The organism is Aromatoleum toluvorans (assembly GCF_012910905.1).
Taxonomy (GTDB): Bacteria; Pseudomonadota; Gammaproteobacteria; order Burkholderiales; family Rhodocyclaceae; genus Aromatoleum; species Aromatoleum toluvorans.
The window spans coordinates 1-56,101 of the sequence record NZ_WTVN01000028.1; the positions used below are offsets into that span (position 1 = coordinate 1).

Here is a 56,101-nt window from a genome sequence, read left to right on the forward strand (position 1 = left end):
CAGCGACGCTTGCTGCAGGAACCCCCGCGCTGCAATACGATACAAAGCTGAAGCGCACATTCGCTATCCTTGCGCCGTGTTTCCCTCCGCCGGGGGCGACCGCCCGCGCAGCCCCGGTTGCCACCCTGCGCGGCCTGCGGCGAAACTCGCGCCACCTTCCGACAACTTGCCGAACCACGACATGACTGCAATCCCCGCGTCCAAGCCGCGCCGCCTGCGCCGCGCCGTAATCGCCCTGGCCACTCTCGGCGTGCTGGGCGCGGGAGGCTGGTTCGCGTGGACGACGTACTTCGCGAAACCCGACGAGCACGCGCGCTACCAGTTCGCAACCGTGACGCGCGGCGACATCGAGGACGTCGTCACCGCAACGGGCACGCTGCAGCCGCGCGACTACGTGGACGTCGGCGCACAGGTGTCGGGCCAGCTGAAGAAGATCCACGTCGAGATCGGCTCCGAAGTGAAGGCCGGCGATCTCCTCGCCGAGATCGACCCCGTGGTGCTGCAGAGCCGCGTCGACGCGACCCGCGCCCAGCTGCGCAACCTGCGCGCCCAGCTGATGGACCGCGAAGCGAGCCGCACGCTCGCCGACGCGCAGTTGAAGCGCCAGCGCAACCTGATGAGCGAAGATGCCACCACGCGCGAGACGCTGCAGAACGCCGAGGCCGCATTGCAGTCGGCGCAGGCACAGGTGGAGGCGATCAAGGCGCAGATCGACCAGACGGAATCCAACCTGCGCGCCGACGAAGCCAACCTCAACTACGCGCGGATCTACGCGCCAATGTCGGGCACGGTGGTGTCGATCACCGCGCGCCAGGGCCAGACCCTGATCGCGAGCCAGCAGGCGCCGGTGATCCTGCGCGTCGCGGACCAGTCGACGATGACCGTGCAGACGCAGGTGTCGGAAGCGGACGTGAGCCGCCTGCGCCTCGGCATGGACGCGTACTTCACGACCCTGGGCGGCAACAGCCGGCGCTGGGAAGGCAAGCTGCGCAAGATCGAGCCGACGCCGGTCGTGCAGAACAACGTGGTGCTCTACAACGCGCTGTTCGACGTCGCCAACCCCAACCAGGCGCTGATGACGCAGATGACGGCACAGGTGTTCTTCGTCGTCGCGTCGGCCAGGGACGCCCTGCTGGTGCCGATGTCGGCGCTCGCGGCCGGGCGCGGCGCACGCGCCGAACGCATGAAGGCCGCGGGCGGCGACGCACGTCCGCCCGCCGGAACGGGCGCGGGCGCGGCAGCGGGTGATGGCACCCGGGCGCCCGAAGCGAAGAAGGGTCCCGGTGGCACGCCGCGCACGGTCACGGTCAAGGTCGCGCCACCAGAAGGCCCGCTGCAGGACCGCCAGATCGAGGTCGGCGTACGCAGCCGCATCCAGGCCCAGGTACTGTCGGGTCTCGAGGAAGGCGAGCGCATCGTTTCCGGCATGGCTGCGGGCGACAAGGGTTCCGGCAGCGGCACGGCGCGCCGCACGCCACGCATATGAAAGCCGAACCGCTGATCGCCGGGCTGGACCAGGATTCGCCGCAGCGGCGGGTGTCGGGCGAGCCGCTGATCGCGCTGTCGGGCATCACGAAGACCTTCCGCACCGGCGAGCTCGCCGTCGAGGTCCTGCACGGCATCGACCTGACGATCTATCCGGGCGAATTCGTCGCCATCGTCGGCAGCTCGGGGTCGGGCAAGTCCACGCTGATGAACATCCTCGGCTGCCTCGACCGCCCCACCACCGGCACCTACCGCTTCATGGGGCGCGACGTCGCGGGATTCGACCGCGACGAGCTCGCGCGGCTGCGGCGCGAAACCTTCGGCTTCGTGTTCCAGAGCTACAACCTGATCGGCGGCGCGAGCGCACGCGAGAACGTCGAGGTACCGGCCGTCTATTCGGGCATGCCGCCCGCGGAGCGCCATGCGCGCGCGAGCGAGCTCCTCGGTTCGCTGGGTCTGGCCGAGCGCACCGGGCACCGCCCCAGCCAGCTGTCCGGCGGCCAGCAGCAGCGCGTGTCGATCGCGCGCGCGCTGATGAACGGCGGCCGCGTGATCCTCGCCGACGAACCGACCGGCGCGCTCGACAGCAAGAGCGGCGCCGAGGTGATGCAGCTCCTGCGCGGGCTCTCGGCGGCCGGGCATACGATCATCCTGATCACGCACGAGCGCGAGGTCGCCGAGCAGGCACAGCGCATCATCGAGATCCGCGACGGCGACATCGTCTCCGACCCCGGCCCGCGCCCGCCGACCGGCCCCGAGCCGGACTTCGCGCCGCACATCGACCGCACCTCGCACCTCTCGGACCTCGTCGAAGCGACGCGCACGGCCCTGCGGGCGCTGCGCGCCAACCTCTTCCGCGCCGCGCTGACGTTGCTCGGCATCGTCATCGGCGTCGCCGCGGTGATCGCGATGCTGGCGATCGGCGACGGCGCCAAGCAGGACGTGATCGACCGCATCAGCTCGATGGGCACGAACCTGCTCACCGTGCGGCCCGGCGCACCGAACCAGCGCGGCCGCGAGACGACCGCGACGCTGGTGCCGGACGACGTCAGGGCGATCGGCGAGTTGCCGAACGTGCTCGCGGCCGTGCCCGAGCAGAGCACCGGCGTGACGGTGCGCTACGGCACCTCCGACTATCGCTCCTCGGCGACCGCCACCGGCGCAGACTACACGATCGCGCGCGACTGGCCGGTCGCGCACGGCACCTTCTTCAGCGCGGACGACGAGCGCCGCTACGCGACGGTCACCGCGATCGGCCAGACCGTCGCGAAGGCCCTGTTCGGCGACGAGGATCCGGTCGGCAAGTACGTACTCGTGAACAACCTCGTATTCCAGGTCGTCGGCGTGATGGGGCCGATGGGTGCGACGCCCTGGGGTTCGGACCAGGACGACGTGATCTTCGTGCCGTTCACCACCGGCAGCCTGCGCCTCACCGGCCAGCGCCACCTGCGCAGCGCGATCGTCGCCGTCGAGGACGTCGCGCAGATCGACGACACGCAGGAAGCCGTGCGCACGCTGCTGCAGGCGCGCCACTCGGGTATCGAAGACTTCCAGATCCGCAACATGGCGCAGATCATCGAGAGCGCGTCGGAAACGCAGAACACGCTGACCGTGCTGCTCGGCACCGTCGCGGCGATCTCGCTGCTGGTGGGCGGTATCGGCGTGATGAACATCATGCTCGTGTCGGTCACCGAGCGCACGCGCGAGATCGGCATCCGCATGGCGACCGGCGCGCGCATGAAGAACATCCTGCAGCAGTTCCTGATCGAGGCGCTGGTCGTCTCCGCGCTGGGCGGGCTGATCGGGGTCGCCGTCGGCCTTGGCGCGGCGGCGGTCATCGAAGCCTTCGACAAGCCCGTCGTGTATTCGCTGTTCCCGGTGCTGCTCGCGTTCGGCTGCGCCTTCGCCACCGGCCTCATATTCGGCTACCTGCCCGCGCGCAAGGCCGCCCGGCTCGACCCGGTCGTCGCGCTTGCGTCGGAGTGATCCCATCGATGAAGCCCACCCTTCCGCGCCGGCTCACGCCGCTCTTCGCCGCCAGTCTCCTGCTTGCCCTGTCCGCGTGCGCGGTCACCGAACCGGTGACGCGGGCGGACATCGCCGTGCCCGACGGCTGGATCGAACCTGCCGCGAACGGCGCCATCCCGCCCGACCCGCAGTGGTGGCGCGGCTTCGCCTCGGACCGGCTGGACGCCCTGATCACCGCGGCGGTCGCGGACAACCCGGACTTCCGCGCCGCCGTCGAGCGCGTCCGCCAGGCGGAGATCGCGCTGCACGTGGCCGGCACCTCGCTGCTGCCCGCGGCCAATGTCGGCGGCGACACGGCGTGGCGGCGCACCGACCCGGGCAACGGCGCGCGCGCGTTCGATAGCGAATCTTCCGGCGCGAGCCTGTCGATCAGCTACGAGGTCGACCTGTGGGGCCGGCTCGCGGCGGGCGTGCGCGGCGCCGAGGCGAGCTTCACCGCCAGCCGCCACGACCACGATGCGGCACGCCTGACGCTCGTTTCCAGCGTTGCCACGACCTATTTCCAGCTCCTCGCCGCGCGCGAGCGGCTCGTCATCGCGCGCGACAACCTCGCGATCGCGGAACGCGTGTTCGCCATCGTCGAGACGCGCTACCGCAACGGTGCCGCCTCCGCACTAGATGTCAGCCGCCAGCGCAGCACGGTGCTGGCGCAACGCGCCGCCCTGCTGCCGCTCGAGACGCTCGAACGCCAGACGCACAGCGCGCTGGCGCTCCTCGTCGGGCGGACGCCACAGGACTTCCGCCTCGACGTCGAACCCTTCGCGACCTTGGCGGTGCCCGCGGTCGCCCCCGGCCTGCCGGCGGAACTCCTCGTGCGCCGCCCCGACCTCGCCGGTGCCGAGGCCCAGCTCGCCGCAGCCGACGCCGATGTCGCAGCAACCCGCGCGGCGCTGCTGCCACGCATCCAGCTGTCGGGCTCGGCGGGACTCGCCAGCACGGCGCTGCTGTCGCTCGCCAACCCGGTCAGCACCCTGGGCCTCGGCGCCAACCTCGCGCACACGCTGTTCGACGGCGGGCGCCTGCGCGACGACGTCGAAGCCGCACGCTCGCGCCGGCGCGCGCTGGTCGAGAACTACCGTTCGGCCGTGCACGTGGCGTTGAAGGAAGTCGAGGACGCGCTGGGCAACGCCGACCGCGACCGCCGCCTCGAGGACAGCCAGCAGGAGATCAGCCGCGAGGCCGCACGCAGCCTGCGCCTGGCAGAACTGCGCTACCGCGAGGGCGCCGACGAATTGCTCACGGTCCTCGACGCCCAGCGCACGCTGTTCCAGGCGCAGGACCAGCTCGCCCAGCAGCGGCTCGCGCGGCTCAACGACGCGGTGACGCTGTACAAGGCGCTCGGCGGCGGGTGGACGAACCCCGCCGCGGCGACGTCACCTTCCGCACCCGGCTGACGGCCGCACGGCGCTGAAGCGCTGTACACCACGCATTCCACGGTCTGCAGCCCACCCCCTGGGCAGAGGGTGTCGCCATATGCCGACGTCTACTTGCGAGTGATTCGCATTATCCTTATTATTCGTACTCGCAAATCAGACCGGGACGGCCGAAGGTCCGCCCCTTCGCAAACAACAAGCAAACAAGGAAGGAAATTCATGTCCCGCTTCACGCTCCGCGCGCTGTCAATCGCCGCCCTCGCCTCCCTGTCGTTCGCCGCGAACGCCCTCGAATATCCGATCGGCAACCCGCAGCAACGCAACGGCATGGAAATCGCCGCGGTCTACCTGCAGCCGATCGAGATGGAGCCGGAAGGCATGATGAAGAAGGCGTCCGAGACCGACATCCACATCGAGGCCGACATCCGCGCGCTGGCGAACAACCCGAACGGCTTCGAGGAAGGCAGCTGGATCCCCTACCTGACCGTGAAGTTCGAGATCACCAAGGTCGGCAGCGACTGGAAGCTCAGCGGCGACTTCATGCCGATGGTGGCGAACGACGGCCCGCACTACGGCGACAACGTCAAGCTCGCCGGCCCGGGCAAGTACAAGGTGAAGTACACGATCCTGCCGCCGGGCGCGAGCCACGGCAGCCACTTCGGCCGCCACACCGACCGCGCCACCGGCGTGCGCCCGTGGTTCAAGCCCTTCGAGGTCGAGAACGAATTCACCTACGCCGGCATCGGCAAGAAGGGCGGCTACTGATGCGCGCCGCACGCATTGCCCGCACGGCGATCGCCGTCGCCGTGGCGGGCCTGTCGTGCGCGAGCCAGGCCGCGCCGACGGCGCAGGACAAGCTGCTCGCCGAACTGAAGCGGCTCGCCGAGCGCGTCGAGAAGCTCGAGAAGCGCAACACCGAGCTCGAAGCCAGGCTCGCGGCGGGCACCGCCGCACCGGCACCCGGATTGGCGCAGCGCGTCCAGGCGCTGGAGCAGGCGAACCAGGAACTGGCCGCGAGCCTCGAGAGCGACCGCATCAGCGAACGCGACCCCGAAATCGCCATCCGCCTCAAGTCCATCGAGGAGCGCACGAACAACATGGGGGCGCCCACCAAGCTGGCGGGCGCGCTCGAGGGGATCCAGGTCGAAGGCAGCGTCGCCGCGGTGGCCCAGCGCATCAACGGTGGCGCGCGCACCGACGGCAAGGCCGAGTCGCAGCTGTCGTGGCGTGGCGATCTCGGCATCACGGTGCCGGCCGGCGACATCGGCCGCGGCACGGGCGAGTTCTTCACGCAACTACGCGTGGGCCAGGGCGAGCGCGACAGTTTCACGCAGTTGCAGCCGACCTTCACCGGCGCCTTCAACAGCCTCGCCTTCCAGGGCGACGCGGATGCAAGCAAGACCTTCGCGATCGTCGCACAGGCTTGGTACCAGCTCACGACGCCGCTCGGCGACAGCGCGAATTCGCCGCACAGCCTGCAATTCACGGTCGGCAAGATGGACCCCTTCGTGTTCTTCGATCAGAACGCGATCGCCGACAACGAGGCGGAGAAGTTCCTCAACAACGTCTTCGTGCATAACCCGCTGCTCGACTCGGGCGGCGCGGTCGGCGTCGATGAGTTCGGCTTCACCCCCGGCGTGCGCGTCGCCTACCGCAACGAGATGAACAAGCCCGACTGGTGGCAGATCTCGCTCGCCGCTTTCGGCGCCGGCAATGGCGCGACCTTCGGCCGCAGCTTCGACAAGCCCTTCGTGATCGGCCAGCTCGAATACGGCCGCAAGAACTACGGCTTCGACGGCACCTATCGCCTGTATGCATGGCGCAATCCGCAGTTCGAGGGCTTCGACCCCGCGCGCGGGGAACACGCCACCACCGGCTGGGGCGCGAGCGTCGACCAGCGCGTGCATGAGGATGTGACGCTGTTCGCGCGCTACGGCCAGTCGAGCTCGGGCAAGGCGGCGTTCGACCGCGCGTTCACGATCGGCGGCGAGCTGACCGGCGATGCGTGGGACCGCGGCGCGGACAGCGTCGGCCTCGCGTGGGCCTGGCTGCGCTCGAGTAGCGACTTCCGCCGCGAGGCTGCGGGCCTGGTGGATGACGAAGGCGCCGCCGTCTTCGGCTACACCCCGCGTGGCGCGGAACAAGTCGCGGAGCTGTACTACCGCTGGCACCTGAACGACCAGCTGTCCTTGACGCCCGACCTGCAGTACGTGCGCCGCGCCGCGGCGAACCGCGACGCGAAGAACATGACCGCCTTCGGGGTGCGCGCCCTGTATGCGTTCTGAGCGCCAGCGCGCCTGCCGCCCTGCCCGGCTCCCCGCCGGGCGGGGCTTTTGCGTTTTTTCGGTGAGATTCCGCCAGCCATGATTCCTGCCAGCCCGATGATTCCCGCCACCGTCCTTGCGGCGGCATTTGCCTTCGGCGCCCTTGCCACACCCGCCGTCGCCCGCGCCGAGATGCCCACCTTCGAGGTCGTCGCCGAAAACGGCCGCTTCACGCCCGAGACGATCGAAGTCCCCGCCAACACCCGCTTCCGCCTGCAGCTGACGAACCGCAACGCCGGCCCGGAGGAATTCGAGACTTCCTCCCCGTTCAAGGAACTGGTCGTCGGACCGGGCGTCACGCGCAGCACGATCTTTCCGCCACTGAAACCGGGCACCTACCCCTTCTTCGGCGAGTTCCATCCCGAGACGGCGAAGGGCCGCTTCGTCGCGAAGTAAGGCATTCCGGAGACACGCACCATGGGCAACGCACTCTTCATCGTGTGGCGCGAGAGCGTCGAGGCGATCCTGATCATCAGCATCCTGCTCGCGTGGATCCGCACGCGCGACGACACGCGGATCGGCGTCCATCACCTGTGGGCGGGCGTCGCCGGCGGGCTCGCGCTGGCGGGCTTTCTCGCGCTGGCGATGCTGGGCGTGCATGGCTGGCTCGCGGCCGGCGCACTAGAGGTGTTCCAGACGGCGATCGTGTTCGTCGCGGCAGGCCTCATCACGCACATGGTGCTGTGGATGCGCGCCCACGGCCGCCACATGAAGCGCGAGCTCGAATCCGGCCTCTCGCACGCGGCGGAGTCCGCCGGCGGCGCCTCGGTCGCGATGCTCGCGGCGATCGCGGTGGGCCGCGAAGGCGCGGAAACCGTGCTCTTCCTGTACGGACTGGCGATGGAGCAGTCGGGCGACACGCTCGCGCGCCTCTTCGCCGGGGCGGGCATCGGCTTCGTGCTGGCGCTCGCGACCGCGTGGGTGATCCTGTCCGGCGCACGCTGGCTGCCCAGCCGCCTGTTCTTCCGCGCGAGCGAAGTCGTGCTCCTGCTGCTCGCCGTAGCGCTGCTGGTGTCCGGCGTCGAGCGCCTGATCGACATGGAATGGCTACCACCGCTGATGGAGCCGGTGTGGGACAGCTCCGCGCTGCTCGACGACGGCAGCACCGCGGGCGGCATCGCCGCGGCCTTCGCCGGCTATCGCGCCCAGCCCTCGCTGATGGTGCTGATCGCGTGGCTGGGCTACTGGGGCGTGGTCGCGCTACTCGGACGCCTGCAGCGGAGGTCGGCGGCATGAACACCTGCACCTCGACCGCAATGCCGGCCTCCCCGCGCCTTGCGCGCGTCGGGGAGCTGATGCGCCGCCACCGCGGCTGGATCCTCGGCGCGCAGTGGGTGATCCTTGCCGCCTACCTGTTCCTCGTCGTCACGCCCGCGTTCCTGCCGCTGCCGGAATCCGGCGCGCACCTGTGGGACAACCTGACGCTGTTCGCGCAGTTCGCCTTCTGGGGCATCTGGTGGCCCTTCGTGCTGGTGTCGATGATGCTGATGGGGCGCGTGTGGTGCGGCGTGATGTGCCCGGAAGGCTTCGTCTCCGAGCAGGTGTCGCGCTTCGGCCTCGGGCGCCCGGTGCCGCGCTGGATCAAGTGGGGCGGCTGGCCCTTCGTCGCCTTCCTCGGCACGACCATCTACGGCCAGCTCGTGAGCGTGTACGAGTACCCCAAGGCGGCGCTGCTGGTGCTCGGCGGTTCGACCGTCGCGGCGATTGCGGTGGGCCTGGTCTACGGCCGCAACAAGCGCGTGTGGTGCCGCCACCTGTGCCCCGTGAATGGCGTCTTCGGCCTGCTCGCGCGGCTCGCGCCGGTGCATTTCCGCACCGACCGCGAGGCGTGGGAGTCGTACGGCGCGAAGAAGGTGATCCCGATCAACTGCGCGCCGCTGGTCGACATCCGCCGCATGGAAAGCGCCGCCGACTGCCACATGTGCGGACGTTGCGCCGGCCATCGCGACGCGGTGAATCTCGCCGCGCGCGTGCCCGGCAGCGAGGTCGCCAGGCTCGATGCGCAGGATGCGGACCGCTGGGAAGTGCGCCTGCTGGTGTTCGGCATCATCGGCACCGCGATCGGCGCCTTCCAGTGGTCGGCCTCTCCGTGGTTCGTGCGCGCGAAACTCGCTGCCGCGGAATGGCTGGTCGAGCGCGACGCCTTCGCGCTGCTCGGCGACGACATCCCGTGGTGGCTGCTGACGCATTACCCGGAAGCGAACGACGTGTTCACGTGGCTCGACGGCCTGATGATCCTCGCCTACATCGGCGTGACTGCGCTGCTGCTCGGCGGCTGGATCACGCTGTGGCTGCGCGTCGCGGCGGGCCTGCTGGGCGACGCGGCGCAACGCCTGCGCCTTGCCTACGCGCTGATCCCGCTCGGCGGCGCCGGCGTGTTCCTCGGGCTCTCCGGCCTCACCGTGACGTTGCTCAGCGCCGAGGGCATGATCCTCACGATGCTGCCCGAGGCGCGTGCCACCCTGCTCGCTACCGCGGCGCTCGCGAGTCTCGTCCTCGCGTCCCTGCACCTCCGCCGCACGCCGGCGACTATCGCACGCCGGCTGGCGGCGTTTCTCGCCTTCGCCACCGCAGCTGCTGCGGCAGTCGTGCCGTGGGTGCTGATGTTTTACGTCTGGTAGGGCCTTACGCGCAGGTCGATCTCGCTGCACAAATCATCTACCCTGATGGACAGGGTACCCGGCACGAGACCGGGGCCTCTCCAACAGGAGATTGCAGATGACCCGCTTCACCCTCAACGGTCAGAAGGTCGATACCGCAATGCCCGACGACACCCCGCTGCTGTGGGTGCTGCGCGACGGGCTGGAGCTCACGGGTACCAAGTTCGGCTGCGGCATGGGGCTGTGCGGCGCGTGCACGGTGCATGTCGACGGCGTCGCGGTGCGGTCCTGCTCGACGCCGGTGTCGGCGGTCGCCGGCAAGCACGTCACGACCATCGAACAGATCGGCAAGAATCGCGTCGGCGCGGCCGTGCAGGCGGCGTGGCAGAAGCTCGACGTCGTGCAGTGCGGCTACTGCCAGTCCGGCCAGATCATGGCCGCGACCGCGCTGCTGGCGAAGACGCCGCGGCCGAGCGATGCCGACATCGACGCCGCGATGGCGGGCAATGTGTGCCGCTGTGCGACCTACGTGCGCATCCGCGCTGCGATCCACGAAGCCGCGAGGGCCCTCGCGGGAAGGAGCGCAGCATGAACACCCGCATCGAGAACGTCTCGCGCCGCGACTTCCTCAAGGCGAGCGCCGGCCTCACCCTCGGGCTGATGCTGCCGGGCGTCGATTCGGCCATCGCCGCCGCTGCTGCAGGTTCCAGGGGCACCGCAGCCGACGCCGCGCCGGCCTTCGCCCCGAACGCCTTCGTGCGCATCGGCACCGACAACCGGGTGACGGTGATCGCGAAGCACCTGGAGATGGGCCAGGGCACCTACACCGGCCTCGCGACCTTGGTCGCGGAGGAGCTCGACGCCGACTGGGCGCAAGTGGTCGTCGAAGGCGCCCCCGCCGACGCCAAGCGCTACAACAACCTGCTGTGGGGGCCGTCGCAGGGCACGGGCGGCAGCACCGCGATCGCCAACTCCTTCGATCAGCTGCGCCAGGCGGGCGCGAGCGCACGCGCGATGCTGATGCAGGCCGCAGCCGCGCGCTGGAAGGTCCCCGCCGGCGAGATCCGCGTCAAGGCGGGCGTCGTCAGCCACGCGAAGAGCGGCCGCAAGGCGAGCTTCGGCGAGTTGGCCGAGGCCGCGGCGACGCAGCCCGTGCCGCAGGAAGTCCGCCTGAAGGACCCGAAGGACTTCGTGCTGATCGGGCGCCACGTGCCGCGCAAGGACAGCGTCGCCAAGACCACCGGCCGCGCGCAGTTCACGCAGGACGTGAAGCTCCCCGGCATGCTCGTCGCCGTCGTCGCGCACCCGCCGCGCTTCGGCGCGACCGTGCGCACCGTCGATGAACAGGCCGCACGCGCGGTGCCCGGCGTGGTGCGCATCGTGCGCATCCCGCGCGGCGTCGCGGTGCTGGCGCACGACTACTGGACCGCGAAGAAAGGCCGCGACGCGATGAAGATCGACTGGGACGACAGCGCCGCCTATCGCGGCAGCTCCGACCAGATCCTCGCCGACTACCGCAAGCTCGCCGCGACGCCGGGACTCGTTGCGCGCCGTGACGGCAACGCCGACAAGGCCCTGGGCGGCAGCGCCCGGGTGCTGGAGGCCGAGTTCGACTTCCCGTATCTCGCGCATGCCGCGATGGAGCCGCTCAACTGCGTGATGCGCGTCGATGCGCAGGGTTGCGAAGTGTGGAACGGCGAACAGTTCCATACCGGCGACCAGGCCGCGCTGGCCGCCTTCTTCGACCTGAAGCCGGAGCAGGTGAAGCTCCACATGCTGTTCGCCGGCGGCAGCTTCGGCCGGCGCGCGAACCCCAATTCCGACTACCTGCTGGAGACCGCACAGATCGTGAAGGCCGTCGGCGGCGAAGCCCCGGTGAAGCTCGTGTGGTCGCGCGAGGACGACATGCGCGCCGGCTACTACCGGCCGGTGTACGTGCATCGCCTGCGCGCCGCGCTCGACGCGCAGGGCAAGCCGCTCGCGTGGTCGCAGCGCATCGTCGGCCAGTCGATCCTCGCGGGCACGCCGTTCGAGGGCGTTGCGGTCAAGGACGGCATCGACGGATCGTCCGTCGAGGGCGCCGCGAACCTGCCCTACGCGATTCCCAACCTGCAGGTCGAACTGCACACGACCAACAAGGACGTGAAGGTGCCGGTGCAGTGGTGGCGTTCGGTCGGTTCGACGCACACCGCCTTCGCGGCCGAGGTCTTCCTCGACGAACTGGCCACGGCCGCGGGCGCCGACCCGGTGGCCTACCGGCTCGACCTCCTCGCCGCCCATCCGCGCCACGCGGGCGTGCTCAAGCTCGCCGCGGACAAGGCCGGCTGGAGCAAGCCGCTGGCCGCGGCGAAATCGGGCAAGCGCGCGCGCGGTGTCGCAGTGCACGAATCCTTCAACACCTACGTCGCGCAGGTCGTCGAAGTCACGGTCGCGCCGGACGGCAGCTTCAAGGTCGATCGCGTCGTGTGCGCCGTCGACTGCGGCATCGCCGTGAATCCGGACGTGATCCGCGCCCAGATGGAAGGCGGCATCGGCTTCGGGCTCGGTGCCGCGCTCAGCGGTGCGATCACGCTCAAGGACGGCGTCGTCGAACAGTCGAACTTCCACGACTACACGGTGCTGCGCATCGACCAGATGCCCAGGGTCGAGGTGCATATCGTGCCGTCGGCCGAAAAGCCGACCGGGGTGGGCGAACCCGGCGTGCCGCCGATCGCGCCGGCGCTGGTGAACGCGCTCTTCGCCGCGACCGGCAAGCGCATCCGTACGCTGCCGATCGGGGAGCAGCTGAAGGGCTGATACGGCAAGGGGCGGGCGCCCCGCGGGACGCCCCCCTTGCATCACGCGCTCAGAACGCGTGCGTCAGCGTCAGCCTCGCGTTGAGCGGCGCGCCCGGGCTGATGTTGTTGTCGCTGTGCGCGGTCGGGAAGTACTCCTTGTCGGTGAGGTTCTCGACGTTGAGCGCGACGCGCGTCTTGCCGCCCGGGAAGCTGTAGTACAGCGCCCCATCCACGCGCGTGAAGGCCGGCAGCTCGACCGTGTTGCTGAACGACGTGAAGCTCGAACCCTGGTGGATCACGCCGAGGCCGGCGCCCCAGCCGTGGCCGAGGTCGAAGCGGTTCCACAGCGACACCATCTGCTCCGGCACGAGACCGACCTTGCGGCCCTTCGGTGCGCTCGACGTCGTGCGGGTGATCTCGGAATCCAGGTTCGCGTAGCCGGCGAACACCTGCCACCACGGCGTGACCTTGCCCTGCAGGCCGATCTCGACGCCCTCGGTGCGCTGCTCGCCGGTCTGCACGAGGCGGCCGCTCGCGGGGTTCGCCGGGTCGCTGGTCTTCATGTCCTCGCGCGTCAGGCGGAACACCGCGGCCGACAGCGTGAGCTCGGGATTCAGGTCCCAGCGCGCGCCGATCTCGTGGTTGATCGCCGTCTCGGGCTTCAGGTCTTCGGTGTTCGCGGCCAGGCTCAGCTGCTCGCCCGACGGCAGGAAGGCGGAGCTGTAGCTCGCGTAATAGGTCTGGGCCGGCGTCGGCGTCCAGATCAGGCCGAAGCGCGGGCTGACCTCGTTGTCGGTGCGCGACAGATCCTGCCGGCCGGGCACGCTGCGCTTGTCATCGAGTTCGACCTTGAAACGGTCCCAGCGCAATCCCGCGAGTACCTTCCACTGCTCGCTGAGCGCGATCTGGTCCTGCAGGTAGGCCGCGACGGTGTCCGACTTCACGGTGTTGTTCGCATCCGAGCTCTTGAAGCGGAAACTGGTGGCGCGAGCGAAGGGGTTGGCCGCCGATACCTTCAGTTTCTCGGCGTTGCCGAAGAAACCGGTCTTACGCTCGTTGTCGCTGTCCTGGTGGCCCAGTTCGATGCCGGCGAGCAGCGTGTGCATGAGGCCGCCGATCGCGAACTTCGTCGTCAGGTCGGTCTGGTTGAAGACGTTGGTGCGCAGGTTGGCGTTGTTGTAGGCCGAAATGTCCAGCTTGCCGCCAACCACGGCACCGCCGGCAAAGACGTTCTGGTAGAACTTGTCGTACTGCGCCACGCTGAAGCTGTTCTTCAGCTGCACGCCGCCGAAGTCATGTTCCAGCACCGCGGCGAGGGTATCGGCCATCGCGCGCGACTTGCTCTGGTCGGCGTTGCCGAAGAAGGAGCTGCGCTTCGTGTCGAACGGGCGGGAGCCCTGCGAGGGGATGCCGCGGTCGGCGGTACGCTCGTCGTACAGGCGCTCGTACGACAGCGTCAGCGCGGTGTTGCTGCCCGGCATGTAGGTGATGGTCGGATTGAAGGCATAGCGGGTCGCCTCCACGCCGTCACGGAAGCTGTCGGCGCGCTCGGCCATCGCGTTCAGGCGCCACGCCGCCGCATCGCTCAGCTTGTTGCCGACGTCGACGGTACCGCGCAGCTGGTCGAAGCTGCCCAGCGTGACGCTCGCCTCGCCGACATGCCCGAGCACCGGGCGCTTGGTCACGCGGTTGAGGATGCCGCCCGCGCCGCCGCGGCCGAAGACCATGCCGCCGGGGCCCTTGAGCACCTCGACGCGCTCGACGTTGTAGAGATCGCGGAAGATCTGCGCGTCGTCGCGGATGCCGTTCACGAAGAAATCGGCGGTCGTGTTGTTGCCGCGGATCACCATCTGGTCGCGGTTGCCCTCGCCCTGCGCCGCGGTCGTACCCGGCACGTAGCGCAGCACGTCGGAGATGCTGCGCATCGCCTGGTCCTCGATCACGTTTTCGGGCACCACGGTGATCGACGCCGGCACCTCCTTCAGCGGCGTGTCGGTCTTCGTAAAGGTCGCCGAACGCGTGGCGCGGTAGCCCTGCACGGGGCCGTCGGCACGTTCGACCTCGCCCTGCACGAGCACGGGCGACAGCACCGCATCGGCGGCGAGAGCGACATTGCCGCAGGCGCTTGCGGCGAGCATGGCAAACACGACCGGCTTCAGCCGGGGACGGAACGACATCTTTCTACTCCTGTATGGATCTTGGCTGGCTGGGTAGAGATGTCGCCTGGCTTGCCCTGAATGAATTTTCGTACGGTGCGGACCTGGCGTGCGCCGGGTCCGCAATCGTCATGCTTGAGACGATGCGAATCGTAAATGATAAGCATTCGCAACACAATGTATCGCCGTACATTGGCACGCGGTTTTGTCGCGCAAATACAACGATTCTTATTTGCGATTGATTCGCATTTGCACGCTGCAATACAATCTGTCACAAACCAGCCAGCCATTCCGCCGCAGGCGCGCCGGATCGCCAGCCAACAACGTCCCCGACTGGAGTTCCGATGCGCCCCACCACCCTCGCCGTGGCGATCGCCGCTGCGCTGCCCGCCCTCGCCACCGCCCAGGCCACCCTGCCCGCCGTCACCGTCACCGCGACCGGGGGCGCCGCCGCTGCGCCCTACAACCCGCTCGTCTCATCCTCGGCGACCAAGGGCACCGCGCCGCTGCGCGACATCCCGCAGACCGTCAACGTCGTCGGCCCCGAGCTGATCGCCGACCAGGGCGTGCGCTCGCTCGCCGAGGCGCTGCAGAACGTCCCCGGCGTCACGCTCAACATGGGTGACGGCCAGCGCGACCAGTTCGTGATCCGCGGTTTCACCGCCATCGGCGACAACTTCCTCGACGGCGTGCGCGACGACGCGCTGTACTTCCGCGACCTGTCGAACACCGAGCGCATCGAGGTCCTGAAGGGCCCCGCCGCCGTGCTGTACGGCCGCGGCTCGTCGGGCGGCATCATCAACCGCGTCAGCAAGCTGCCGACGACGCAGGCGATCCGCGAAGTCACCGTGCAGTTCGACACCGAAGGCGAGAAGCGCATCAGCTTCGACGCCGCGGGTGCGCTCGGCACGGGCGGCCACAGCTTCCGCGTGACCGGCGCCTTCGAGGACTCGACCGGCTTCCGCGACGAATCCTTCCTCAAGCGCGAAGCCTTCGCGCCGTCCGTCGACCTGAAGCTCGGGCAGGACACCAGCCTGCTGCTGCAGCTCGCGCACAACCGCGACCGCCGCCCGACCGACTTCGGCATCCCCGACAACAACGGCCGCCCGCTCAACGTCGACCACGAGACCTACTACGGCTCGGGCGAGGCCGAACGCGACGACATGAACTCGGCCACGATGAACACCGCGACGGCGACCCTGTCGCATCGCCTCAACGCCGACTGGTCGCTGCGCAACGTGCTGCGGTACTACGACTTCAAGCTCGACCGCAACAACACGCTGTACCGCACCGGCACCGCCTACACGCAGCGCAACGGCCAGCCCTTCATGCAACGCACGCACGGCCACGTCGTGCGCGACGAGGACGGCTGGTTCAACCAGCTCGAGCTCACGCAGCTGGCGACCCTTGCCGGCATGAAGCACACGCTGCTCTACGGCGTCGAAGTCGGCAGCCAGGACAAGGGCCTCGACATCACCAACTGGGTGGGCATCGACCGCGTGCCGCTCCTCAACCCCGGCGGCGCAGTCCCCCCCTTCAGGACGACGGCGCCGAACTCGCTCACCATCGACAACCGCACCACGCTCGAGAACACGTCCCTCTACATGCAGGACCAGATCGCGCTGGGTGAACACTGGAAAGCGCTGATCGGCGTCCGCTACGACGACTACCGGCAGAAAACCACCGAGCCGGGCAAGCCGGACTTCGAACGCACCGACCGCGAATGGAGCCCGCGCGCGGGCCTCGTGTGGCAGCCGGACGCGATGCAGTCCTACTACGCCTCGGTGTCGCGCTCCTTCCAGCCCTCCGGTGAGCAGTTCCAGCTCTCCGCCAGCAACGTCGACGCCGATCCCGAGATCACGACCAACCACGAGATCGGCGCGAAGTGGGACTTCCTCGGCGGCGCGCTGTCGGCCGGCGCCTCGATCTTCCGCCTCGTGCGCACCGACATGAAGATCACCGACCCGGTGACGCGCCAGACCATCAACGCCGGCGAGCAGCGCACCGACGGCCTGGAGCTGTCGCTCGTCGGCCGTCCCGCCGCGGGTTGGCAGATCTCCGCCGGCTACGCCTACCTCGACAGCGAGACCGTCAAGTCGACGGCGACGGGCGGCGCGAACTTCGGCACGCAACGCATCACTGTCTCGTTCGAAGGCAAGGAGGCGGCCCTGACCCCGCGCCACAGCGGCTCGCTGTGGGTGACGCGCGAGCTCGGCCAGGGCTGGAGCGTCGGCGGCGGTGCGCATGCGCAAATCCACCAGTTCGCCTCGCCCGACAACCTCGTGCGCCTGCCCGGCTTCGTCGTGTTCGACGCGGCGCTGCTGTACCGCAGCAAGGCCTACGACCTCACGTTCAACCTCAAGAACGTGTTCGACCGCGAGTACTGGGCGAGCGCGCACGGCAGCGCCAACGGCCTGAACCAGCCGGGCGCACCGCGCACGCTGCAGGCGACCGCGAGCTTCCGCTTCTGATCCGCCTCCGCCCCGGCCGTCTGCCGACGGACGGGGCCCCATCCCGCCCGCGACGGACTGCCGCACCCGTTCGGGCTGAGCCCGTCGAAACCCCGCCGCGGTTTTCCCTGTACCACCCGCTCTTCGATTCGCCTTCATCCGGACCAAGCCCGCCATGCGCCTGAAGCCCCTCGCCCGCCTGATCCCCGCTGCCCTGCTTTTCGCCTGCGCCGCCGTCCATGCCGAGGAAACGCAGCTCGAAGCCGTTACCGTCACCGCCACCCGCTCCGGCGGCGTTGCCGGCGAAACGCCGCAGAAGATCACCGTCATCACGCGTGAGGAGATCGAGCATCAGCTCGCCATCAACTCGGAACCTTCCCAAGTACTGGGCAACCTCATCCCGTCGTACTCGCCGAGCCGGCAGAAGCTCTCGAACGCCGGCGAGACCTTCCGTGGCCGCAATGCGCTTTACATGATCGACGGCGTGCCGCAGTCCAACCCCTTGCGTGACGGCAAGCGCGAGGGCTACACGGTCGACCTCTCCATGGTCGAGCGCATCGAGATCATCCATGGCGCAAGCGCCGAACAGGGCCTGGGAGCGACCGGGGGCATCATCAACTTCGTCACCCGCCGGCCGCGCGGCGGAGACCTCCGTCAGCATGCCGGCGTCAGTGTCACCGCTCCGACCGAGAACGACTACGACGGCCTGGGCTACAAGCTCGACTACCGCGTCGAGGGGAGCCGCGGCAACTGGGACTTTCTCGCCGGCCTGAGCTACCAGACGCGCGGGCTGTACTACGACGCCGACGGCAAGGCGATCGGCGTGGACAACACCCAGGGCGACACGATGGACTCGAAGAGCTACGACGCCCTGTTCAAGCTCGGCTACTGGTTCGACGACAACCAGAACCTGACGCTATCGATCAATCGCTTCGAGCTGAAAGGCAACAACGATTACGTAAATGTGCCCGGCGACGCCAGCGAGGGGATTCCCGCGACCTCGCGCAGGGGCACCGTCGGCGGCGACGCGCCGAAGAACGAGGCGCTGACCTCCAGCCTGTCGTACACGCATGCCAAGCTCGCCGGCAACGAGATCGGTGTCCAGCTCTACAGTCAGCGCTTCCGCGCCCTGTTCGGCGGCGGAACCGAAACGGCCTTCCAGGACCCGCGCATCGCGCCGCGCGGCACGCTCTTCGACCAGTCGCAGAACGAATCCGAAAAGCTCGGCGCCAAGTTCACCGTCAAGCGCGACGGCCTGCTCGACAACCGGCTGATGCTCACGGGCGGCTTCGACGTGCTGCAGGACAAGACCCGGCAGCGGCTGGTCGACACCGACCGCGACTGGGTACCGGAAACCCGCTTCCGCAACTTCGCCCCCTTCGTCCAGGCCGAATTGCGGCCTTTCCAGCGCCTGAAGCTGCAAGGCGGAGTGCGCCGCGAATTCGCCGAGCTCGACGTCGACACCTTCCAGACAGTCTGGTCCACCAACCGGGCGGGCGGGGTCACGGTTCAGGGCGGCAATCCGACGTTCGAGGAGACTCTCTACAACGCCGGCTTCGTGTTCGAGGCAACCGACTGGGCACAGGTTTTCGCGAACTATTCGGAAGGCTTCGGCATGCCGGATGTAGGGCGCGTACTGCGCGCGATCAGCACGGCAGGCCAGAGCGTCAACAACTTCCTCGACCTGCAGCCTATCGTCACCGACAACCGCGAGGCCGGTTTCCGGCTCAAGCGCGGCCCGTTCGACTTCGAGTTGTCCTACTTCGAATCGGATTCCGACCTCGGCTCCCGTCTCGTCAGCGTAGGCGGTGTGTACCAGGTCCGGCGCGAGAAGACCGAGATCAACGGCATCGAAGCCAGCGCGGGCTGGAAGATCAATGCCGATCACCGGCTACAGGCATCCTACGCGCAAGTGAACGGGCGGTCCGATACTGACGGCGACGGCAAGGTCGACACCGATCTCGACGGCGCCAACATCTCCCCGGACCGCCTGACGCTGCGCTGGTCCGCCCGATGGAGCGACAAAATCGACAGCCACGTCCAGGGAAGCTACTTCTTCGACCGCCGTTTCGATGACAGACGGCTCGACTTCAGCGGCTACAGCTTAGTCGATGCGTCCATGACCTACCGCCTGCCCGTGGGCCGCCTTACCGCGGGGGTCGAGAACCTCTTCAACAAGGACTACGTCACCTACTACTCGCAGACGCTCGCGGCCAATGAGGCGACGCGCGACGAACGCTACTTCAAAGGCCGCGGTCGTACGGTGACGGTGGGTTACCAGGTGGACTTCTGATGTAAGGACGCGACCGCCGCGAGCCGATGCTCGCGGCGGGCATGCCGCGTACATTCCGCCTTTCTGCAAACTTCAGCTTCCGAGCCCGACATGGTCCACCTCCATCCCCGCCCGTCCAGCCATCGCGGCAACTCGCAGAAGTGGCTGCGGCGCATCCACGCCTGGTTCGGCCTCGCGCTCGCGACGATGCTGCTGCTGTTCGCGACGACCGGCTTCCTGCTCAACCACCGCGCGGTCCTGAAGATTCCCGCACTCGACCGCAAGGAGGTCACGCAGTTGCTGCCCGTCGAGGCGGCACCTGCCGATCCCGCGGCGCTGGCCGCGGCGCTCGCGCCGGCGCTGGGGATCGAGCCGTCCGCGCTCAAGCCCAAGGTCGACGGCGCGCGCGCGGTGAGCTGGGGCAATGGCGAACTGCGCCAGCCGGAGCGCTGGACCTTTCGCGCCGACACGCCGTCCGAATCGGTCCAGGTGGAATACTGGGTCGGCGGCCGCCAGGCCGAAGTGAAGCGCACGAAACCCAACCTCTGGCTGTACCTTGCGCGCCTGCACATGTCGATCGGCACCGGCCCCGCCTGGGTGCTGCTGTCGGACGCCGCCGCGCTCGGCCTCGCCTTCCTGGGCCTGTCCGGCTTCTGGCTGTGGGGCCGGCTGCACGGCTCGCCGCGCCGGCTCGCGCTGTTGGCGAGCGGCGGCCTGGCCGTCGCGACCGGGCTGGCGTGGGTCGCGGGCTGAGGCCGCCGTCGCAACACAAGCACATGCTAATATGACGAACTCCGCGATGCGCGGACAGTCTCAGCGACGTCCGCGTGCGCCTGCCGTGTTCCCGGAGTTCATCATGTCCCTCGCCGTTTCCGCTTCGCGCCGCCGCGTTCTCGCCGCCGCCGCGGCAGTCATGCTGCTGCCGCTTTCTCACGCCTTTGCCCAGCAGGCAGCCCCCGAAATCGGCCCGACCGACGCACAGGCGAAAGCCAGGGCCGGCCAGCTCACGCTGATCGACGTGCGCACCCCCGAGGAGTGGCGCGAGACCGGCGTCGCGCCGGGCGCCGGGCGCGTCAACTTCTATCACCCGGGGGGTCCCGAGGGCTTCGTCAAGGACGTGCTCGCGAAGGTCGGCGGCAAGCGCGACACTCCGATCGCCCTCATCTGCCACAGCGGCAACCGCAGTGCGCAGGCACAACGCCTGCTCGCCGCACAGGGCTTCACGAACGTGTACAGCGTCAGCGAAGGCATGAGCGGCAGCAGTGCCGGCCCGGGCTGGATCAAGCGCGGCCTGCCGGCCGAACCCTGCAAGGCGTGCTGAGCACGCGCCCGAGGCCGCGGCCTGCGGCCTCTTTGCGTACACGTTGCACTGCAGCAAATTTCACCCAATCCGGACGCGAAACCTGCGAGAATCGGGGCCCCCGTCGCACACCCGACCAGCCCGACTACGCCGTGATCGTCCGCCCCCGCCCGCACTGGGTCCATCTGCTCTTCGTCCGCCGCAGCTCCCTCGGCTTGCTGACCTGAGCCCTACCAGCCCAGCCCCTTGCGCAGCAGGAGCAGCACGCCCATGCCCGCGATGAAGGGCAGCCAGGGATTGCGCGAGCGCATGGCCGCGAGCGCGACGACGATCCCGGCGACGAGCTTGGGATTCGCCGCATCAAACGCGCCCGCATCGAGGAGCAGGTCCGGCATGATCAGCGCGGACAGCGCAGCGGCCGGCGCATAGCGCAGCGCCCGCTGCAGCGCCGACGGCAGGCGCGCGCCTTCGCCGCTGATCACGAAGCTGCCGCGCGTGAGGATCGTCGTCGAGCCGATCGCGAACAGCGTCAGCCACAGCCAGATGCCTTCTACCATGCCCGCCTCCGCTTCTCGGTCCAGCGTTCGGCCACGAAGCCGGCCGCGATGCCCACGGCGATCCCGGCGATGACGCCGAGCCGCAGCGGCAACCCGCGCAGCAGGACGGCCCCCAGGCCGCCCGCGAGCGCGGCGACGAGCATCGCGCGTTGCTGCACCATCGGCATCAGCATCACCATCAGCGCGATCGTCGTCATGAACTCCAGCGACCAGTCCTTCGGGAACACCCCCGCCCCGAGCACGCCGGCAAGCCCGCCGACCTGCCACATGCTCCAGCACAGCAGCGCCGGCGCGACGTAGAAGCCCCAGCGCCAATGCGGATCGTCGCTGCGCAGCAGCCTGTCCGCGCACAACACGAACAGGCCGTCGACGAGCAGATAGCCCGACAGCACGCGCTTCGACCACGACGCACCGTGGAAGGCCGGTGCCAGCGCCGCGCTGAAGATCACGAAGCGCAGGTTGAGCACCAGTGCGGTGAGGAAGATCAGCCACAGCGGCGCGCCGGCGGCGATCAGCGGCAGCGTGCCGAGCTGCGCCGTGCCCGCATAGACGATCAGGTTCATGCCCAGCGACTCGACCGCCGACAGGCCCGTCGAGCGCATCGCCACCCCTGTGACGATCGCCCACGGCAGGAGACCGACCGACATCGGCAGCATCAGGCGGACACCCTCGCGGGCGCCGCGCTTGAAGGATTCATTCATGGGGACGCTTTGACCTGAAGCGGAAAAAGCGTCCTAGCATACCAGCACGATCACCGTGCCGGCATGCGGGACTCCCCTCGGCGCCTCATCCGGTGGCCCGCCTCAGGGATCGAGCCGGTCGCCGCACGGATGGCGGTCGGCGCCGCAACGCTGGAAGTCGCCGAGCGGGCGGTTGAACGTGTACTCGAAGGGCTTGCCGACCAGCTCGTGCGCCGCATCGCCGGCCGAGCCCGTCGGCAGCGTGAAGGGCAGCGCGACGACGAACACCGCGGCCCCGATCACGGTGCCGACCAGGCTCAGCGGACGCACGAGCAGGAGGTCTGCCGTCATGTCGCCGGCGCGGTCGCCGGTGACCGTTCCCGGCTGCTGCGCGGACACGCCCGCGCTCATCGTCAGCAACACGGCCGCACTCAGCGCGGCAGCAAGTTTCCTGCACATGTCGGCTCTCCGGGGCACCCGCGTCACGGGTGCTCAATGACTGGCGAAGACCTTCGTCCTGCCGTCCGCGGTGAAGCTCACGACGTCGTAGCGATCGGCGGGGAACGGGCCTTCCATTCCGGGCGATCCCTGCGGCATGCCCGGCGCCGAGATGCCGGCGACCTTGGGTTTCTCCGCCAGCAGGCGCTTCACGTCGGCGGCCGGCACGTGGCCCTCGATGACGTAACCGCCGACCTTGGCAGTATGGCAGGAACCCAGCGCCTGGGGCACACCCGCCGCGCGCTTCACCTCGCTCATGTTGGGGTTCTTGATCTCCTTCACGGAGAAGCCCGCCGCACGCATGTGCTCGGCCCACTTGCCGCAGCAGCCGCAGTTGGGATCCTTGTGCATGATGACCTCCTCGCCTGCGGCCAGGACGGGCGCGGCAAAGGCGGCAGCGAACGCCAGCGTGGCGATCATGGCGAGGGGACGACGGGACGGGATGTGCGACTTCATGTTTTTCCTCGGATTCACACGGTTATGGACGTTTGGCCCGCAGCCGGCGGCGGAGGTTCCGCGCGGCCCGGGCCGGGTGTCGCACGCGCCTCGGCGGACGCGAGCGGCAGATAGAGCGTGAACGTGGTGAGACCGCCGGCCGACTCGACCCCGACGCGGCCGCCGTGCGCTTCGGCGATCGAGCGCGTGATCGCAAGCCCCAGGCCGGCGCCGTCGCCCTGGCGGGTGCGCGCCGGGTTCACGCGGTGGAAACGGTCGAAGATGCGTGCGAGATGCTCGGGCGGGATCGTCTCGCCCGGGTTGCTCACCGCGAGGCGGGCCTCGCCCGCGGCCGTGTCGATCGCGATGCGCACGACGCCGCCCGCGGCCGAGTGGCGCAGCGCATTCGACAGGAGGTTGGAGACCGCACGCCGCAGCATGAGCCGGTCGCCCCGCACCGTCGCGTCGCCGCCCACCACCAGCCGCAGGCCTTTCTCTTCCGCCAGCGCCTCGTAGAATTCCGCGAGCGCACGCGCCTCGTCGGCCAGCGCCAGCGTCTCGGCCGGGCGCGGCAGCAGACCGTTGTCCGCCTGCGCGAGGAAGAGCATGTCGGCGATCATGCGCGCGAGCCGCTCGTATTCCTCCAGGTTCGACAGCAGGATCTCGCGGTACTCGTCGGCATTGCGCGCCCGCCCGAGCGCGACCTCGGTCTGCGTCATCAGGTTGCTCACCGGCGTGCGCAGCTCGTGCGCGATATCCGACGAGAACTCGCTCAGCCGGCGAAAGCCGTCCTCCAGCCGCGCCATCATCGCGTTGAGCTCGCCCGCCAGCGATTCGAGTTCGACCGGCAGCCGGCGGGTATCGATGCGCGCCGTGAGGCGCTGCGCCGACACCCCGCGCGCGACCTCCGCCATCTTGCGCAGCGGCGCCAGGCCGCCACGCGCCGCAAACGCGCCGAGCAGCGCAGTCGCGACGATCGCGAGCGCCACCGCGAGCCACAGCGAGCGTTCGAAATCGCGCATGAACAAGCGGTGATGATCGACATCCATCGACACGACCACCCGCGCCTCCGGCTCCCCGGCAATCCCCGTGCGGGCATTGGCGATGACGCCACGGTAGACGTGCCCACGCTGCACCCAGGTGCGCGCCGAAGGAAAAACGGCGGCCCCCGCCGGGCTTTCCCGCACCATCCGCTCGGGGAAATCGGCCCCCGAGGACGCGAACAGGATTTCCCCCCGCCCCTCGTCGCGCACCACCGCGACCGCCAGGCCGTGGTGCCCGACGAGCGCCGCATCGAGCTGCTGCGCGACGCTGGCGTAGCCCTCCTCGTCCTGCACGCGCGCGAGCACGGAGCGGGCGAGTTCGAGCTTGCCGTGCAGATCGACGAGATCGCTCTCCTCGAAATGGCGCTCGACCGACGCCTCGATGTAGGCGCCGAGCCCCAGCAGCACCGCCGCGAAGAGTGCGGCAAAGAGCAGCGTCAGCCGCAGCGTGAGCGACAGTCTCGGCATCAGGGCGCCTCGAGCACGTAACCCATGCCGCGCACGGTGCGGATCAGCTTGGGCTCGAAGGGGTCATCGACCTTGGCGCGCAGGCGCCGCACCGCCACCTCGATCACGTTGGTGTCGCTGTCGAAGTTCATGTCCCAGACCTGGGAGGCGATCAGCGAACGCGGCAGCACCTCCCCTTGCCGGCGCAGCAGCAGTTCCAGCAGGCCGAACTCCTTGGCGGTCAGGTCGATGCGCAGGCCCGCGCGCGTCACCCGCCGGCGCAGCAGGTCGAGCTCCAGGTCGGCCGCGCGCAGCAGCTCCGGCTCCTTGGTCTTGCCCCGCCTGAGCAGCGTGCGCACGCGCGCCAGCAGTTCGGAGAAGGCGAAGGGCTTCACGAGGTAGTCGTCCGCGCCCAGCTCCAGCCCGCGCACGCGGTCCTCGACCTGGTCGCGCGCGGTCAGGAACAGCACCGGCATCTCGCGCCCGGCGCGGCGCACCGTCTGCAGCACGCTCCAGCCGTCGAGGCCCGGCAGCATCACGTCGAGAATGACGAGATCATAGTCGCCGGTCAGCGCGAGGTGCAGCCCGTCCATCCCGTCGCGCGCGAGGTCCACGACGAAGCCCGCCTCGGCCAGCCCCTGGCGCAGGTAGTCGCCCGTCTTGATTTCGTCCTCGACGATCAGGATCTTCACTGCCGGTTCCTCCGGTTCCTGCTCTTGCGGCGCATTGTGCCTTCCGCCCCGGCGCCGCGCTCATGATTACAAAGATGTAATCTTCGCGTCAGCCTCGCGTCGCCCAGGCCTCCCCATCATCTCGGCAAACACACCATCCCGGACCTCGTGATGCCGACACCCCGCTTCCTCGCCCCCTTGACCGGACTGCTGCTCGCCGCGGCAACCGCCACGCTGCCGCTCGCCGCCAGCGCCCACGGTACCGCCACGCACGCGGCGAAAACCGACGAATCCGTCGTACGCGAACAGCAGGACTGGGGTGTTGCCGGCCTGCGCCGCGACGCCGCGCGCACGATCACGATCCGCATGGACGACCGCATGCGCTTCACGCCCGACCGCATCGAAGTGCGCGAAGGCGAAACGGTGCGCCTGGTCGCGCACAACGACGGCGCGACGCTGCATGAACTCGTGCTCGGCACGCGCAAGACCCTGGCCGAACACGCCGAACTGATGAAGAAGTTTCCCGACATGGAGCACGGCGACCCCTGGATGGCGCACGTGCCGCCCGGCGGCACGGCCGAGATCGTGTGGACCTTCAACCGTCCCGGCCCGTTCGAGTTCGCCTGCCTGATCGCGGGCCATTTCGACGCCGGCATGGTCGGCACGGTGGACGTCAAACCCGCCGCGCGAAGCGCCACGCCGAAAACCCGCTGAAACGCCCCACGAACCACTCACGAGACCGACATCATGAAACTCAAGCCCTTCCTGATCGCTGCCGCCTTCCTCGCCGCCCCGACGGCTTTCGCACAGAGCACGCACGATGCGCACGGCAGCCACGGCGCGCACATGATGGCCGACGCCTCGGCGAAACCGGCCGCGCCGACGGAAGGCACGGTGCGCAAGGTCGACAAGGCCGCCGGCAAGATCACCATCGCCCACGGTCCGCTCGAAAATCTGGGCATGCCATCGATGACGATGGCCTTCCGTGCGGGCGCCCCGGCGATGCTCGACCAGGTCAAGGCCGGCGACAAGATCCGCTTCGTGGCCGAGCGCGTCGACGGCGCGTTCAGCGTCAAGCAGCTGGAAGTCGTGAAGTGACCCGCGGCCTCGCGGCCACCGGCGTTCGCGAGGCGGATCCAGTCGCGCGCGGCCGGCAAGAACAACAACCCTTTAGCGGAGTCCAGACGATGACTTCGTCCCTCATGAGGAAAGGTTCGCGCCCACTGCGCCTCCCCCTCCTCATCGCGGCGCTCGCGTTCTCGGGCGCCGCCGCACACGCCGAGGACGAACCCGGGTCGCTGCCCCGGAGCTTCCCCGTCGCAACCCCCGCGGTGGCCGCCCTGCCCGCCGCGCCCACCCTCGGCGCCGACATCGCCGGCCTGCTCGAACAGGCCCGCGCCAGCAACCCCGGCTTTGCCGCCCAGCGCGCCGAAACCGCGGCCGCGCGCGAACGCACGGACTCGGCCGGCGCCCTGCCCGACCCGAACTTCCAGGTCGAGCTGATGGACTTCACCAACCAGATGCGCGGCGGCGGCACCACCCTCGTCCCGGGCCGCGTCGGCGAAACGCGCTACCGCGTCATCCAGGCGCTCCCCGGCTGGGGCAAGCGCGATCTGCAGACCCGCAGCGCCGCGGCCAAGGCCGAACAGGCCGCCGCCGGGCTGGATGCGGCCTGGCTCGACCTCGCGCTGACGATCAAGCAGGCATGGCTGCGCTACTACGCCGCCGACCGCGAGGCCGCGCTCGCGCGCGAATCCCTCGCGCTCCTCGGCGGACTCGAGGAAGCGACCCTCGCGCGCTACCGCCAGGGGCTCGTCCCGCAGCAGGCAGTGCTGCGCGCCCAGCGCGAGATCACCACCCAGCGCATTGCGCAGGTCGGCATCGGGCAGCGCCGGCGCGGCGCGGCGGCCGCCCTCAACGGCATCCTCGCGCGCTCGCCCGACGCACCGCTCGCCGCACCGGCCGAGCCCGCCGCACTGCCCTCGGCGCTCGACCTCCCCGCCCTGATCGCCCGCGCCCGCGCGGCGAACCCCGCGATCACGGCGGACGAACGCGGCATCGACGCCGCGCGGCTCGAACGCGAACGCACTTTCGCCGACCGCTATCCGGACTACTCGGTCGGCGTGACGAACAACCGCGCGCGCGGCGAGAACCAGACCTGGGACGTGATGTTCGAGGTCATGATCCCGCTGCAGCAGTCGGCACGACGCGCGCGCGAGCGCGAGGCGACGCAGATGCTCGCCGCGGCCGACGCTCGCCGCGAGGCCACCGCCTCCCGCCTCGCCGGCGAACTCGGCAGCGCCTGGTCGACGTTCACCAGCGCGCAGGAAACCCGGCGCCTCATCCGCGGCACGCTGCTGCCGCAGGCGCAAGCCACGCGCGACGCCAGCCGCGCCGCCTTCGAGACCGGCCGCGTCGACTTCGACGCCGTGCTCGAAGCCGAGCGCCAGCTCGTCGACACCCGCACGAGCCTGCTGCAGGCCGAGATCGAAGCCCGCACGGCCCTGTTCGAAATCGAGAAACTGGTCGGAGAAACCCCGTGACAGCCGCCGCACGCCTCACCCTCACCACGCTCGCGGTCGCCGCTGCGCTCGCCGCCGGCTACTTCGCCGGCACCCGCAACGCGGACCACGGCGCCCCCGTGGCCGCCGCCGACGCGAGCCCCGCCACCGCGGCCGCCCCGGGCGGCAAGAAGATCCTCTACTACCGCAACCCGATGGGCCTGCCCGACACCTCGCCGGTGCCGAAGAAGGACTCCATGGGCATGGACTACATCCCGGTGTACGAAGGCGAAGACGCCGGCCCGGACGACACCGGCGCCGTCACCGTGAGCCCCGCGCGCCTGCAGACGCTGGGCGTGCGCACCGCCGCCGCCGAACTGCGCACGCTCGACGAACCGGTGCGCGCGGTCGGACGCGTCGCGATCAACGAACGCAGCGTCGTCGACGTCGCACCGCGCTTCGAAGGCTGGATCGAGCGCCTGCACGTGAACGCCAGCGGCGACCCGGTACGCCGCGGCCAGGCGCTGTTCACCGTCTATAGCCCGGAACTCGTCTCCGCCGGCAGCGAGCTGCAGATCGCCGAACGCCTGCAGCGCGACGCCGCCGCCGACCCGGCCGCGTCCGAGTCGGCGAAGCGCCTCGCCGACGCCACCCGCGCACGCGTGTCGAACTGGCAGATGAAGCTGCCTGATGGTGCGAAGTCGGGCAGCGGCCGCCTCACCTTCACCGCCCCCGCCAACGGCGTCGTCATGGAGAAGAAGGCCGTCGAAGGCATGCGCTTCATGCCGGGCGACGCGCTCTACCGCATCGCCGACCTGTCGACGGTGTGGGTGCTCGCCGACGTCTACGAACGCGACCTCGTGCGCGTGAAGCCGGGGCAGCATGCGGTGGTCACGCTCGACGCCTTCCCTGGACGGACCTTCGACGCCAAGGTCGCCTACCTCTATCCGACCCTCGACGCCGCGACGCGCACCACGCCGATCCGCCTCGAACTCGCGAACCCCGACGGCCTGCTGCGCCCCGGCCTCTTCGCCCACGCCGACGTCAACACCGGCGCCGCCGCACCGACGCTGACGGTGCCGGCCTCGGCGCTGATCGACAGCGGCGAGCGCCAGGTCGTGCTCGTCGCGCAGGACGAAGGCCGCTTCCTGCCCAAGGCCGTCAAGGTCGGCCGCCGCGGCAGCGAGCACATCGAGATCCTCGACGGCGTCGCCGCCGGCGAGCGCGTCGTCGTCTCGGCGAACTTCCTGATCGACGCCGAAAGCAACCTGCGCGCAGCGCTCGCGGGCTTCACCGCCGGCAAGGACGCCGCCGCCGGCGCCGCGCCAAGCTACTCCGCCGAAGGCACGCTCGACGCCATCGACCTCTCCGGCGGCTCGGTCAGCATCACGCACGGCGAGATCCCCGCGCTGAAGTGGCCGCCGATGACGATGGAGTTCGCCCTCGCGTCGCCGGAGGTCGGCAAGCACGTCGCCCCGGGCAGCCCGATCCGCTTCCAGTTCGAGCAGCGCGCACCGGGCGAATTCGCGGTCACGCGCATCGAAGCAGCCGCGCCCGCATCCGCCGGCCACACCGGACACTGAGAGGGACACGGGCATGTTGAACCGCCTCATCGACTGGTCGGCGCGCAACGTCTTCCTCGTGCTGCTCGCGACGCTGTTCGTCAGCGCCGCCGGCGTCTATGCGCTGAAGCACACGCCCGTCGACGCCCTGCCCGATCTCTCCGACGTGCAGGTCATCGTCTACGCCGACTACCCCGGCCAGGCGCCGCAGGTGGTCGAGGACCAGGTCACCTACCCGCTCACGACCGCGCTGCTGGCCGTGCCCAAGGCCAAGGTCGTGCGCGGCTTCTCGATGTTCGGCGCGTCCTACGTGTACGTGATCTTCGAGGACGGCACCGACATCTACTGGGCGCGCTCGCGCGTGCTCGAATACCTCTCGTCCGCTGCCGGCCGCATGCCCGCAGGCGTCGCGCCGCAGATCGGCCCGGACGCCACCGGCGTCGGCTGGGTGTACCAGTATGCGCTGACCGGCAAGGACCGCTCGCTCGCCGAGCTGCGCAGCCTGCAGGACTGGTACGTGCGCTACCAGCTCACCAAGGCCCACGGCGTCGCCGAAGTCGCGAGCCTCGGCGGCTTCGTGCGCGAATACCAGGTCACGGTCGATCCGCACCGCCTCGCGAGCTACGGCATCCCGCTCGACCGCGTCGCGCAGGTCATCCGCGCCTCCAACCGCGACGTCGGCGGCCGCGTCGTCGAACTCGCCGAGACCGAATACATGGTGCGCGGCCGCGGCTACCTGCGGAACGCCGAAGACATCGCCCGGCTCGTCTTGAAGAGCGAAGGCGGCACCCCCGTCCTCGTGCGCGATGTCGCCCGCGTCGAGATGGTCCCCGCCGAGCGCCGCGGCATCGCCGAGCTCAACGGCGAAGGCGAAGTCGCCTCCGGCATCGTCATGGCACGCTTCGGCCAGAACGCGCTCGAAGTCATCGCCAACGTCAAGGCCAAGATGGCCGAGATCGCCTCCGGCCTGCCCGAGGGCACCTCCATCGTCCCCGTCTACGACCGCTCCGCGCTGATCGAACGCGCGATCGCGACGCTCAAGGGCACGCTGCTCGAGGAAAGCCTGATCGTCGCCGCCGTATGCGTGATCTTCCTGATGCACGTGCGCAGCGCGCTGGTCGCGATCATCACGCTGCCGATCGGCATCCTCATCGCCTTCATCGCGATGCGCGCGCTCGGCCTCGGCTCCAACATCATGAGCCTGGGCGGCATCGCGATCGCCATCGGCGCGATGGTCGACGCCGCCATCGTCATGATCGAGAACGCCCACAAGCGCCTCGAACACCTTCCCCACGACGCCCCGCAGTCCGCGCGCGCCGAGGCGATGATCCGCGCCTGCAAGGAAGTCGGCCCGGCGCTGTTCTTCTCGCTGCTGATCATCACCGTCTCCTTCCTGCCCGTGTTCACGCTCGAAGGCCAGGAAGGCCGCATGTTCTCGCCGCTCGCCTTCACCAAGACCTTCGCGATGGCGGGCGCCGCGCTGCTGTCGGTGACGCTCGTGCCGGTGCTGATGATGCTCTTCATCCGCGGCCGCATCATGCCCGAGGCCAGGAACCCGGTGAATCGCGTGCTGATCTGGCTCTACCGCCCGATCATCGCCTGGGTCATGCGCCACCGCTGGCTCACGCTGGTTGCCGCGGCGCTCTCGATGGCGATCACGGTCTTCCCCGCGAGCCGCATCGGCTCGGAGTTCATGCCCACGCTCAACGAAGGCACGCTGCTCTACATGCCCGCGTCGCTCCCGGGCATGTCGGTCACCAAGGCCGGCGAGCTCTTGCAGACCACCGACCGCATCATCAAGACCTTCCCCGAAGTCGAATCGGTGTACGGCAAGGCCGGCCGCGCCAACAGCGCCACCGACCCCGCCCCGCTCGAGATGTTCGAGACCGTCGTCAACCTCAAGCCGCAATCCGAATGGCGCCCCGGCATGACCACCGACAAGCTCATCGCCGAGATGGACGCCGCGCTCAAGTTCCCCGGCGTCGCCAACTCCTGGACCATGCCGATCAAGGCGCGCCTCGACATGCTCTCGACCGGCATCCGTACGCCGATCGGCGTCAAGGTCTTCGGCAAGGACCTCGCCACCATCGAACGCCTCGCGCGCGAAGTCGAAGCCGTCGTGCGCGAAGTCCCCGGCACCACCAGCGCCTACGCCGAGCGCGTCACCGGCGGCTTCTACCTCGACATCGTCCCCGACCGCGCCCAGCTCGCGCGCTACGGCATCACCGTCGACGACTTCCAGATGGTCGTCGCCACCGCCCTCGGCGGCGACCCGGTCACCACCACCGTCGAAGGCCTCGAACGCTACACCGTCGCCGTGCGCTACCCGCGCGACCTGCGCGACGACCCGCGCCGCATCGCCGCCGAAGTCTTCGTGCCGCTGCCCGCCGGCGGCAACCTCCCGCTCGGCCAGCTCGCCAAGGTCACGCTCGCCAAGGGTGCCCCCGGCATCCGCACCGAGAACGCGCTGCTCACCGCCTATGTGTACGTCGACATCCGCGACCGCGACATCGGCTCCTACGTCGCCGACGCGCGCCGCGCGGTCACCGAGAAAGTCGCCTTCCCGCCCGGCTACTACGCCACCTGGTCGGGCCAGTTCGAATACATGGAGCGCGCCAAGGAAAAGCTCGCCGTGGTCGTCCCGCTCACGCTCGCGATCATCTTCGTGCTCCTCTACCTCAACTTCCGCCGCCTCACGGAAACGCTGATCGTCATGCTGTCGGTGCCCTTCGCGCTCGTCGGCGGCATCTGGCTGATGTGGTGGCTCGGCTACAACATCAGCGTCGCCGTCGGCGTCGGCTTCATCGCGCTCGCCGGCGTCGCCGCCGAGACCGGCGTCGTCATGCTGATCTACCTCGACCACGCGTGGGAAGAAATCAAGGCGCAACGCCTCGCCGAAGGCCGCGAGCCCGACGCCGGCGACCTCTACCACGCCATCATGGAAGGCGCGGTCGAACGCGTCCGCCCCAAGATGATGACCGTCGTCGCCATCATCGCCGGCCTGCTCCCCATCATGTGGGGCAGCGGCACCGGCTCCGAGGTCATGAGCCGCATCGCCGCGCCGATGGTCGGCGGGATGCTGTCTTCCACGGTGCTGACACTGGGAGTGATTCCGGCGATCTATGCGCTGGTGAAGGAATGGCGGCTGAAGCGGGGGTTGGAGACCTCATCGACGCCAATCACCGGAGACATTCAGCCGGTTTGAGCGACGGGTTTCGCTCGTGCTTGCACCCAATGTTTATCTAAGCCAACATGAACACACACATTGTTCATGGAGGCTTTCATGCGCACAAATACCCCCACCGTACCCGGCGCCCCGCGCAAGCCCGCAAACGTTTCACTTCCGGAAGCACTGTTATCGGAAGCCAAGGCGCTTCGCATCAACGTTTCCCAAGCGGCCGAAGCGGGCCTCGCTCGTGCGGTCCTGGAGCGCCGCGCTGAACTCTGGAAGGCCGAAAATCGCGAGGCATTGGAAAGCTCGAACGAGTTCGTCGAGCAACACGGCTTGCCGCTGGCGCGCTACCGGGGCTTCTGATGGCGCGCTTTGACGTGTACCGCAACCCCGAAGGCGACGGCTACCTCGTCGATCTCCAGGCTAACCTGCTCGATCATCTCAATACCCGTATCGTCGCGCCGCTGCTCCCCGTTGACCGGGCGCCGAAACCGGCGGCGACGCTGAATCCGGTGTTGAATATGGGCAGCGAGCAAGTGGTCATGCTGACGCAGTTCATGGCCGCCGTACCTTCGCAGATCCTGAAGAGCCCCGTCGCGCGGATCGACTCCTGCCGCGCCGAAATCACCGCGGCGGTCGATCTGCTGTTCCAGGGCTTCTGATTCCGTCCCTCCCGCGACTGCAGATCGAACGGCACTCATCCGTCGAGCACATCCCCGTACTCCAGCACCACGTCTGGCACCTACGTGAGGTGCCACCATGATGACTCTCCGTGAACCGTCTTGACACTGAAAATGTAGTCACGATGCGGCCACACGCCGGATGCAGACAGGACGGCAATCCAAGGCACATGCGGCAGCGTGTGACATTGTCAAACCTTGACAGCGCCGTTGGCGCCCCCTGTCGCGGCTTGACGCAAATTGTGACAATTTTCACGGAAGCAGTCGGCGGGGACATCAGGCCCGCGAGGCCGGCAATGGCAATATCCATTTGTTTTTGCATGCGTTTCGCGATCTTCGCGCTCGGCATGCGCGCTTTTCTGGGAAGCTGGCACAGCGGTTGCATTAGGAATACCAAGCGGATTTTCCGCGGTTTCCATCAAGGAGAGCATCATGAAAAAGGTTCAACAAGGCTTTACCCTGATCGAACTGATGATCGTTGTGGCGATTATCGGTATTTTGGCGGCGGTGGCGCTGCCGGCGTATCAGGATTACACGGTCAAGGCCAAGGTTTCGGAAGCGGCCTCGATGACCGCCGCTGCACGCACTGCGGCAACCGTGATGTTCAACGAAGGTACCTTGACCGCCAGCGCCACCAACGCCGACTTCGGCCTGAATGCGACGGCAGCCAACGTTAGCAGCAAGTATGTCGAATCTGTGACAGCGGTAGGCACTGGGACAACCGGAGCCACCATCACGGTCGTGTTGCGGGCCACCGGCAACACCGACGTCGATGGAAAGAACGTCGTTTATACGATCACTTGCGCGTCGGATACCAAATGTCAGACTGCGGTTACCGGCTCCGTTCCGGCGAAATTCCTGCCGAAAACCTAATTACACTTGATCGGCCAAGCATTGTGAAATGCCGCGGGGTTCCAGACCCTGCGGCATTTTTTCATGTCTTCGGCTCTGACAGCGGTGTTACATCCGCACTACAGTTTCACGAAGCGGAGATAATCTCTTCAGGACGTGTCCCAACGTCCCGACGCCGCACCAAATCAAGAGCTTCGCTATGGGAACCCCCGCCCTCTGGACTACGTTCTGGTCGATCCTTGCAGCCACTGCATGGCTGCTGCCCAATCACACCCTCCCCTGGACTTCGTTTCATTCAGAAGCCTGGATGGCCATATTGATATGCCTCCTGCTTCCGTTCGCGGTGGTGATGTGCCCCCGCCGTTTCACCCTCGACCATTTCTCGTTGCTCATTGCGCTCGCGGCAACCATCCCGGCTGTTCAATATGCATTAGGCAAAATCCCGAATTTTGGGCATGCGTGGATCAACAGCCTCTATGTAATTGGTTTCCTGAGCGCAGTGCTGGTCGGGCGCTTCTGGGAGGCCTCCCGCCCCCGTGAATTGATCGATATGCTCTGCTTGGCCTTTGGAGCGGCTAGCCTGCTATCAGTACTGCTTCAAGCCTACCAGTGGTTTGAACTCGACGGACTTGGCATATGGTTGGCCGACTCTGATTCCGCCAGACCCTCAGGCAATCTCGGGCAACCGAACCACCTGGCAACATTGCTACTCTGGGGTTTGATTGCGACGTTCTGGGCAACGCTTCGCCGGCAGATTGGCACCCTCACGGCGGTCGTAACAGCTCTGATTCTCCTGTTTGGCCTTGCGCTGACGAACTCGCGTACAGCCTGGATTGCGGTCGGTCTGATCATCCTCTCTACATGGTGGTGGCGCGCGCTTTGGATCGAAAGAAAAACGCCATGGGTTGTTAGCGCACTGGGACTGTACTTTGCCGCATGCGTCGCTGCCGTCAGTTTATTGGCCCCGAACGCACTTAATCGCATCCCTGGCCTTAGCAACGCGTCGCCGGATTTACGCCTCTCCGCGTGGTCACTATTGATCGACGCCATTCTGCAAAGCCCGCTCACGGGATACGGGTGGAACCAGACCGCCACGGCTCATCTGAACGCCTCACTGCAACATTCAGCCCTACATGTCACGTTCCCATACGCTCATAACATCGTTCTGGACTTACTTGTTTGGTGTGGAATTCCGGTCGGAATTATTCTGATTTTCGGGCTACTTAAATGGCTCTGGAATTGGTTTCGCAGCATTCAGGACCCACTTGGTGCCGTCACCTTCCTTTTCCTGTTGGCATTCGTAAACCACTCGATGCTGGAGTACCCATTCTCCTATGCATATTTTTTACTCCCGGCCGGCCTTCTTATCGGCACAGCACACCACCAGAGCAGGGGTGAAGCCTCGGGATTGTCCGTCGGACGATTCTCGTTTTTCGCGGTATCGATACTCAGTATCGGGATGCTCGCCATCACGGTGACCGACTATCTGCGAGTCGAAAAGAGCTACACAATTTTAAGAATGGAATGGGCAGGCTTCTTTCTGGAAGAAAACCCGCAGCCGCCACAGACTCGTGCGTTAAATCAGCTTCAAAATGCGGTCACCGCTGCGCGGGTTGTCCCACGAGCACAAATGAGCGACGTCGAGTTGCAAGACCTCAGAACTGCTGTTCTCCAAATGCACAAGCCCATCTATTTCAGAAAATTCGCGCAAGCGCTCACACTGAATGGTCGCCCTGCGGATGGTAGAGCCTGGCTCGAGCGAATGTGCAGCGTCGAAACAGAGAGAAACTGCAAAAAGGCGATGGATGAAATCAATCAAGCATCCCCGGCTGATCGATAGATTTCAGGAAACAATCACACGCAGTACCGCCGCATTTATGTCGCACGACGACACAACCAATGCGGCGCAAGCTTCAACCCTGACACCGTAAGAACTTGTTACTTCACGTGCAAAGAAACTTTAATTTCCGGATGATGTTGCACTAGGAAACCATCGGAATCCCTCTCGGCAGGCCCGTTTGCGGGCCGGACGATCAATCGTCGGCCGGAGGCCTCCCAATCCCGCCGGGCTCGGCAAATGCACAGGAGAAGCACCATGATGTTTCGTCTCAAGCGGCATGCGCTTTCAGCGCTCATGATCGTGGCCCTCGGCGGCTCGACGGCCGTCGCGCTGGCACAATCCACCTCGAACGACCTCAATCAGGCGGCGGTCACTTTCGACCGGACCGCCAGTGCCGCGCCGACGCGCGCCGCCGAGAGCATGGCCAAGGATTTTTCCCCGCTCGTGGGCAGCGAACCGGAAGCGTTGGCCCTGATCCAGGGCCTGCGCACCGGCACGGCAGTGGTTCTGCAACCGGAGAACGCCGGAACCCCCGAGACCGAACTCGTTACGGTAACGCCGACCGCACCGATGGGCTACGGCAACGTGTTCATCACCTTGGCGCTCGCGCAGGCGAGCCTCACCCAGGCCGGCATCACCAACCCGACGTCCGCAGAGCTTGCGGCCGCCCTCACGGGCGGAACGATCGTGATCAACGGCCAGGCAACGAATTTCCAGGGGATCATGACGATGCGCGCGGCCGGCATGGGCTGGGGGAAGATCGCGCAGGAAAACGGCTTCAAGCTCGGCCGCGTCATCAGTGCAATAAAGTCGGGTAACGAGCGCGTGGCGCAATCGATCAAGCGCGACGCACGTGCCGAACGCAGCGCGAGCAAGGCGGAGAAGACCGAACGGCGGGGGCAGAGTGACGTCGCCGCACGCGGGGAGCGCGCGGAACGCGCCGAGAAGCTGGAACGCCCGTCCCGTCCGGAGAAGGTGGAACGTGTCGAGCGTGTAGAACGCGTGGAACGTCCCGAACGGCCGGAGCGCCCGGAAAGGGTCGAGCGGCCGGAAAAAGTGGAGCGCCCCAGCCGTTGATGTGCCGCGGCGCGCACGAGGAATAAGACCGAAGGAAATCTGTTCCGTCTCCTTCGGCCGGCGTACGTACGCGCCACCCTGCTTCCTTGACCGAACTGAAACGCCGAGGCTAATATATGACCATATTGGTCACAATGAGAACATGATGCGTCAAGTGCAGATAGCGCACGCCAAAGCCCATCTTTCTGCCCTGCTTGAACTTGTTGAAGCCGGCGAGGAAATTGTCATTGCGCGCCGTGGCAAGGCGGTTGCGCGGCTGGTACCTGAACAGCGGGTTTTGCGCAGCGCTGCCGACGTACTCCGCGAGGTCTGGGCGCAGGGTGGCCTGGACATCGATAGCCCGGCCGAACTGCCCCTTGATGCACACCAAATCGATCTCGACTGAATGCGCTACCTGCTCGACACCAATGTCGTGATCGCGCTAAGCAAGGGAGTTCCAGCCGTCGTTGGGAGGCTCGAAAACTGCGCAGCCACCGATATCGCACTCTCCCCGATCGTGATGTCGGAAATCGAATACGGCATTGCGAAAAGCAAGCGTCAGGAGCATAACCGGCGGATTTTCGATGCGATCATGGGCGGGTTCCCCGTTGTACCGTTCGATGCAGCCGCCGCAAGACACTATGGTTCGCTGCGGGCGGAACTGGAATCCGCCGGGAAGATCATCGGCGCCAACGACATGCTCATCGCCGCACAAGCACTGGCGCTTGGCTCCGTGCTGGTAACCGACAATGTCCGCGAATTCTCGCGCATCGACGGACTGCTGGTGGAAAACTGGCTACGTTAGCTGAACAACAAAGGACGCCAAGAAGCTGGAACGCCCGTCCCGTCCGGAGAAGGTGGAACGCGTCGAGCGTGTAGAACGAGTGGAACGTCCCGAACGGCCGGAGCGCCCGGAAGGGTCGAGCGGCCTGAAAAAGTGGAGCGTCCCAGCCGTTGATGTACCGTGGCGCGCACGCGGAACAAGTCCGAAGGAAACTCATTTTGTCTCCTTCGACGGGCGGACGTGCGCGCCCATGATTCGAACCACCGCCTGTCAAAACGCGATCGCAACCATCGGCACGACGGCGGAGGCTACTCCATCCCCCACTTCTGCAGCCGGTAGCGCAACTGCCTGAGCGTCATTCCCAGCCGGCGCGCGGCCTCCGAGCGGTTCCAGCGCGTATCCTCGAGCATACGCAGTATGCGGAGGCGCTCGTCGTCGGTCGCATCGTCGGAGTCGTCGTCCCCATCCGGCGGCGCTTGCGTCGCATTCCCGAACGCCGCGGCGGAAATCGGCCGGGGGATGCCCTCGACAGGATGGAGGTCGATGTCGCCGGTGCCGATCTCGTCGCCGTCGCATAGCGCGCAGGCGCGCTCGAGCAGGTTTTCCAGTTCGCGGACGTTGCCCGGAAACGGATGGCCACGCAGTGCCGCCGCGGCCTCGGGCGAGAGGCGGTGTGGCGGCACACGGTCGCGCTCGGCGAGCCTTGCGAGGACATGTGCGGCAAGCGTGGAGATGTCCTCGGGCCGCTCGCGCAGCGGCGGCACGCGCAGGGTGATGACGTTGATGCGGAAATAGAGGTCCTGGCGGAACTTGCCTTCGGCGACGAGCTGCGCGAGGTCGCGGTGCGAGGCGGAGAGGATGCGCACATCGACCGACTCTTCGGCGTGGGCGCCGACCGGGCGGACGGCGCGCTCCTGGATCGCACGCAGCAATTTCACCTGCATCGCGAGCGGCAAGTCGGCGACTTCGTCGAGGAACAGGGTGCCGCCGCGCGCGGCCTGAAAGAGGCCATCCTTGTCGAACACGGCGCCGGTGAAGGCGCCCTTGCGGTGGCCGAAAAACTCGCTTTCCATGAGTTCGGGCGGAATCGCGCCGCAGTTCACCGGCACGAAGGGCGCGGCGGCGCGCGGGCCGAGTTCGTGGATCAGGCGCGCGATGACTTCCTTGCCGGTGCCGGATTCGCCCTGGATGAAAACGGGCGCCTGGTTGCGCGCGAGCTTGGCGATCTGGGTGCGCAGGTGTTCGAGGGCGGGCGAGTTGCCGATGAGCGTGCGTGTGCCGTTGCTGCCGCCCGGCGCGGGCGCGGCGGGCGTCTGGAGCTTGAGGGCGTGATTGACGAGTTCGCGCAAGGCCTTGAGTTCGACCGGCTTGGTGACGAAATCGAAAGCGCCGCATTTCAGCGCGCGGATCGCGGTTTCGATGCTGCCGAAGGCGGTGATCACCGCGACCGGCAGCCCGGGCGCGTGCGACTGGATGTGCGCGACGAGCTCCAGCCCGTCGCCGTCGGGCAGCCGCATGTCGGTGAGGCACAGGCGATAGGTCTTTTCGGCGAGCAGGCGGCGCGCTTCCTCGACGGTGCCGGCGGTGTCGCAGGCGAGGCCCATGCGTAGCAGCGAGAGTTCCAGAACTTCGCGGATGTCCTCCTCGTCGTCGACGACGAGGACGTCGACACCGGCGGGGCGGCTGCGTCGTTCGGATGTGTTCATGGCTGACTCCGTCCGGTGAGCACGAAATGGGCGCCGGGCGCATTGTCGCGCAATTCGAGCGTCGCGCCGTTGGCTTCGGCGAGTTCGCGGGAGATGTAGAGGCCGAGCCCGGTGCCCTTGGGGTGCGTCGTGAAGAAGGGTTCGAACATGCGCGGGAGGTCCGATTCGGCGATGCCGGGGCCGTCGTCGCTGACATGCACGGCTGTTCGTCCACCCGGCTCGACGCTGGCGAGCACGCGCACCGAACCGGGACCGCCGGAGCAGTAACGCCGCGCGTTGGCGATCAGGTTGTCGAGGATCTGGTGCATATGCGCACGGTCGATCGCGAAGGTGGCGTCGTCGGGGATGTCGATCGCGAAGATTGCGCGCTCGGCCCCGCCGCGCAGCGCGAATTCGTCGATCAGGCCGCCAGCGAAGGACGCCAGCGGCAGCGCCTCGGGCAAGGTTTCGTCGCGGCGCCCCAGGGCGAGAACGTCCCGGATCATGCGTTCGATCCGACGGGAGTTGTCATTGATGATGCGCACGAGCCGCAGCTGGACTTCGCCGCGTTTTTCTTCGGTCAGCAACTCTGCAGCCTGGGTGACGGCGGAGAGCGGGTTGCGGATCTCGTGCGCCATGCTGGCCGTGAGGCGCCCCAGCGCGGCCAGCTTGAGCTGCTGGATATGGGTCTGGATTTCCTCGAAATCGGTGAGATAGAGCACCGTTTCGCCCCCCGCGGCGCCGGGATCTTCGTCGTGCGCGCCGATGGCACGGCAGCGCAGGAGCTTGCCCGCCGGACCGAGGCGGCGCAGGCTGCCGTCGGGCCCGGCGCAGCAGGCGGGGACGTCGGCGAACGCTTCGTCGATGTGGCGCAGGCGCAGGCCATCCACGCTCATCAGCCCGAGCAGCTCGGCCGCGCGCGGATTGGCCTGGCGAACGATGCCGTCGGCGTCGACCACCAGGACGCCGTCCTGCATGTCGCGGATGATGCGCTCATTGACCGCCTGCTGCTTGACGAGCGCCTCGCCGCGCTGCACCGCGAGCGATTCGTTCGCCTTGGCGCGCAACGCGAGGAAGCGCGCCGTGATCGCGATGCCGAAGAAGGCGGTGCAGACGAACGCGACCTGCAGGAAGTCCGCCGCCCGCCCGCCGGCGACCAGGCGCCAGACGTTCTCCGCCAGGACGGCGACCGTCGCGAGCGCCGCGTAGAACAGCACCATGCGCCCTTCGGCGACGAGGCCCGCACCGGCGAGCACCACCATCATCAGCACCGGCAGGCCGCTGCGGTAGCCGCCGCTGGCCCACATCATCACGGTCAGGACGGCGATGTCGATGACGGCCTGGACGGTGATGACGCGGTCGATGCCGAAACGCCGCGCCGCATCGGGGAAGCCGAGCGCCAGCACGGCGGCAAGATAGGCGAAGGCCGCCGCGTTGAAGACCTTGGGGGCGTCCGCGCCGAGATTGAGCTCGAGCCCCGCGACGAGGAACAACCCCGCGAGGATCAGGCGAAAGAGGTTCAGGTAGCGCAGCGGCCCCCGGCGCGCCAGGTTGCGTCTCTCGTCCGCATCGGCGTGCATCCTCAGGATTCCCGGCGCTGTACGCCCAGACGGCGGTGCTCCTCGCAGCAGAAGAACCGGTCGCCGTCGCGCACGCCCTCGCTCTCGGGCACGTGGATGCCACAGTGGTCGCAGCCGACCATGCGCTCGGGCGAATTGCCGCGGCCCGCACCGCGCCCCCTGCCCGCCGTGTCGCTCCCGTCGTTCGGGCGATTCAGGGCGCGGCGCACCCACCAGATGCCGATCAGGACGAGGACGAATAAGAGCAGGTTGCGCACGATGGACGATGTAGGCGGTATATCAGCCGCAGCAGTTTAGCACGTGCCGGTGTCACACCTGCCGCAGGCGCTCGCACGCGGCCGCGAGCGTCGCCTCGTTCTTCGCGAAGCAGAAGCGGATCACGCGCTCGTCGCGGCCGTCGGCGAAGAAGGCCGACACGGGGATCGCCGCGACGCCCGTCTCGCGCGTGAGCCGCTGCACAAAAGCGGTGTCGGCCTCGTCGGAGATTGCGCCGTAGCGCGCGAGCTGGAAATAGGTGCCGGACGAAGGCAGCAGCTCGAAGCGTGAACCGGCGAGCGCCGTGCGGAAGAAGTCGCGTTTGGCCTCGTAGAAGGCCGCGAGCTGCTCATGGCGTGCCGCATCCGCCATGTAGTCGGCGAGTGCGAGCTGCACCGGCGTATTCACCGTGAACACGTTGAACTGATGCACCTTGCGGAACTCCGCCATCAGCTCGCGTGGCCCGACGACGTAGCCGACTTTCCAGCCGGTGATGTGATAGGTCTTGCCGAAGCTCGACACGATCAGGCTGCGCGCGGCAAGTTCGGGGTAGCGGGCACAGCTCTCGTGGCGCAGGCCGTCGAAGACGATGTGCTCATAGACTTCGTCCGACACGATCACGATGCCGGTGCCGTGCGTCAGCGCCGCCAGCCGCGCCATGTCGCCCGCGGTCCACACGGTCGCGGTCGGGTTGTGCGGGCTGTTGATCATGATCATGCGCGTGCGCGGCGTGATCGCCTCGGCCACCGCGCCCCAGTCCGGCCGATAGTCGGGCGCCGTCAACTGCATGCGCACGACGCGCCCGCCCTGCAGCTCGATCGCGGGCGCGTAGGAATCGTACACGGGCTCGAACACGATGACCTCGTCGCCCGGATGCACCAGTGCCGCGATCGCCGTGAACAGCGCCTGCGTCGCACCGGCCGTCACGGTGATCTCGGCTTCGGCGTCGTATTCCGCCCCATACAGCGCGGAGATCTTTTGCTTGATCGCCTCGCGCAGCGGCGCAACGCCGCCCATCGGCGCGTACTGGTTGTGCCCGGCGCGCATCCAGTGCGCGACGCGCTCGAACAGCACGTCCTCGGCGTTGAAGTCCGGGAAGCCCTGCGACAGGTTGATCGCTCCGCACTCGTGCGCGAGGCGCGACATCACGGTGAAGATCGTCGTGCCGACATGCGGCAGGCGGGATTCGAACGGGGCGGGGAAATGCGGCATGGCAGCGGGCTCTTGTTCGGCGGATCGGAGCATTCTGGCAGAGCAGCGATCCATGACGAAACTCCTTCGCACATGTCGCCACCGATGCTCACCCGTGCCGGAGCCTTCGTCCGCCGGGCTGTCGTGAGCGCCGGAGCGGAACGGGGTGCGGGGGAAACAAGGCGACGCATGTCTGAGCCGGCGCAGCCGGCGAGTTTGCGTCGCCGCCCCCGCGCGCCGTTCCGCTCCGGGCAGCCGCAGGCCGCGAGCGTCTGCCCGGCGGACGAAGGCTCCGGCACGCCGCCGACAGTTCCGCCACCTCAAACAGCGGCTCCACGACCACGGCAACGCAGCGCGGCCCACAGTCGCACCGCCCGCCCGGTTAAAATACCCTGATGTTTACCCAGCCCATTCCCACGATCCGCCGCGACGGCGACGCAGTCGTGATCCTCGACCAGACCCTGCTGCCGCACGTGTGCGAGCTGCGCCGCCTGAGCACGCTCGACGAAGTCGCGACGGCCATCCATTCGATGCAGGTGCGCGGCGCTCCGCTCATCGGCGCGACCGCCGCGTATGGCGTCGCGATCGCGCTCGCCACCGATGCCAGTGACGCGCGCCTCGACCTTGCACTGGCGACCCTCGCCGCAACGCGCCCGACCGCCGTGAACCTGCACTGGGCCCTCGGCCGGATGCGCGAACGCCTGCGCCCGCTTCCCGCCGCCGAACGTCCCACGGCGGCATGGCGCGAAGCCGAGGCGATCCACCGCGACGACGCCGAAATGTGCTCGGCGATCGGAGCGCACGGCTACACGATCCTCGAGCGCCTGGCCGCCGGACTCGACCGCCCGCTGCGCGTGATGACCCACTGCAACGCCGGCTGGCTCGCGACCTGCGGCGCCGGCACCGCGCTCGCCCCGGTGTACGAGGCGCAAGCACGCGGCCTCGCCGTCGAGCTGTGGGTCAGCGAGACGCGCCCGCGCAACCAGGGCCTCCTTACCGCGTGGGAACTGCGCGAAGCCGGCGTGCCGCTGCGCCTCATCGCCGACAACGCGGCCGGCATCCTGCTCGCGCGCGGCGCGGTCGACGTCGTGATCACCGGCGCCGACCGCGTCGCCGCCAACGGCGACGCGGCGAACAAGGTCGGCACCTACCTCAAGGCGCTCGCCGCGCGCGCGCATGGCGTGCCCTTCTACATCGCCGCGCCGTTCTCCACCGTCGATTTCGGCTGCGCCGACGGCAGCGCGATCCCGATCGAGGACCGCGGCGCGGCCGAAGTATGCACGGTGCTCGGGCAGGACACTGACGGCGCAGTGAAGACGCTGCGCCTCGCGCCCGCAACCACGGCCGCGGCCAACCCCGCGTTCGACGTGACGCCCGCCGGCTGCATCACCGGCCTCATCACCGAGCGCGGCGTGTGCGCGCCAGACCGGCTGCGCGACCTGTATCCGGAAGCGGCGCGATGAGCCTGTCCGTCGACCGCCGGCTTCGCGAGCATCTCCTCGCGACCGCGCACGCGATGAGCGCCGCCGGGCTCAACACCGGCACCGCGGGCAACGTCAGCGTGCGCATAGCCGGCGGCATGCTGATCACGCCCAGCGGCATGCCGCCCGCATCGTGCTCGCCGGACGACATGGTGATCGTCGCCGGGGACGGCACGGCCACGGGACGCCTCGCGCCGTCGAGCGAATGGCGCTTCCACCATGACCTCTACGCGCGGCGGCCGGAAGCCGGCGCGATCCTGCACGCGCACGCGCCATTCGCGACCTCGCTCGCGTGCCAGCGCATCGAGATCCCGCCCTTCCACTACATGATCGCGCGCTTCGGCGGCAACACCGTGCGCTGCGCGCGCTACGCGACCTTCGGCACGCAGGCGCTGTCGGACCACATCCTCGCCGCGATGGAGGGCCGCTCGGCCTGCCTGATGGCGAACCACGGCATGCTGGTGTTCGGGCGCGATCTCGACAACGCGCTCGATCTCGCGATCGAATTCGAGACGCTGTGCGAACAGTACTGGCGCACGCGCCAGCTCGGCGAGCCGGTAGTGCTGTCGGATGCGGAGATGGCGGAGGTGGTGGAGCGCTTCCGCTGGTACGGCAAGCCGCGGGCGGCGTAGAGACACAGGCCGTAGGGCGGAAAGCGTAGCGCCTTCCGCCGCATGTCGGTTGCGCGTGAAGCGCATGCGGCGGATAACGCTTCGGCTCATCCGCCCCACGGACGCGCTACGGGTTGGCGAGGGAGAGTAGCGCCAGCAAGGCGATCACCACGAACAGCAGCACCCCGCCCGCAAACCGCAGCCAGCGTACCCAGCGCCACGTGCGCGCGGCCTTGTCGCCGAGCACGTCGGCGACATAGGCGCCGACGAGGCCCGAGACCGGATCGTCACTCACCGCCGCGCCCGGATGCACGCTCCAGCACGCGCAACAGGCTGGACGTGTCGTCGTGCGCGCCGCCCTGCGCCATCAACGCATTGAGCTGCTGCCACACCTGCGCCGCAACCGGCAGCGGCGTGCCGAGGCGCGCCGCCTCGTCCATCAGGATGCCGAAATCCTTGTGATGCAGACGCGCCTCGATGCCGGCCGCGAAGTCGCGCCGGATCATGCGGTCACCCATGAGGTCGAGCATGCGCGACGACGCCGAGCCGCCCATCAGGGCTTCGCGCACTTTCCCCGCATCGACGCCATGCGCCTGCGCGAGCAGCATCGCCTCGGCGCAGGCCTGGATCGCCGCGACCATGATCATCTGGTTGCACGCCTTGGCGACCTCGCCGGCACCGTTGTCGCCGACATGCACGATCGCGCGCGTGAAACAGGCGAGCAGCGGACGCACGCGCTCCAGCACGGCCGCGTCGCCGCCGACCATCATCGCGACGGTGCCGGCCTCCGCCGCGACCGAGCCGCCCGACACCGGCGCGTCGAGCATCGCGGCCCCGCGTGTGGCGAGCGCGGCGGCGATGCGGCGCGTCGTGCCGGGCGCGATCGTGCTCATGTCGATATGCACCCAACCCGGCCGCGCCCCTTCGACGAAGCCACCTTCGCCCAGTGCGACGCGCTCGACGTCCTCGCTGGTCGTGATGATCGTGAAGGCGACGTCCGTTGCCGTGGCGAGCGCGGCCGGCGTCGCATGCACGACCGCGTCCGTGCCCGCGAAGGGCGCGACGCTGTCCGGCCGGCGCGCCCACAGGTGCAGCCGATGGCCCGCGCGCTGCAGGTGCTGCGCCATCGGGCGCCCCATCGCGCCCAGTCCGACGAACCCGACCTCCATCAGTCCTGCCCCTCGCCGCCGCTCATGCGTTCGAGGAGTTTCAGCATCGCGATCGAGTCGTTCTCGCCCAGCCCGCTGCCGACCATCGCGTTGAGCATCTGCGCGGTCGCGGCCGACGTAGGCAGCGAAAGGCCGAGGCGATGCGCCTCTTCCATCACGATGCGCAGGTCCTTCTGGTGCATCCACGCCTTGAAGCCGGGCTTGAAGTTGCGGTCGAGCATGCGCTGGCCGTGGTTCTCCAGCACGCGCGAATAGGCGAAGCCGCCGAGGAGCGCCTCGCGCACCTTCGCCGCATCCACGCCGCTTTTCTGCGCGAAATTCATCGCCTCGGCCACCGCCGCGACGCCGACGCCGGTGAGGATCTGGTTGCACGCCTTGGCGACCTGGCCGGCCCCGCTCGCACCGATCAGCGACACGGTCTTGCCCATCGCCTCGAAGAGCGGCTTCACGCGCTCGAACGCGGCTGCGTCGCCGCCCACCATGATCGTGAGGTTCGCGTTGATCGCGCCGATCTCGCCGCCCGACACCGGCGCATCCAGCATCTCGATGCCGCGCGCCTTGAGCTTGGCGGCGATGGCCTGCGCCGCCGCCGGGGCGATGGTGCTCATGTCGACGAAGATCAGGCCGGGACGCGCGCCGTCGGCGACGCCCTGCGGCCCCAGCGCGACGTGCTCGACGTCGGGCGCATCCGCGACCATGCTGATGACAACCTCGACGCGCGACGCGAGCTCGGCCGCACTCGCGCAATCGCCCGCGCCCGCGTCGAGCAGCGGCTGCATCGACTCGCGCCGGCGACTCCACACCTGCACCTTGTGCCCGGACTTCATCAGGTTCAGCGCCATCGGGCGCCCCATCAGGCCGAGGCCGATGAATCCGACTTCCATTTCGATTCTCCTGTGGCTGGAACGCGCATCGCGACGCATAATCGTCGCCATGACCTACGCCCCCATCATCAAGGAAATCGGCCGTGGCGCCAAGGGCGCGCGCGACCTCGACGCCGTGCAGGCGGAGCAGCTGTTCGGCGACATGCTGGACGGCAAGGTGCCGGACCTGGAGCTCGGCGCGATCATCGTGTCGCTGCGCCTCAAGAGCGAGTCGCGCGACGAGCTCCTCGGCTTCAAGCGCGCGATGGACGCCCGCTGCCCGCAGCTCGCGGTGCCGCCCGGCCCGCGCTGCGTGATCCTGCCGACCTACAACGGCGCACGCCGTCAGGCCAACCTGATGCCGCTCGTCGCCTTGCTGCTCGCGCGCGCAGGCGTGCCGGTGCTGATCCAGGGGCGGCACGACTTCGAGTCGCGCGTGAGCCCGTTCGAACTGCTCGCGGCACTCGACATCCACCCGGCGCTCGGCATCGGCGACGCGCACCGCGAACTCGCCGAAAAGCGCATCGCCTGCTTGCGCCTCGACGAGCTGCTGCCCGGACTCGATCGCCTGCTGAGCCTGCGCCTGCGCCTCGGCGTACGCGGCAGCGGCCACACGATGGCGAAGCTTGTGGATCCGTGCCTCGGGCGCAGCGTGCGCGTCGTCGCGGTCACGCACCCGGAGTACCTCGAGCGCATGCACGAATTCCTCGTCGCGGACGGCGGGCGCGCGATGCTGATGCGCGGGACCGAAGGCGAGGCCTACGCAAACCCGCGCCGGCGACCGGCGATGCAGGTGTTCCGCGATGGCGTCGCGGAGCTCGGCTGGCCCGCGGAGGAAGGGGGCGCCCCGCCGCTGGAAGGGCTGCCCGACGCACCGGGCGTGGAAGAGAATGCGGCGCTGATCCGGGCGATGCTCGCCGGCAAGGTGCCGGTGCCGCAGCCGGTGCTCGACCAGGCCGCACTGCTGGTGCGGCTCGCGAACAAGGCCTGAGTCCTTTAAACCCCGGCAACGCAATAACCGTTCGGGCCGAGCCTGTCGAAGCCCTGCCCATTCCCTTCGACGGGCTCAGGGCGAACGGCGGGTTTGGAGCGCGGCCTCGATGGGAATCTGCGCCCGACAGGGGAGACCTCAACCACGGCGAGAGCTCAGGGAGGGGAAACTCCCGCCGTAGCTAAAGCCTCTCCTGTCGGGCGCAGGAGCGGTTTGCGAAGCGAAATCAGCTGGCGATCGGGGCGAACCGCCCGTCGCGATAGTCGGCCAGGGCCTCGTGGATCTCGACTTGGGTGTTCATCACGAAGGGGCCGTACTGCGCGATCGGTTCGCCGAGCGGCCGGCCCGCGATCAGCAGCACGCGCGCCGGGGCCTCGCCCGCTTCGATCACGACGCCATCCGCGGCCGCGTCGTTCGCGAGGATCGCCATGCGCTGCACCGCCACCGGCGTGCCCGCGACCGTGACCGCCCCGCGATACACGTAGAGGAAGGCGTTGTGCCCCGCCGGCAGGGTCTGCGCGAAGCGGGCCCCCGCGGGCAGATGGATGTCGAGGTACAGCGGCGCCGTCGCGTCGCGCGTCACCGCGCCCGCCACACCGTGGCTCTCGCCGGCGATCAATGTCACCGCGGCGCCCGCGTCGGTCGTGAAGGACGGCAGCTCGGCAGCGGCGAAGTCCCGATACCACGGCGCGCACATCTTGTCGCGCCCCGGCAGGTTGAGCCACAGCTGGAAGCCTTCCATCACGCCCTCTTCCTGCTCGGGCAGCTCCGAGTGGATCACGCCGCGGCCGGCCGTCATCCACTGCACGCCGCCGTTCTCGAGCAGGCCTTCGTGGCCGGCGCTGTCGCGGTGACGCATGCGCCCGGCGATCATGTAGGTGATGGTCTCGAAGCCGCGGTGCGGGTGATCCGGGAAGCCGGCGAGGTAGTCGTCGGGGTCATTGCTGCCGAAGGCGTCGAGCATCAGGAAGGGATCGAGCCGACGTTGCAGCGGCTGGGTCAGCACGCGGGTGAGCTTCACCCCCGCCCCGTCGGACGTGGCCTGTCCGGCCACGAGCCGCTCGACGCTGCGCGAGTGGGCGACGGCCTCACTGCTGCGTTGTTGATGCTTGTCGGACATGGTCCTGTCCTCCGTGTTGGGGGCGGGGGTGCTCTCTGTATGTTCTTGCCCGGCGGCCGGATCCATCGTCCGGCCGTCCGGGTGTGCGAGGTCGCGGGACGCTTACGCGAACGCCGCCTCGATGTCGCGTTGGGCTTCGGCAAAGCCCTGTTGTTCCGCTTCCGGGCCCATCGCCAGGCCTTCGGCGAAGACGAAGCTGATGTCGGTCATGCCGAGGAAGCCGAGCACGGTCTTCAGGTACGGCACCTGCGAGTCGCCTTCCGTGCCGCGATACTTGCCGCCGCGCGCAAACGCGACGTACACCTTCTTGCCCTTCAGCAGGCCTTCCGGACCGTTCGCGGTGTAGCGGAAGGTCACATTGGCGCGGGCGATCGCGTCGATCCAGTTCTTGAGCTGAGCCGGCACGCCGAAGTTGTACATCGGCACGCCCAGCACCACGGCGTCGGCAGCCTGGATCTCGGCGATCAGTGCGTCGTCGAGCGCGACACGGGCGGCCTGCTCGGACGTGCGCTGGTCGGCGGGCGTGAAGAGTGCGCCCAGCGCCGCTTCGTCGAGGACGGGATGCGGGGTGCTGGAGAGATCGCGGACGACCAGGCTGGCACCGGGGTTCCCGGCGCGCAGGCGCTCGACGATGCTGTTGGCGACGCGGGAGGAAGCGGAAGCGGCGGCACGGGCGCTGGAATTGACTTGCAGGATCTTCATTTGGTTCTCCATCGATGTGGTTTGTCGATGGGGTCACTTTAGGGGAAGCATTGTTGCGGAAAAATCCGGAAAGCTGCACAACACTATTGCTCGATCCGCACCAAATCACCTTTTCCCTTTCCCCGTGCGGCCGCCGGCACTTTAGCCGGGCCGAGCGGCACGCGGCACTGAACTTTTCCGCGCTGCAGCGGACGAATGCGCCGGACTGACCTACAATCGCGCCAACTTCACCCTTGTCATGCCCATGATGAATTCATTTGCACCGTCCTCCCGCACACTTTTCCTCGGCCTCTTCGCCGCCTGCGTCGGCCTGCTCGGATTCGGCCTGTACCTGCAGCATGCGGTCGGCCTCGAGCCCTGCCCGATGTGCATCATGCAGCGCTATGCCTTCATCGCCGTCGCGCTCTTCGCCCTCGTCGGCGGCCTGCACAACCCGGGGAGCACCGGCACGCGCGCGTACTCCGCGCTGATCCTCGTCGCCGCACTGGCGGGCGCGGGCGTCGCCGCGCGCCAGACCTGGATCCAGATCTACCCGCCGGAAGTGGCCGAATGCGGCCCGGACCTCGAGTTCATGCTCGGCAGCTTCCCGCTGGCCGATGCGCTGCCGATGATCTTCCAGGGAACGGGCGACTGCTCGAAGGTCGACTGGAGCTTCCTGGGCCTGTCGATCGCGAACTGGTCGCTGGTGATGCTGACGCTGATCGCGATCGGCGCGATCGTGCTGATCGTGCGCGGGAAGCTCCGCGGCTGAATGCCCGGCGGCTTGCGCGTCAGCCGACGACGCGCACCGTCGTGCCGCCGATCTCGTACAGGCCCTGCCCCAGCGCGTGGCAGCGCTTGACTGCCAGTTTGGCCACGAGCGGCGGGCGCGCGACCGACCCGCTGCCGGGCACGGCGACCATCACTTCCAGCACCTCGGCCTCGCCCGGCACGTAGGGCGCGCGCAGCGTCATCCCGCCGACACCGATCTCGACGCATTCCCCGCGAACCGTCTCGCCCGTCTTCAGGCGGATCACCGCCGGGCAGCCGAGCGGAATGCGGCGGTCGAGCCGGCGGTCGATGTGGGATGCGCGATCGTTCATGGGCCGGACGGGCGGCGGGGTCGATGACGAGGCGATTGTAGCGCCCCGCCGTCATCGACGCCGAGCCTTTTGCCGGCCGGCGGCGGCGAAGCGGCTCAGCGGCAGCCTGCGCTGTCCTGCACGCCGGCCTTGCGCAGGAAGATCTCCAGCGGACAGAAGCGCGTGAAGCCGCTCTGGAACAGGTTCGCGCCGACGAAGGCGGTGAACCACAGGAAGTTCTTGCTCACGAACAGCGGCGAGCCTTCGACGCCGAGCGCGAGCGAGATCAGCACGAAGGCGCCCGCGAAGATGCGGACGAACTGGTTGACGGTCAGCGTCATGGTGTTTCTCCTTGCAGTTGCGCGACACGGCCCCGCATCGCGGCGAAGTACAGCACCGGGATGACCACCAGCGTCAGCACGGTGGACACGAAGATGCCGAAGATCAGGCTGATCGCCAGCCCGTTGAAGATGGGGTCGTCGAGGATGAAGAGCGCGCCGATCATCGCCGCGAGCGCGGTGAGGCCGATCGGCTTGGCGCGCACCGCGGCGGCGCGGATCACCGCCTCGCCGAGATCGACACCCGTGCGCACCTGGTGATTGACGAAGTCGACGAGCAGGATCGAGTTCCTGACGATGATGCCCGCGAGCGCGATCATGCCGATCATCGAGGTCGCGGTGAAATGCGCGCCGAGCAGCGCGTGGCCGGGCATCACGCCGATGATCGTGAGCGGGATCGGCGCCATGATGATGAGCGGCACGAGGTAGCTGCGGAACTGCGCGACGACCAGCAGGTAGATCAGGATCAGGCCGACCGCGTAGGCGGCGCCCATGTCGCGGAAAGTCTCGTAGGTGACCTGCCACTCGCCGTCCCACTTCACGCTGTAGCCGGCGTAGGCGTCGGCCGGCTGGCGGATGAACCATTCGCCCAACGTCCCCGCGAGCCCCGCGGCACCGGCGAGCGGCATGCCGTTGATTTGCGCACGGATGTCGAACATGCCGTAGAGCGGCGAATCCAGCCGCCCGCCCATGTCGCCGGTCACATACACGACCGGCAGCAGGTCCTTGCGGTAGATCACCTGTTCGCGCGTGATGTCCTGCACCGTGACGAGCTCGGACACCGACACCAGCATGCCGTCGCGCGCCCGCACCTTCAACGCGAGCAGCGCATCGACGCTCGACTGCCGTTCCGACGGCAGCTGGATGCGCACCGGGATCTCGTACTTGTTGTCGCCGCCGTGGATCGGCGTGACGTTCTCGCCCGCGAGCCCCAGGCGCACCACCTCGACGATGTCCGCCTGCGCGACGCCCATGCGCGCGGCCTTGGCCTGGTCGACGCGCAGCACCTGCTTCGGCGCCGCCTCGTCGACGGTGTCGTCGACGTCCACGATGTCGGCCGCACCCTCGAACGCCGCCCGCACCCTGCCCGCGGCGGCCGTCTGCCCGGCGTAGTCCGGCCCGTACACCTCGGCGACGATCGGCGACAGCACCGGCGGCCCCGGCGGCACCTCGACGGTCTTCGCGTTGCCGCCCGCCGCGCGCGCGATGCGCGCGACTTCCGCTCGCACCGCGGTGGCGATCTCGTGGCTCTTGCGACTGCGGTGCTTCTTGTCGACGAGGTTCACCTGGATGTCGCCGACCTCCGGGGCGCTGCGCAGGTAATACTGGCGCACCAGGCCGTTGAAGTTGATCGGGCTCGCGGTGCCGGCATAGGCCTGCCAGTCGCTGACCTCCTCGACCGTACCGAGGTACTCGCCGACTTCGCGCAGCACCCGCGCCGTCTCCTCGACCGGCGTGCCGACCGGCATGTCGAGCACAACCTGGAACTCGCTCTTGTTGTCGAACGGCAGCATCTTCAGCACGACGAGCTGGAACACCGGCAACGCGACCGACGCGCCGATCAGCGCGACGACCGCGAGCCACAGCTTCAGGCGCGCCCGCCCGCCGCGCACCGGGTCCAGCATCGGCGTCATCGTCGCGCGGAAGACGCGGTCGAGGTGCGCCGTGAGCTTGTCCTCGCCCTCGTGGTGATGCGCGTCGACCGACTTCAGCAGGCGCTGCGCGAGCCAGGGCGTGACGACGAAGGCCACCGCGAGCGAAATGAACATGCCCATCGACGCATTGATCGGGATCGGGCTCATGTAGGGGCCCATCAGGCCGGTCACGAAGGCCATCGGCAGCAGCGCCGCGATCACCGTGAAGGTCGCGAGGATCGTCGGTCCGCCGACCTCATCGACCGCGCGCGGAATCAGCTGCCACAGCGGCGTGTCGGGTTCCAGCGTGTGCCAGCGGTGGATGTTCTCGACGACCACGATGGCGTCGTCGACGAGGATGCCGATCGAGAAGATCAGCGCGAACAGGCTCACGCGGTTCAACGTGAAGCCCCACGCCCAGGACGCGAACAGCGTCGCCGCGAGCGTGAGGCCCACCGCAACGCCGACGATCAGCGCCTCGCGTCGGCCGAGCGCGAAGAACACCAACAGCACGACCGCGGCGGTCGCGAACACGAGCTTGCCGATCAGCGTGTTGGCCTTGTCGTTGGCGGTCTGACCGTAGTTACGTGTGACGGTGAACTGCACGCCCTCGGGGATCAGCTCGCCGCGCAGCGCCTCGGCACGTGCGAGCACCGCGTCGGCGACGTCGGCGGCGTTGGCGCCGGGCTTCTTCGACACGGCCAGCGTGACCGCGGGGAACACGCCGTTCTCCGCGATGCCGGCCTGCGCGGCGGCCGCGCCGGTGCCGAACCACACGTACTGCGAGGCCTGATCGGGGCCGTCCTCGATGCGCGCGACGTCGCGCATATACACCGGCTTGCCGCCGGTCGCGCCGACCACGAGGCTACGCACGTCCTCGGCCGATTCGAGATAGGTGCCGGTCTGCACCAGCACTTCCCGGTTGCCGGCGACGAGGCTGCCGGCGGGCTGCGACGCGTTCGCGAGCTGCAGCGCAGCGCGCACGTCCTGCGCCGTCACCCCGTGCGCGTTCATGCGCTGCGTGTCCATCAGCACGCGCACGACGTGCCCCGGCCCGCCGATGGTCGTCACGTCGCGCGTACCTTCGATGCGCTTGATCTCGAGCTCCACCGCGCGCGACACCTGCTGCATCGCGAAACCGCTGCGCTCCGGGTCCGCGGTCCAGAAAGTCAGACTGACGATCGGCACGTCGTCGATGCCCTTGGGCTTGACGATGGGTTCGCCGACGCCAAGCTGCGGACTCAGCCAGTCCTTGTTCGAATGCACCGTGTCGTACAGGCGCACCAGCGCCGTCTGGTTCGGCACGCCGACCTCGAACTGCACCGTGATCACCGCCATGCCCGGCCGCGACACCGAATACACGTGCTCGACCCCGGCGATGCGCGACAGCACCTGCTCGCCGGGGCGCGCCACCAGCGCCTCGACGTCACGCGCGGAAGCGCCGGGGAAGGGCACCAGCACGTTCGCCATCGTCACGTCGATCTGCGGCTCTTCCTCCTTGGGCGTCACGAGCGTCGCGAACACGCCCATCAGCAGCAGGATCAGCGCGAGGAGCGGCGTCAGCGCGTTGCGCTGGAAGGCGCCGGCGATGCGGCCCGAGATGCCGAGCGGTGCACTCATGACCGCCTCCTCAGCGCGCGGCGCCGTTGCGGGCGGCATGTGCGACGATGCCCGCCTGCACCGGATCGAGCGCGACCTCCTCGCCGCCGGCGAGCCCCGCCAGCACCTCGATGCTGCCATCCGCGAGCGCTTCGCCGGCACGGATCTGGCGCAGCGCGAAGCCGCCCTTGCCGTCGGCGACATAGACGCCGGTCAGCTCGCCACGCCGCAGGATCGCGCCGGCCGGGACGGCGATGCGCGAGCCTTCGCCGGTCACAAAATGCACACGCGCGAAAGTCCCCGGCACCAGCCCTTCGGCGTTCGCCGGGAGGTCCACGCGCACGCGCACCGTGTGCGTGCGCGGATCGGCGGCGGGCAGCACGGTGACGCTCGCGGCATCCAGCCAGCGCTCCGAGTCGGGCAGCTCGACGCGCGCCCGGATCCGAGCCGACCCGACGCCGGCGAAGCGCTGCTGCGGCACATCGACGACCGCGCGCATCGCGGCCGGGTCATACACGGTCACGAGCTGCCGCCCCGGCTGGGCCATCTCTCCCGGTTCGACGTGGCGCGCCGCGACCAGCCCCGACAGCGGCGCGACGATCGTCGTGTAGCCCTGCACCGTCGCCGCCTGGCCGCGCCCCGCACGCGCCGCGCGCAGCTGGGCCTCGGCCGCGTCGTAGGACGCCTTCGCCTGATCGAGCGCGGACTGGCTGACGAACTTGCGCTCGACGAGGCTCTTCGTGCGCTCGTAGGCCGCCTTCGCGTTGATCTGGTTGGCCTGCGCCTGCGCGATGCCGGCCTCGGCCCCCGCCACGGCCTGGCTCGCCTCGGCCGCATCGATGCGCAGCAGCACCTGCCCCTTCGCGACATGGTCGCCGGCATCGACCCTGAACTCGACGATGCGCCCCGGCACCTGCGCCGCCAGCGTCGCCTGGCGCACCGCCTCGAGTGTGGCCTCGGCGGGATGCGTCAGCCCGACGGCACGCGCCTCGACGCGCTGCGTCGGCACCTCTGCCTGTGCGAAGTTTGCCACGGCCAGCGCGAACGCCGGCAAAACAATCCGGATGATGGAATATGTCGTCATGAATATAAGTTTATTCTTATATTCATGCAAGTCAAGCGCCCACGCCGGGAATGCTCAGTCCGAAGACACCCCGCCGAACCCCAGCGCGTAGTCCGCCATCGCGGCGACCACCCCGTCAGCCTCGCCCACCGCGGGCGCGAGCGTGATCTCGCTGCCGGCATGACGCGCCCGTGCGGCATCGACGAGCTTGGGCAGGTCGCTCTTCAGGTGCCCGCCCTGCGCAATGAACATCGGCACGACGGCAATGTGCCGGATGCCGTCGCGCACCAGCGTGTCGATGACCTCTTCCAGCGTCGGCGCCATGAATTCGAGGAAGGCCAGCTCGACGCGCAGCCCGGGCGCCTGCGCACGCAGATGGTCGCGCGTGCGCTGCATCGGCCGCGCCCATTCGGGATCGCGGGCCCCATGCCCGAACAGCACCACCGCATGCGCTTCGCTCATGACTCGCCCTCGACAGTCTCCGGACTGGCGTCGACCGGCGGCGCCAGCAGACGTTCGATCGCACGCGCCGCCGCGAACATCCCGACCGAGGCCGTCACCGCGACACTCGACCCGTAGCCTGCGCATGCGAGCCCCTGCGGCCCGTGCGGCAGGTCGCACGCGAGGTCGTCGAGGCGCAGCGGCTCGCACGAATACACCGCCTCGATGCCGAACGGACGCTTGGGATTGCGCGGAAAGCCGTGCTCGCTGCGCAGGCGCTTCCGCACCTTGGCGAGCAGCGGATCCTGTTCGGTGCGAGACAGGTCGTCGACGCGGATGCGCGCCGGATCCGTCTTGCCTCCGGCACCGCCGGCGACGATCAGCGGGATGCGCCGCCGCCGGCACACCAGCACGATCGCGACCTTCGCACGCACGTTGTCGATCGCATCGACGACGACATCGAAGCCGTGCAACAGGTCCATCGCGTTGTCCGGCGTGACGAAGTCCTCGACCACCTCCACGCGCGCATGCGGATTGATCGCGTGGATGCGCGCGGCCATCGCCAGCACCTTCGCCTGGCCCAGCGTCAGATCCAGCGCGTGGATCTGGCGGTTGATGTTCGACTCGGCCACGTGGTCGAGATCGATCAGCGTGATGCGCCCGACCGCGCTGCGCGCGAGCGCCTCCGCCACCCACGAGCCGACGCCGCCCACGCCGATCACGCACGCATGCGCAGCCTCCAGGCGCGCGGGCGCATCGGCCCCATACAGGCGC

At 68.5% G+C, this 56,101-nt stretch carries 52 protein-coding genes (1 of these 52 cut by a window edge); 30 read left to right on the plus strand and 22 right to left on the minus strand.

Annotation, left to right across the window (positions count from 1 at the left end):
* The first annotated feature begins 181 nt into the window (after positions 1–181).
* The 10 genes from GPA22_RS16420 (at position 182) to GPA22_RS16465 (ending at position 12,606) form a co-directional block, all read left to right on the plus strand.
* Positions 182–1,486: an efflux RND transporter periplasmic adaptor subunit gene (locus GPA22_RS16420; protein ID WP_169257136.1), complete on the plus strand. Its 1,305-nt coding sequence runs from the start codon at positions 182–184 to the stop codon at positions 1,484–1,486.
* Positions 1,483–3,471 carry a MacB family efflux pump subunit gene (locus GPA22_RS16425; protein ID WP_246264456.1) on the plus strand — a complete coding sequence of 663 codons (1,989 nt, stop codon included), beginning with the start codon at positions 1,483–1,485 and terminating at the stop codon, positions 3,469–3,471. The genes GPA22_RS16420 and GPA22_RS16425 overlap by 4 nt, the downstream gene beginning before the upstream one ends.
* A gap of 8 nt (positions 3,472–3,479) precedes the next feature.
* On the plus strand, positions 3,480–4,907 hold the full coding sequence (locus GPA22_RS16430) for an efflux transporter outer membrane subunit (RefSeq protein WP_169257137.1): 1,428 nt from the start codon (positions 3,480–3,482) through the stop codon (positions 4,905–4,907).
* A gap of 198 nt (positions 4,908–5,105) precedes the next feature.
* Positions 5,106–5,651, plus strand: coding sequence for an iron transporter (locus GPA22_RS16435; protein WP_169257138.1), 546 nt, complete (start codon positions 5,106–5,108; stop codon positions 5,649–5,651).
* A complete protein-coding gene (locus tag GPA22_RS16440) occupies positions 5,651–7,171 on the plus strand; it encodes a carbohydrate porin (RefSeq protein WP_169257139.1) in 1,521 nt (506 codons plus the stop codon). The genes GPA22_RS16435 and GPA22_RS16440 overlap by 1 nt, the downstream gene beginning before the upstream one ends.
* A gap of 78 nt (positions 7,172–7,249) precedes the next feature.
* A complete protein-coding gene (locus tag GPA22_RS16445; protein ID WP_169257140.1) occupies positions 7,250–7,606 on the plus strand; it encodes a cupredoxin domain-containing protein in 357 nt (118 codons plus the stop codon).
* A gap of 21 nt (positions 7,607–7,627) precedes the next feature.
* Positions 7,628–8,446: an FTR1 family iron permease gene (locus GPA22_RS16450; RefSeq protein ID WP_169257141.1), complete on the plus strand. Its 819-nt coding sequence runs from the start codon at positions 7,628–7,630 to the stop codon at positions 8,444–8,446.
* Positions 8,443–9,831 carry a 4Fe-4S binding protein gene (locus GPA22_RS16455; protein ID WP_169257142.1) on the plus strand — a complete coding sequence of 463 codons (1,389 nt, stop codon included), beginning with the start codon at positions 8,443–8,445 and terminating at the stop codon, positions 9,829–9,831. Before GPA22_RS16450 ends, GPA22_RS16455 begins: the two co-directional genes overlap by 4 nt.
* A gap of 97 nt (positions 9,832–9,928) precedes the next feature.
* Positions 9,929–10,402 carry a (2Fe-2S)-binding protein gene (locus GPA22_RS16460; protein WP_169257143.1) on the plus strand — a complete coding sequence of 158 codons (474 nt, stop codon included), beginning with the start codon at positions 9,929–9,931 and terminating at the stop codon, positions 10,400–10,402.
* Positions 10,399–12,606, plus strand: coding sequence for a xanthine dehydrogenase family protein molybdopterin-binding subunit (locus GPA22_RS16465; RefSeq protein WP_169257144.1), 2,208 nt, complete (start codon positions 10,399–10,401; stop codon positions 12,604–12,606). The genes GPA22_RS16460 and GPA22_RS16465 overlap by 4 nt, the downstream gene beginning before the upstream one ends.
* 49 nt (positions 12,607–12,655) lie before the next feature.
* Here GPA22_RS16465 and GPA22_RS16470 read toward each other — a convergent pair whose 3' ends face one another.
* Entirely contained in the window at positions 12,656–14,764 is a 2,109-nt protein-coding gene (locus tag GPA22_RS16470) for a TonB-dependent receptor (protein ID WP_169257145.1), read from the minus strand.
* Positions 14,765–15,087: 323 nt separating this feature from the next.
* Between GPA22_RS16470 and GPA22_RS16475 the strand changes: the two genes are divergently transcribed.
* From GPA22_RS16475 to GPA22_RS16490, 4 genes are all read left to right on the plus strand, one after another.
* Positions 15,088–17,214, plus strand: a complete 2,127-nt coding sequence (locus tag GPA22_RS16475) for a TonB-dependent receptor (protein WP_169257146.1) — start codon at positions 15,088–15,090, stop codon at positions 17,212–17,214.
* A gap of 154 nt (positions 17,215–17,368) precedes the next feature.
* A complete protein-coding gene (locus GPA22_RS16480; RefSeq protein ID WP_169257147.1) occupies positions 17,369–19,486 on the plus strand; it encodes a TonB-dependent receptor in 2,118 nt (705 codons plus the stop codon).
* Between the two features lie 90 nt (positions 19,487–19,576).
* The gene (locus tag GPA22_RS16485; protein ID WP_169257148.1) at positions 19,577–20,218 is read left to right on the plus strand and encodes a PepSY-associated TM helix domain-containing protein; all 642 of its coding nucleotides are present in this window, start codon (positions 19,577–19,579) and stop codon (positions 20,216–20,218) included.
* A gap of 103 nt (positions 20,219–20,321) precedes the next feature.
* Positions 20,322–20,786 carry a rhodanese-like domain-containing protein gene (locus GPA22_RS16490; RefSeq protein ID WP_169257149.1) on the plus strand — a complete coding sequence of 155 codons (465 nt, stop codon included), beginning with the start codon at positions 20,322–20,324 and terminating at the stop codon, positions 20,784–20,786.
* A gap of 209 nt (positions 20,787–20,995) precedes the next feature.
* Here the strand turns inward: GPA22_RS16490 and GPA22_RS16495 are convergent, their stop codons facing one another.
* The 6 genes from GPA22_RS16495 to GPA22_RS16520 form a co-directional block, all read right to left on the minus strand.
* Positions 20,996–21,322 (minus strand): AzlD domain-containing protein, encoded by a 327-nt coding sequence (locus tag GPA22_RS16495; RefSeq protein ID WP_169257150.1) that lies wholly within the window; start codon positions 21,320–21,322, stop codon positions 20,996–20,998.
* The gene (locus tag GPA22_RS16500) at positions 21,316–22,023 is read right to left on the minus strand and encodes an AzlC family ABC transporter permease (protein WP_169257151.1); all 708 of its coding nucleotides are present in this window, start codon (positions 22,021–22,023) and stop codon (positions 21,316–21,318) included. The genes GPA22_RS16495 and GPA22_RS16500 overlap by 7 nt, the downstream gene beginning before the upstream one ends.
* Positions 22,024–22,125: 102 nt before the next feature.
* Positions 22,126–22,461, minus strand: coding sequence for a hypothetical protein (locus tag GPA22_RS16505; protein WP_169257152.1), 336 nt, complete (start codon positions 22,459–22,461; stop codon positions 22,126–22,128).
* Positions 22,462–22,494: 33 nt separating this feature from the next.
* Positions 22,495–22,956 carry a DUF411 domain-containing protein gene (locus tag GPA22_RS16510; protein WP_169257153.1) on the minus strand — a complete coding sequence of 154 codons (462 nt, stop codon included), beginning with the start codon at positions 22,954–22,956 and terminating at the stop codon, positions 22,495–22,497.
* Between the two features lie 14 nt (positions 22,957–22,970).
* Positions 22,971–24,446, minus strand: coding sequence for a heavy metal sensor histidine kinase (locus GPA22_RS16515; protein ID WP_169257154.1), 1,476 nt, complete (start codon positions 24,444–24,446; stop codon positions 22,971–22,973).
* Positions 24,446–25,117 carry a heavy metal response regulator transcription factor gene (locus GPA22_RS16520; RefSeq protein WP_169257155.1) on the minus strand — a complete coding sequence of 224 codons (672 nt, stop codon included), beginning with the start codon at positions 25,115–25,117 and terminating at the stop codon, positions 24,446–24,448. The genes GPA22_RS16515 and GPA22_RS16520 overlap by 1 nt, the downstream gene beginning before the upstream one ends.
* A gap of 150 nt (positions 25,118–25,267) precedes the next feature.
* Between GPA22_RS16520 and GPA22_RS16525 the strand changes: the two genes are divergently transcribed.
* The 12 genes from GPA22_RS16525 to GPA22_RS16580 all read left to right on the plus strand — a co-directional run bounded on the left by GPA22_RS16525 (position 25,268) and on the right by GPA22_RS16580 (position 37,564).
* On the plus strand, positions 25,268–25,810 hold the full coding sequence (locus GPA22_RS16525) for a cupredoxin domain-containing protein (RefSeq protein WP_169257156.1): 543 nt from the start codon (positions 25,268–25,270) through the stop codon (positions 25,808–25,810).
* 33 nt (positions 25,811–25,843) lie between these two features.
* Positions 25,844–26,194 carry a copper-binding protein gene (locus GPA22_RS16530; RefSeq protein WP_169257157.1) on the plus strand — a complete coding sequence of 117 codons (351 nt, stop codon included), beginning with the start codon at positions 25,844–25,846 and terminating at the stop codon, positions 26,192–26,194.
* An 89-nt stretch (positions 26,195–26,283) separates the two neighbouring features.
* Positions 26,284–27,639 (plus strand): TolC family protein, encoded by a 1,356-nt coding sequence (locus tag GPA22_RS16535; protein WP_169257158.1) that lies wholly within the window; start codon positions 26,284–26,286, stop codon positions 27,637–27,639.
* Positions 27,636–29,180, plus strand: a complete 1,545-nt coding sequence (locus tag GPA22_RS16540; RefSeq protein ID WP_169257159.1) for an efflux RND transporter periplasmic adaptor subunit — start codon at positions 27,636–27,638, stop codon at positions 29,178–29,180. Before GPA22_RS16535 ends, GPA22_RS16540 begins: the two co-directional genes overlap by 4 nt.
* A gap of 13 nt (positions 29,181–29,193) precedes the next feature.
* On the plus strand, positions 29,194–32,364 hold the full coding sequence (locus GPA22_RS16545; RefSeq protein ID WP_169257160.1) for an efflux RND transporter permease subunit: 3,171 nt from the start codon (positions 29,194–29,196) through the stop codon (positions 32,362–32,364).
* A gap of 78 nt (positions 32,365–32,442) precedes the next feature.
* Positions 32,443–32,694 (plus strand): type II toxin-antitoxin system CcdA family antitoxin, encoded by a 252-nt coding sequence (locus GPA22_RS16550; protein WP_169257161.1) that lies wholly within the window; start codon positions 32,443–32,445, stop codon positions 32,692–32,694.
* Positions 32,694–32,993: a CcdB family protein gene (locus tag GPA22_RS16555; RefSeq protein WP_169257162.1), complete on the plus strand. Its 300-nt coding sequence runs from the start codon at positions 32,694–32,696 to the stop codon at positions 32,991–32,993. The genes GPA22_RS16550 and GPA22_RS16555 overlap by 1 nt, the downstream gene beginning before the upstream one ends.
* 450 nt (positions 32,994–33,443) lie before the next feature.
* Positions 33,444–33,884, plus strand: coding sequence for a pilin (locus tag GPA22_RS16560; protein ID WP_169257163.1), 441 nt, complete (start codon positions 33,444–33,446; stop codon positions 33,882–33,884).
* Positions 33,885–34,170: 286 nt separating this feature from the next.
* Positions 34,171–35,703, plus strand: coding sequence for a PglL family O-oligosaccharyltransferase (locus tag GPA22_RS16565; RefSeq protein WP_169257164.1), 1,533 nt, complete (start codon positions 34,171–34,173; stop codon positions 35,701–35,703).
* Positions 35,704–35,961: 258 nt separating this feature from the next.
* Positions 35,962–36,780 carry a hypothetical protein gene (locus GPA22_RS16570; RefSeq protein WP_211169174.1) on the plus strand — a complete coding sequence of 273 codons (819 nt, stop codon included), beginning with the start codon at positions 35,962–35,964 and terminating at the stop codon, positions 36,778–36,780.
* Positions 36,781–36,922: 142 nt separating this feature from the next.
* Positions 36,923–37,165, plus strand: coding sequence for a type II toxin-antitoxin system Phd/YefM family antitoxin (locus GPA22_RS16575; RefSeq protein WP_246264459.1), 243 nt, complete (start codon positions 36,923–36,925; stop codon positions 37,163–37,165).
* Entirely contained in the window at positions 37,166–37,564 is a 399-nt protein-coding gene (locus GPA22_RS16580) for a type II toxin-antitoxin system VapC family toxin (protein WP_169257166.1), read from the plus strand.
* Positions 37,565–37,851: 287 nt separating this feature from the next.
* Here GPA22_RS16580 and GPA22_RS16585 read toward each other — a convergent pair whose 3' ends face one another.
* The 4 genes from GPA22_RS16585 to GPA22_RS16600 are packed head-to-tail and all read right to left on the minus strand — an operon-like array spanning position 37,852 to position 42,275.
* On the minus strand, positions 37,852–39,249 hold the full coding sequence (locus tag GPA22_RS16585; RefSeq protein ID WP_169257167.1) for a sigma-54-dependent transcriptional regulator: 1,398 nt from the start codon (positions 39,247–39,249) through the stop codon (positions 37,852–37,854).
* A complete protein-coding gene (locus GPA22_RS16590) occupies positions 39,246–40,808 on the minus strand; it encodes a sensor histidine kinase (RefSeq protein WP_169257168.1) in 1,563 nt (520 codons plus the stop codon). Before GPA22_RS16590 ends, GPA22_RS16585 begins: the two co-directional genes overlap by 4 nt.
* Positions 40,809–40,810: 2 nt before the next feature.
* Entirely contained in the window at positions 40,811–41,065 is a 255-nt protein-coding gene (locus tag GPA22_RS16595; RefSeq protein WP_169257169.1) for a PP0621 family protein, read from the minus strand.
* A 52-nt stretch (positions 41,066–41,117) separates the two neighbouring features.
* A complete protein-coding gene (locus tag GPA22_RS16600; protein WP_169257170.1) occupies positions 41,118–42,275 on the minus strand; it encodes a pyridoxal phosphate-dependent aminotransferase in 1,158 nt (385 codons plus the stop codon).
* 374 nt (positions 42,276–42,649) lie between these two features.
* On the opposite strand from GPA22_RS16600, the gene mtnA reads away from it, so the two are divergent.
* On the plus strand, positions 42,650–43,717 hold the full coding sequence (gene mtnA, locus GPA22_RS16605) for an S-methyl-5-thioribose-1-phosphate isomerase (RefSeq protein ID WP_169257171.1): 1,068 nt from the start codon (positions 42,650–42,652) through the stop codon (positions 43,715–43,717).
* The gene (locus tag GPA22_RS16610; protein WP_169257172.1) at positions 43,714–44,367 is read left to right on the plus strand and encodes a class II aldolase/adducin family protein; all 654 of its coding nucleotides are present in this window, start codon (positions 43,714–43,716) and stop codon (positions 44,365–44,367) included. Before mtnA ends, GPA22_RS16610 begins: the two co-directional genes overlap by 4 nt.
* Before the next feature lie 106 nt (positions 44,368–44,473).
* Here the strand turns inward: GPA22_RS16610 and GPA22_RS16615 are convergent, their stop codons facing one another.
* From GPA22_RS16615 to GPA22_RS16625, 3 genes are read right to left on the minus strand one after another with little or no spacing between them, the layout of a single operon-like run.
* Positions 44,474–44,641 carry a hypothetical protein gene (locus GPA22_RS16615; RefSeq protein ID WP_169257173.1) on the minus strand — a complete coding sequence of 56 codons (168 nt, stop codon included), beginning with the start codon at positions 44,639–44,641 and terminating at the stop codon, positions 44,474–44,476.
* On the minus strand, positions 44,634–45,515 hold the full coding sequence (locus GPA22_RS16620; RefSeq protein WP_169257174.1) for an NAD(P)-dependent oxidoreductase: 882 nt from the start codon (positions 45,513–45,515) through the stop codon (positions 44,634–44,636). The genes GPA22_RS16615 and GPA22_RS16620 overlap by 8 nt, the downstream gene beginning before the upstream one ends.
* The gene (locus GPA22_RS16625) at positions 45,515–46,399 is read right to left on the minus strand and encodes a 2-hydroxy-3-oxopropionate reductase (RefSeq protein ID WP_169257175.1); all 885 of its coding nucleotides are present in this window, start codon (positions 46,397–46,399) and stop codon (positions 45,515–45,517) included. The genes GPA22_RS16620 and GPA22_RS16625 overlap by 1 nt, the downstream gene beginning before the upstream one ends.
* Positions 46,400–46,448: 49 nt before the next feature.
* On the opposite strand from GPA22_RS16625, the gene ybiB reads away from it, so the two are divergent.
* Entirely contained in the window at positions 46,449–47,369 is a 921-nt protein-coding gene (gene ybiB / locus GPA22_RS16630) for a DNA-binding protein YbiB (protein WP_169257176.1), read from the plus strand.
* A gap of 226 nt (positions 47,370–47,595) precedes the next feature.
* Here the strand turns inward: ybiB and GPA22_RS16635 are convergent, their stop codons facing one another.
* Together GPA22_RS16635 and GPA22_RS16640 are read right to left on the minus strand one after the other, a co-directional pair.
* Complete coding sequence (locus tag GPA22_RS16635) at positions 47,596–48,489, minus strand: pirin family protein (RefSeq protein ID WP_169257177.1); 894 nt, start codon at positions 48,487–48,489, stop codon at positions 47,596–47,598.
* Between the two features lie 102 nt (positions 48,490–48,591).
* Positions 48,592–49,191: an FMN-dependent NADH-azoreductase gene (locus GPA22_RS16640; RefSeq protein ID WP_169257178.1), complete on the minus strand. Its 600-nt coding sequence runs from the start codon at positions 49,189–49,191 to the stop codon at positions 48,592–48,594.
* A gap of 247 nt (positions 49,192–49,438) precedes the next feature.
* Here GPA22_RS16640 and GPA22_RS16645 point away from each other — a divergent pair, with 247 nt between their 5' ends.
* Positions 49,439–49,942, plus strand: coding sequence for a disulfide bond formation protein B (locus GPA22_RS16645; RefSeq protein ID WP_425483966.1), 504 nt, complete (start codon positions 49,439–49,441; stop codon positions 49,940–49,942).
* A 19-nt stretch (positions 49,943–49,961) separates the two neighbouring features.
* On the opposite strand, the gene GPA22_RS16650 is transcribed toward GPA22_RS16645, so the two are convergent.
* From GPA22_RS16650 to GPA22_RS16675, 6 genes are all read right to left on the minus strand, one after another.
* Positions 49,962–50,273: a PilZ domain-containing protein gene (locus GPA22_RS16650; protein WP_169257180.1), complete on the minus strand. Its 312-nt coding sequence runs from the start codon at positions 50,271–50,273 to the stop codon at positions 49,962–49,964.
* Positions 50,274–50,368: 95 nt separating this feature from the next.
* On the minus strand, positions 50,369–50,593 hold the full coding sequence (locus tag GPA22_RS16655) for a YgaP family membrane protein (protein ID WP_121430128.1): 225 nt from the start codon (positions 50,591–50,593) through the stop codon (positions 50,369–50,371).
* Positions 50,590–53,844, minus strand: a complete 3,255-nt coding sequence (locus GPA22_RS16660; protein WP_169257181.1) for an efflux RND transporter permease subunit — start codon at positions 53,842–53,844, stop codon at positions 50,590–50,592. Before GPA22_RS16660 ends, GPA22_RS16655 begins: the two co-directional genes overlap by 4 nt.
* A gap of 10 nt (positions 53,845–53,854) precedes the next feature.
* The gene (locus GPA22_RS16665; protein ID WP_169257182.1) at positions 53,855–54,907 is read right to left on the minus strand and encodes an efflux RND transporter periplasmic adaptor subunit; all 1,053 of its coding nucleotides are present in this window, start codon (positions 54,905–54,907) and stop codon (positions 53,855–53,857) included.
* Positions 54,908–54,961: 54 nt separating this feature from the next.
* Positions 54,962–55,348: a sirohydrochlorin chelatase gene (locus GPA22_RS16670; protein WP_169257183.1), complete on the minus strand. Its 387-nt coding sequence runs from the start codon at positions 55,346–55,348 to the stop codon at positions 54,962–54,964.
* A protein-coding gene (locus GPA22_RS16675) for a tRNA threonylcarbamoyladenosine dehydratase (RefSeq protein WP_169257184.1) crosses the window boundary here: on the minus strand, positions 55,345–56,101 show its 3' portion. Its footprint extends 65 nt past the window's final position; the window shows 757 of its 822 coding nt (coding positions 66–822); the start codon falls outside the window, past its right edge — the gene reads right to left on this strand; its stop codon occupies positions 55,345–55,347. Before GPA22_RS16675 ends, GPA22_RS16670 begins: the two co-directional genes overlap by 4 nt.

What these genes read in the sequence shown, in the direction of transcription:
- GPA22_RS16530 (WP_169257157.1), top strand. Translation starts at nt 25,844, where the DNA reads ATGAAACTCAAGCCCTTCCTGATCGCTGCCGCCTTCCTCGCCGCCCCG.
- GPA22_RS16460 (WP_169257143.1), top strand. Translation starts at nt 9,929, where the DNA reads ATGACCCGCTTCACCCTCAACGGTCAGAAGGTCGATACCGCAATGCCC.
- GPA22_RS16565 (WP_169257164.1), top strand. Translation starts at nt 34,171, where the DNA reads ATGGCCATATTGATATGCCTCCTGCTTCCGTTCGCGGTGGTGATGTGC.
- ybiB (WP_169257176.1), top strand. Translation starts at nt 46,449, where the DNA reads ATGACCTACGCCCCCATCATCAAGGAAATCGGCCGTGGCGCCAAGGGC.
- GPA22_RS16555 (WP_169257162.1), top strand. Translation starts at nt 32,694, where the DNA reads ATGGCGCGCTTTGACGTGTACCGCAACCCCGAAGGCGACGGCTACCTC.
- GPA22_RS16665 (WP_169257182.1), bottom strand. Translation starts at nt 54,907, where the DNA reads ATGACGACATATTCCATCATCCGGATTGTTTTGCCGGCGTTCGCGCTG.
- GPA22_RS16545 (WP_169257160.1), top strand. Translation starts at nt 29,194, where the DNA reads ATGTTGAACCGCCTCATCGACTGGTCGGCGCGCAACGTCTTCCTCGTG.
- GPA22_RS16645 (WP_425483966.1), top strand. Translation starts at nt 49,439, where the DNA reads ATGAATTCATTTGCACCGTCCTCCCGCACACTTTTCCTCGGCCTCTTC.
- GPA22_RS16525 (WP_169257156.1), top strand. Translation starts at nt 25,268, where the DNA reads ATGCCGACACCCCGCTTCCTCGCCCCCTTGACCGGACTGCTGCTCGCC.
- GPA22_RS16575 (WP_246264459.1), top strand. Translation starts at nt 36,923, where the DNA reads ATGATGCGTCAAGTGCAGATAGCGCACGCCAAAGCCCATCTTTCTGCC.
- GPA22_RS16440 (WP_169257139.1), top strand. Translation starts at nt 5,651, where the DNA reads ATGCGCGCCGCACGCATTGCCCGCACGGCGATCGCCGTCGCCGTGGCG.
- GPA22_RS16465 (WP_169257144.1), top strand. Translation starts at nt 10,399, where the DNA reads ATGAACACCCGCATCGAGAACGTCTCGCGCCGCGACTTCCTCAAGGCG.
- GPA22_RS16535 (WP_169257158.1), top strand. Translation starts at nt 26,284, where the DNA reads ATGACTTCGTCCCTCATGAGGAAAGGTTCGCGCCCACTGCGCCTCCCC.
- GPA22_RS16445 (WP_169257140.1), top strand. Translation starts at nt 7,250, where the DNA reads ATGATTCCTGCCAGCCCGATGATTCCCGCCACCGTCCTTGCGGCGGCA.
- GPA22_RS16550 (WP_169257161.1), top strand. Translation starts at nt 32,443, where the DNA reads ATGCGCACAAATACCCCCACCGTACCCGGCGCCCCGCGCAAGCCCGCA.
- mtnA (WP_169257171.1), top strand. Translation starts at nt 42,650, where the DNA reads ATGTTTACCCAGCCCATTCCCACGATCCGCCGCGACGGCGACGCAGTC.
- GPA22_RS16435 (WP_169257138.1), top strand. Translation starts at nt 5,106, where the DNA reads ATGTCCCGCTTCACGCTCCGCGCGCTGTCAATCGCCGCCCTCGCCTCC.
- GPA22_RS16655 (WP_121430128.1), bottom strand. Translation starts at nt 50,593, where the DNA reads ATGACGCTGACCGTCAACCAGTTCGTCCGCATCTTCGCGGGCGCCTTC.
- GPA22_RS16430 (WP_169257137.1), top strand. Translation starts at nt 3,480, where the DNA reads ATGAAGCCCACCCTTCCGCGCCGGCTCACGCCGCTCTTCGCCGCCAGT.
- GPA22_RS16650 (WP_169257180.1), bottom strand. Translation starts at nt 50,273, where the DNA reads ATGAACGATCGCGCATCCCACATCGACCGCCGGCTCGACCGCCGCATT.
- GPA22_RS16660 (WP_169257181.1), bottom strand. Translation starts at nt 53,844, where the DNA reads ATGAGTGCACCGCTCGGCATCTCGGGCCGCATCGCCGGCGCCTTCCAG.
- GPA22_RS16425 (WP_246264456.1), top strand. Translation starts at nt 1,483, where the DNA reads ATGAAAGCCGAACCGCTGATCGCCGGGCTGGACCAGGATTCGCCGCAG.
- GPA22_RS16480 (WP_169257147.1), top strand. Translation starts at nt 17,369, where the DNA reads ATGCGCCTGAAGCCCCTCGCCCGCCTGATCCCCGCTGCCCTGCTTTTC.
- GPA22_RS16510 (WP_169257153.1), bottom strand. Translation starts at nt 22,956, where the DNA reads ATGAAGTCGCACATCCCGTCCCGTCGTCCCCTCGCCATGATCGCCACG.
- GPA22_RS16485 (WP_169257148.1), top strand. Translation starts at nt 19,577, where the DNA reads ATGGTCCACCTCCATCCCCGCCCGTCCAGCCATCGCGGCAACTCGCAG.
- GPA22_RS16640 (WP_169257178.1), bottom strand. Translation starts at nt 49,191, where the DNA reads ATGAAGATCCTGCAAGTCAATTCCAGCGCCCGTGCCGCCGCTTCCGCT.
- GPA22_RS16420 (WP_169257136.1), top strand. Translation starts at nt 182, where the DNA reads ATGACTGCAATCCCCGCGTCCAAGCCGCGCCGCCTGCGCCGCGCCGTA.
- GPA22_RS16455 (WP_169257142.1), top strand. Translation starts at nt 8,443, where the DNA reads ATGAACACCTGCACCTCGACCGCAATGCCGGCCTCCCCGCGCCTTGCG.
- GPA22_RS16635 (WP_169257177.1), bottom strand. Translation starts at nt 48,489, where the DNA reads ATGTCCGACAAGCATCAACAACGCAGCAGTGAGGCCGTCGCCCACTCG.
- GPA22_RS16475 (WP_169257146.1), top strand. Translation starts at nt 15,088, where the DNA reads ATGCGCCCCACCACCCTCGCCGTGGCGATCGCCGCTGCGCTGCCCGCC.
- GPA22_RS16670 (WP_169257183.1), bottom strand. Translation starts at nt 55,348, where the DNA reads ATGAGCGAAGCGCATGCGGTGGTGCTGTTCGGGCATGGGGCCCGCGAT.
- GPA22_RS16600 (WP_169257170.1), bottom strand. Translation starts at nt 42,275, where the DNA reads ATGCCGCATTTCCCCGCCCCGTTCGAATCCCGCCTGCCGCATGTCGGC.
- GPA22_RS16490 (WP_169257149.1), top strand. Translation starts at nt 20,322, where the DNA reads ATGTCCCTCGCCGTTTCCGCTTCGCGCCGCCGCGTTCTCGCCGCCGCC.
- GPA22_RS16450 (WP_169257141.1), top strand. Translation starts at nt 7,628, where the DNA reads ATGGGCAACGCACTCTTCATCGTGTGGCGCGAGAGCGTCGAGGCGATC.
- GPA22_RS16515 (WP_169257154.1), bottom strand. Translation starts at nt 24,446, where the DNA reads ATGCCGAGACTGTCGCTCACGCTGCGGCTGACGCTGCTCTTTGCCGCA.
- GPA22_RS16580 (WP_169257166.1), top strand. Translation starts at nt 37,166, where the DNA reads ATGCGCTACCTGCTCGACACCAATGTCGTGATCGCGCTAAGCAAGGGA.
- GPA22_RS16620 (WP_169257174.1), bottom strand. Translation starts at nt 45,515, where the DNA reads ATGGAGGTCGGGTTCGTCGGACTGGGCGCGATGGGGCGCCCGATGGCG.
- GPA22_RS16505 (WP_169257152.1), bottom strand. Translation starts at nt 22,461, where the DNA reads ATGTGCAGGAAACTTGCTGCCGCGCTGAGTGCGGCCGTGTTGCTGACG.
- GPA22_RS16470 (WP_169257145.1), bottom strand. Translation starts at nt 14,764, where the DNA reads ATGTCGTTCCGTCCCCGGCTGAAGCCGGTCGTGTTTGCCATGCTCGCC.
- GPA22_RS16500 (WP_169257151.1), bottom strand. Translation starts at nt 22,023, where the DNA reads ATGAATGAATCCTTCAAGCGCGGCGCCCGCGAGGGTGTCCGCCTGATG.
- GPA22_RS16560 (WP_169257163.1), top strand. Translation starts at nt 33,444, where the DNA reads ATGAAAAAGGTTCAACAAGGCTTTACCCTGATCGAACTGATGATCGTT.
- GPA22_RS16590 (WP_169257168.1), bottom strand. Translation starts at nt 40,808, where the DNA reads ATGCACGCCGATGCGGACGAGAGACGCAACCTGGCGCGCCGGGGGCCG.
- GPA22_RS16585 (WP_169257167.1), bottom strand. Translation starts at nt 39,249, where the DNA reads ATGAACACATCCGAACGACGCAGCCGCCCCGCCGGTGTCGACGTCCTC.
- GPA22_RS16610 (WP_169257172.1), top strand. Translation starts at nt 43,714, where the DNA reads ATGAGCCTGTCCGTCGACCGCCGGCTTCGCGAGCATCTCCTCGCGACC.
- GPA22_RS16625 (WP_169257175.1), bottom strand. Translation starts at nt 46,399, where the DNA reads ATGGAAGTCGGATTCATCGGCCTCGGCCTGATGGGGCGCCCGATGGCG.
- GPA22_RS16495 (WP_169257150.1), bottom strand. Translation starts at nt 21,322, where the DNA reads ATGGTAGAAGGCATCTGGCTGTGGCTGACGCTGTTCGCGATCGGCTCG.
- GPA22_RS16570 (WP_211169174.1), top strand. Translation starts at nt 35,962, where the DNA reads ATGTTTCGTCTCAAGCGGCATGCGCTTTCAGCGCTCATGATCGTGGCC.